This is a genomic window from Arthrobacter sp. NPDC093128 (genome assembly GCF_040683875.1).
Lineage (GTDB): Bacteria > Actinomycetota > Actinomycetes > Actinomycetales > Micrococcaceae > Arthrobacter.
On the sequence record NZ_JBFBEY010000007.1, the window covers coordinates 165,284 to 221,769 of the forward strand.

General features: G+C 66.1%; 52 protein-coding genes and 1 pseudogene (2 of these 53 running past the window's edge). 22 read left to right on the forward strand and 31 right to left on the reverse strand.

Annotated features, from left to right (window positions below; all coding sequences use genetic code 11):
• Window positions 1-151, forward strand: the end of a protein-coding gene (locus AB0N24_RS10570) for an SRPBCC family protein (protein ID WP_364123534.1). The gene continues 473 nt to the left of window position 1, outside the view; only the last 151 of its 624 coding nucleotides appear in the window; its start codon lies beyond the left edge, outside the window; it ends in the stop codon at window positions 149-151.
• 2 nt (window positions 152-153) lie between these two features.
• On the forward strand, window positions 154-420 hold the full coding sequence (locus AB0N24_RS10575; protein ID WP_214956171.1) for a Rho termination factor N-terminal domain-containing protein: 267 nt from the start codon (window positions 154-156) through the stop codon (window positions 418-420).
• A 111-nt stretch (window positions 421-531) separates the two neighbouring features.
• Here the strand turns inward: AB0N24_RS10575 and AB0N24_RS10580 are convergent, their stop codons facing one another.
• Window positions 532-1,563 carry a Ku protein gene (locus AB0N24_RS10580; RefSeq protein ID WP_364123536.1) on the reverse strand — a complete coding sequence of 344 codons (1,032 nt, stop codon included), beginning with the start codon at window positions 1,561-1,563 and terminating at the stop codon, window positions 532-534.
• Between the two features lie 40 nt (window positions 1,564-1,603).
• Here AB0N24_RS10580 and AB0N24_RS10585 point away from each other — a divergent pair, with 40 nt between their 5' ends.
• On the forward strand, window positions 1,604-4,195 hold the full coding sequence (locus tag AB0N24_RS10585; RefSeq protein WP_364123538.1) for an ATP-dependent DNA ligase: 2,592 nt from the start codon (window positions 1,604-1,606) through the stop codon (window positions 4,193-4,195).
• Between the two features lie 103 nt (window positions 4,196-4,298).
• On the opposite strand, the gene AB0N24_RS10590 is transcribed toward AB0N24_RS10585, so the two are convergent.
• Both AB0N24_RS10590 and AB0N24_RS10595 read right to left on the reverse strand, forming a co-directional pair.
• Window positions 4,299-4,553 (reverse strand): hypothetical protein, encoded by a 255-nt coding sequence (locus AB0N24_RS10590; protein ID WP_364123540.1) that lies wholly within the window; start codon window positions 4,551-4,553, stop codon window positions 4,299-4,301.
• Between the two features lie 74 nt (window positions 4,554-4,627).
• The gene (locus AB0N24_RS10595) at window positions 4,628-4,849 is read right to left on the reverse strand and encodes a hypothetical protein (RefSeq protein WP_364123542.1); all 222 of its coding nucleotides are present in this window, start codon (window positions 4,847-4,849) and stop codon (window positions 4,628-4,630) included.
• Window positions 4,850-5,431: 582 nt separating this feature from the next.
• Here AB0N24_RS10595 and AB0N24_RS10600 point away from each other — a divergent pair.
• Both AB0N24_RS10600 and AB0N24_RS10605 read left to right on the forward strand, forming a co-directional pair.
• On the forward strand, window positions 5,432-7,024 hold the full coding sequence (locus tag AB0N24_RS10600) for an MFS transporter (RefSeq protein WP_364123544.1): 1,593 nt from the start codon (window positions 5,432-5,434) through the stop codon (window positions 7,022-7,024).
• Window positions 7,025-7,160: 136 nt separating this feature from the next.
• Window positions 7,161-8,216: an FUSC family protein gene (locus AB0N24_RS10605; protein ID WP_364123546.1), complete on the forward strand. Its 1,056-nt coding sequence runs from the start codon at window positions 7,161-7,163 to the stop codon at window positions 8,214-8,216.
• Window positions 8,217-8,227: 11 nt separating this feature from the next.
• Here AB0N24_RS10605 and AB0N24_RS10610 read toward each other — a convergent pair whose 3' ends face one another.
• From AB0N24_RS10610 to AB0N24_RS10685, 16 genes are all read right to left on the reverse strand, one after another.
• The gene (locus AB0N24_RS10610) at window positions 8,228-9,004 is read right to left on the reverse strand and encodes an SDR family oxidoreductase (protein ID WP_364123548.1); all 777 of its coding nucleotides are present in this window, start codon (window positions 9,002-9,004) and stop codon (window positions 8,228-8,230) included.
• Window positions 9,005-9,065: 61 nt separating this feature from the next.
• Window positions 9,066-10,919, reverse strand: a complete 1,854-nt coding sequence (locus AB0N24_RS10615) for an IucA/IucC family siderophore biosynthesis protein (RefSeq protein ID WP_364123550.1) — start codon at window positions 10,917-10,919, stop codon at window positions 9,066-9,068.
• Entirely contained in the window at window positions 10,916-11,479 is a 564-nt protein-coding gene (locus tag AB0N24_RS10620) for a GNAT family N-acetyltransferase (protein WP_364123552.1), read from the reverse strand. Before AB0N24_RS10620 ends, AB0N24_RS10615 begins: the two co-directional genes overlap by 4 nt.
• Window positions 11,476-12,906, reverse strand: a complete 1,431-nt coding sequence (locus tag AB0N24_RS10625; protein ID WP_364123554.1) for a lysine N(6)-hydroxylase/L-ornithine N(5)-oxygenase family protein — start codon at window positions 12,904-12,906, stop codon at window positions 11,476-11,478. Before AB0N24_RS10625 ends, AB0N24_RS10620 begins: the two co-directional genes overlap by 4 nt.
• A complete protein-coding gene (locus AB0N24_RS10630) occupies window positions 12,903-14,486 on the reverse strand; it encodes a pyridoxal-dependent decarboxylase (RefSeq protein ID WP_364123661.1) in 1,584 nt (527 codons plus the stop codon). The genes AB0N24_RS10625 and AB0N24_RS10630 overlap by 4 nt, the downstream gene beginning before the upstream one ends.
• A gap of 185 nt (window positions 14,487-14,671) precedes the next feature.
• A complete protein-coding gene (locus AB0N24_RS10635; protein ID WP_364123556.1) occupies window positions 14,672-15,103 on the reverse strand; it encodes an ATP-binding protein in 432 nt (143 codons plus the stop codon).
• The gene (locus AB0N24_RS10640; protein ID WP_364123558.1) at window positions 15,103-15,432 is read right to left on the reverse strand and encodes an STAS domain-containing protein; all 330 of its coding nucleotides are present in this window, start codon (window positions 15,430-15,432) and stop codon (window positions 15,103-15,105) included. Before AB0N24_RS10640 ends, AB0N24_RS10635 begins: the two co-directional genes overlap by 1 nt.
• Window positions 15,429-17,399, reverse strand: coding sequence for a glycosyltransferase family 2 protein (locus AB0N24_RS10645; protein ID WP_364123560.1), 1,971 nt, complete (start codon window positions 17,397-17,399; stop codon window positions 15,429-15,431). Before AB0N24_RS10645 ends, AB0N24_RS10640 begins: the two co-directional genes overlap by 4 nt.
• Window positions 17,400-17,579: 180 nt before the next feature.
• Complete coding sequence (locus AB0N24_RS10650; RefSeq protein WP_364123562.1) at window positions 17,580-18,263, reverse strand: hypothetical protein; 684 nt, start codon at window positions 18,261-18,263, stop codon at window positions 17,580-17,582.
• A gap of 295 nt (window positions 18,264-18,558) precedes the next feature.
• A complete protein-coding gene (locus AB0N24_RS10655; protein ID WP_364123564.1) occupies window positions 18,559-18,918 on the reverse strand; it encodes a GNAT family N-acetyltransferase in 360 nt (119 codons plus the stop codon).
• On the reverse strand, window positions 18,915-20,330 hold the full coding sequence (locus tag AB0N24_RS10660) for an acyltransferase (RefSeq protein ID WP_364123566.1): 1,416 nt from the start codon (window positions 20,328-20,330) through the stop codon (window positions 18,915-18,917). The genes AB0N24_RS10655 and AB0N24_RS10660 overlap by 4 nt, the downstream gene beginning before the upstream one ends.
• A gap of 86 nt (window positions 20,331-20,416) precedes the next feature.
• A complete protein-coding gene (locus tag AB0N24_RS10665) occupies window positions 20,417-20,809 on the reverse strand; it encodes a DUF1304 domain-containing protein (protein WP_364123568.1) in 393 nt (130 codons plus the stop codon).
• Window positions 20,810-20,898: 89 nt separating this feature from the next.
• Window positions 20,899-21,777, reverse strand: a complete 879-nt coding sequence (locus AB0N24_RS10670; RefSeq protein ID WP_364123570.1) for a class II fructose-bisphosphate aldolase — start codon at window positions 21,775-21,777, stop codon at window positions 20,899-20,901.
• On the reverse strand, window positions 21,777-23,243 hold the full coding sequence (locus tag AB0N24_RS10675; RefSeq protein WP_364123572.1) for a GntP family transporter: 1,467 nt from the start codon (window positions 23,241-23,243) through the stop codon (window positions 21,777-21,779). Before AB0N24_RS10675 ends, AB0N24_RS10670 begins: the two co-directional genes overlap by 1 nt.
• A gap of 179 nt (window positions 23,244-23,422) precedes the next feature.
• The gene (locus AB0N24_RS10680; protein ID WP_364123574.1) at window positions 23,423-24,322 is read right to left on the reverse strand and encodes an NAD(P)-dependent oxidoreductase; all 900 of its coding nucleotides are present in this window, start codon (window positions 24,320-24,322) and stop codon (window positions 23,423-23,425) included.
• Between the two features lie 36 nt (window positions 24,323-24,358).
• The gene (locus AB0N24_RS10685; protein WP_364123576.1) at window positions 24,359-25,849 is read right to left on the reverse strand and encodes a four-carbon acid sugar kinase family protein; all 1,491 of its coding nucleotides are present in this window, start codon (window positions 25,847-25,849) and stop codon (window positions 24,359-24,361) included.
• A gap of 152 nt (window positions 25,850-26,001) precedes the next feature.
• On the opposite strand from AB0N24_RS10685, the gene AB0N24_RS10690 reads away from it, so the two are divergent.
• Window positions 26,002-26,712, forward strand: coding sequence for a FadR/GntR family transcriptional regulator (locus AB0N24_RS10690; RefSeq protein WP_104173832.1), 711 nt, complete (start codon window positions 26,002-26,004; stop codon window positions 26,710-26,712).
• 45 nt (window positions 26,713-26,757) lie between these two features.
• Here AB0N24_RS10690 and AB0N24_RS10695 read toward each other — a convergent pair whose 3' ends face one another.
• Entirely contained in the window at window positions 26,758-27,015 is a 258-nt protein-coding gene (locus AB0N24_RS10695; RefSeq protein ID WP_364123578.1) for a metal-sensitive transcriptional regulator, read from the reverse strand.
• Window positions 27,016-27,191: 176 nt separating this feature from the next.
• Between AB0N24_RS10695 and AB0N24_RS10700 the strand changes: the two genes are divergently transcribed.
• Both AB0N24_RS10700 and AB0N24_RS10705 read left to right on the forward strand, forming a co-directional pair.
• Window positions 27,192-28,046 carry an SGNH/GDSL hydrolase family protein gene (locus tag AB0N24_RS10700; protein WP_364123663.1) on the forward strand — a complete coding sequence of 285 codons (855 nt, stop codon included), beginning with the start codon at window positions 27,192-27,194 and terminating at the stop codon, window positions 28,044-28,046.
• A 165-nt stretch (window positions 28,047-28,211) separates the two neighbouring features.
• Window positions 28,212-28,421 carry a dodecin gene (locus AB0N24_RS10705; protein WP_104173833.1) on the forward strand — a complete coding sequence of 70 codons (210 nt, stop codon included), beginning with the start codon at window positions 28,212-28,214 and terminating at the stop codon, window positions 28,419-28,421.
• A 10-nt stretch (window positions 28,422-28,431) separates the two neighbouring features.
• Here AB0N24_RS10705 and AB0N24_RS10710 read toward each other — a convergent pair whose 3' ends face one another.
• The 6 genes from AB0N24_RS10710 to AB0N24_RS10735 form a co-directional block, all read right to left on the reverse strand.
• On the reverse strand, window positions 28,432-28,626 hold the full coding sequence (locus tag AB0N24_RS10710) for a hypothetical protein (RefSeq protein ID WP_364123580.1): 195 nt from the start codon (window positions 28,624-28,626) through the stop codon (window positions 28,432-28,434).
• A gap of 149 nt (window positions 28,627-28,775) precedes the next feature.
• Entirely contained in the window at window positions 28,776-29,525 is a 750-nt protein-coding gene (locus tag AB0N24_RS10715) for an SDR family oxidoreductase (RefSeq protein WP_364123582.1), read from the reverse strand.
• Between the two features lie 98 nt (window positions 29,526-29,623).
• A complete protein-coding gene (locus AB0N24_RS10720; RefSeq protein WP_214951571.1) occupies window positions 29,624-30,964 on the reverse strand; it encodes an MFS transporter in 1,341 nt (446 codons plus the stop codon).
• A gap of 54 nt (window positions 30,965-31,018) precedes the next feature.
• A complete protein-coding gene (locus AB0N24_RS10725; RefSeq protein WP_364123584.1) occupies window positions 31,019-32,032 on the reverse strand; it encodes an allophanate hydrolase in 1,014 nt (337 codons plus the stop codon).
• Window positions 32,029-32,748 carry a carboxyltransferase domain-containing protein gene (locus AB0N24_RS10730; protein WP_364123586.1) on the reverse strand — a complete coding sequence of 240 codons (720 nt, stop codon included), beginning with the start codon at window positions 32,746-32,748 and terminating at the stop codon, window positions 32,029-32,031. Before AB0N24_RS10730 ends, AB0N24_RS10725 begins: the two co-directional genes overlap by 4 nt.
• Window position 32,749: 1 nt before the next feature.
• Window positions 32,750-33,541 carry a 5-oxoprolinase subunit PxpA gene (locus AB0N24_RS10735; RefSeq protein ID WP_364123588.1) on the reverse strand — a complete coding sequence of 264 codons (792 nt, stop codon included), beginning with the start codon at window positions 33,539-33,541 and terminating at the stop codon, window positions 32,750-32,752.
• A gap of 323 nt (window positions 33,542-33,864) precedes the next feature.
• On the opposite strand from AB0N24_RS10735, the gene nac reads away from it, so the two are divergent.
• Window positions 33,865-34,782: a nitrogen assimilation transcriptional regulator NAC gene (gene nac / locus AB0N24_RS10740; protein WP_364123590.1), complete on the forward strand. Its 918-nt coding sequence runs from the start codon at window positions 33,865-33,867 to the stop codon at window positions 34,780-34,782.
• Window positions 34,783-34,946: 164 nt separating this feature from the next.
• Window positions 34,947-35,162 (forward strand): hypothetical protein, encoded by a 216-nt coding sequence (locus tag AB0N24_RS10745; RefSeq protein ID WP_364123592.1) that lies wholly within the window; start codon window positions 34,947-34,949, stop codon window positions 35,160-35,162.
• Window positions 35,163-35,194: 32 nt separating this feature from the next.
• On the opposite strand, the gene AB0N24_RS10750 is transcribed toward AB0N24_RS10745, so the two are convergent.
• The 3 genes from AB0N24_RS10750 to AB0N24_RS10760 all read right to left on the reverse strand — a co-directional run bounded on the left by AB0N24_RS10750 (window position 35,195) and on the right by AB0N24_RS10760 (window position 38,220).
• Window positions 35,195-35,869, reverse strand: coding sequence for a 4-carboxy-4-hydroxy-2-oxoadipate aldolase/oxaloacetate decarboxylase (locus AB0N24_RS10750; RefSeq protein ID WP_364123594.1), 675 nt, complete (start codon window positions 35,867-35,869; stop codon window positions 35,195-35,197).
• A gap of 61 nt (window positions 35,870-35,930) precedes the next feature.
• Window positions 35,931-37,139, reverse strand: coding sequence for an aspartate transaminase (locus AB0N24_RS10755; protein ID WP_364123596.1), 1,209 nt, complete (start codon window positions 37,137-37,139; stop codon window positions 35,931-35,933).
• Between the two features lie 163 nt (window positions 37,140-37,302).
• Window positions 37,303-38,220: a helix-turn-helix transcriptional regulator gene (locus tag AB0N24_RS10760; protein WP_364123598.1), complete on the reverse strand. Its 918-nt coding sequence runs from the start codon at window positions 38,218-38,220 to the stop codon at window positions 37,303-37,305.
• Between the two features lie 176 nt (window positions 38,221-38,396).
• Between AB0N24_RS10760 and AB0N24_RS10765 the strand changes: the two genes are divergently transcribed.
• The 8 genes and pseudogenes from AB0N24_RS10765 to AB0N24_RS10800 all read left to right on the forward strand — a co-directional run bounded on the left by AB0N24_RS10765 (window position 38,397) and on the right by AB0N24_RS10800 (window position 46,776).
• Window positions 38,397-39,242, forward strand: coding sequence for an aldo/keto reductase (locus AB0N24_RS10765; protein ID WP_364123600.1), 846 nt, complete (start codon window positions 38,397-38,399; stop codon window positions 39,240-39,242).
• A 45-nt stretch (window positions 39,243-39,287) separates the two neighbouring features.
• Window positions 39,288-40,259 carry an aldo/keto reductase gene (locus AB0N24_RS10770; protein WP_364123602.1) on the forward strand — a complete coding sequence of 324 codons (972 nt, stop codon included), beginning with the start codon at window positions 39,288-39,290 and terminating at the stop codon, window positions 40,257-40,259.
• Window positions 40,253-41,271, forward strand: a pseudogene (locus tag AB0N24_RS10775) (NAD-dependent epimerase/dehydratase family protein). The gene AB0N24_RS10770 and the pseudogene AB0N24_RS10775 overlap by 7 nt, the downstream one beginning before the upstream one ends.
• Window positions 41,272-41,339: 68 nt before the next feature.
• Window positions 41,340-42,170 (forward strand): aldo/keto reductase, encoded by an 831-nt coding sequence (locus tag AB0N24_RS10780; protein WP_364123604.1) that lies wholly within the window; start codon window positions 41,340-41,342, stop codon window positions 42,168-42,170.
• 134 nt (window positions 42,171-42,304) lie between these two features.
• Window positions 42,305-42,568: a GlsB/YeaQ/YmgE family stress response membrane protein gene (locus AB0N24_RS10785; RefSeq protein WP_214951595.1), complete on the forward strand. Its 264-nt coding sequence runs from the start codon at window positions 42,305-42,307 to the stop codon at window positions 42,566-42,568.
• Window positions 42,569-42,719: 151 nt separating this feature from the next.
• Entirely contained in the window at window positions 42,720-43,253 is a 534-nt protein-coding gene (locus tag AB0N24_RS10790) for a YtxH domain-containing protein (protein WP_364123606.1), read from the forward strand.
• Window positions 43,254-43,547: 294 nt separating this feature from the next.
• Window positions 43,548-45,707 (forward strand): glycogen debranching N-terminal domain-containing protein, encoded by a 2,160-nt coding sequence (locus AB0N24_RS10795; protein ID WP_364123608.1) that lies wholly within the window; start codon window positions 43,548-43,550, stop codon window positions 45,705-45,707.
• A 13-nt stretch (window positions 45,708-45,720) separates the two neighbouring features.
• Entirely contained in the window at window positions 45,721-46,776 is a 1,056-nt protein-coding gene (locus tag AB0N24_RS10800; protein WP_364123610.1) for a glycosyltransferase family 4 protein, read from the forward strand.
• Here the strand turns inward: AB0N24_RS10800 and AB0N24_RS10805 are convergent.
• Window positions 46,773-47,672, reverse strand: a complete 900-nt coding sequence (locus AB0N24_RS10805; protein ID WP_364123665.1) for a putative protein N(5)-glutamine methyltransferase — start codon at window positions 47,670-47,672, stop codon at window positions 46,773-46,775. The genes AB0N24_RS10800 and AB0N24_RS10805 overlap by 4 nt on opposite strands.
• Before the next feature lie 407 nt (window positions 47,673-48,079).
• Here AB0N24_RS10805 and AB0N24_RS10810 point away from each other — a divergent pair, with 407 nt between their 5' ends.
• Window positions 48,080-50,986, forward strand: a complete 2,907-nt coding sequence (locus AB0N24_RS10810; protein ID WP_364123612.1) for an alpha-amylase family glycosyl hydrolase — start codon at window positions 48,080-48,082, stop codon at window positions 50,984-50,986.
• Window positions 50,987-51,010: 24 nt separating this feature from the next.
• On the opposite strand, the gene pdxA is transcribed toward AB0N24_RS10810, so the two are convergent.
• Window positions 51,011-53,524, reverse strand: coding sequence for a 4-hydroxythreonine-4-phosphate dehydrogenase PdxA (gene pdxA, locus AB0N24_RS10815; protein WP_364123614.1), 2,514 nt, complete (start codon window positions 53,522-53,524; stop codon window positions 51,011-51,013).
• Between the two features lie 206 nt (window positions 53,525-53,730).
• Between pdxA and AB0N24_RS10820 the strand changes: the two genes are divergently transcribed.
• The 3 genes in view from AB0N24_RS10820 to AB0N24_RS10830 are tightly spaced (at most 3 nt apart) and all read left to right on the forward strand, a layout consistent with a single transcriptional unit that may run on beyond the window.
• A complete protein-coding gene (locus tag AB0N24_RS10820; RefSeq protein WP_364123616.1) occupies window positions 53,731-55,305 on the forward strand; it encodes an ABC transporter substrate-binding protein in 1,575 nt (524 codons plus the stop codon).
• Window positions 55,306-55,308: 3 nt separating this feature from the next.
• Window positions 55,309-56,244, forward strand: coding sequence for an ABC transporter permease (locus AB0N24_RS10825; RefSeq protein WP_364123618.1), 936 nt, complete (start codon window positions 55,309-55,311; stop codon window positions 56,242-56,244).
• Window positions 56,241-56,486, forward strand: partial view of an ABC transporter permease gene (locus AB0N24_RS10830; RefSeq protein WP_364123620.1) — the start only. It continues 690 nt past the right edge of the window; the window shows 246 of its 936 coding nt (coding positions 1-246); the start codon lies at window positions 56,241-56,243; its stop codon lies beyond the right edge, outside the window. Before AB0N24_RS10825 ends, AB0N24_RS10830 begins: the two co-directional genes overlap by 4 nt.

A 56,486-nucleotide genomic window follows, 5' to 3' on the forward strand; every position in this document is an offset into this window, starting at 1 on the left:
AGAGGCCGGCTTCGCGTCCGACGCACCGGCTCCGCACGCCCGGGCAGACGCACGCCACGCGCAGTCGCCCCACACGCCCACGCCTTCGCCGCAGCGTCCGGCCGGTGTGGACCCTTTTATTGACGACGCCGAACCATCGGATCCGAGCTGACCATGCCCGAGAAGAAGAACCCCAGCCTGAAGGATCCCGAACTGTACGAGGAACTCCGGGAGGATGGCGCGTCAAAGGAGAAAGCAGCGCGTATTTCCAACGCCGCGGCCAAGAAGGGCCGTTCGGCCGTGGGCCGCAAAGGCGGCAAGGCCGGCGACTATGAGGACTGGACGGTCGCCCAGCTGAAGTCCCGCGCCAAGGAGATCGGCCTCACCGGATACTCCGCCAAGAAGAAAAGCGAGCTGATTTCGGCTCTCAGAAACCACTGACGCGCCGCAATGGGTTACCGTACCGGTCGGTGCCGCGCCCGCCACCCCATTCCGCGCCAGTACGGTGGGATGCACTCCGTTGAGGGCCGCCGCCGCTGCGGTACGACCGTGTCAGGCCTGTTTGCGCCGGCTCTTGGCCGGTTCCTTGGCCGCAGTCTCCTTCGCAGCAGGCTTTGTTGCCGTTTTGCTGGCAGTCTTCGTCGCCGTTGCCTTGCTGCCCGCCCCTTTTGCTGCGGTGGACCGGGTTGCTGCGGTGGACCGGGCCGGGGCCGCCTTGGCCCGGGTTGCCTTCGCGGGAGCATCCTCGGCGCTGTCTGTCTTGGACGCGTCGCCTTTGGACGCGTCGCCGGCGCCGCCACCCCGTTTCTTTTCAAGGCTTCGCTTGAGAGCCTCCATCAGGTCGATCACTTCGCCGCTGCCGGCTTCGGCAGCCTCGGCGCCGAACGTCTGTTCCGTGTCCAGGGACTCCCCCTGCTCGATCTTCGCGTCGATGAGTTTGCGGAGCTGCACCTGGTAATCGTCAGTGAACTGGCCCGGATCGAAGTCTCCGGCCATGGAGTCCACCAGCGCCGCGGACATCTCCCGCTCCTGGGCGGAGATGCGGACCGTTGTCTCGAGGGCGGGGAAAGCCGCTTCCCTGACTTCGTCGGACCACAGCAGGGACTGCAGCACCAGCACGTCATCCCGGATCCGCAGGGCGCCAAGCCGGGTCTTCTCCCGGAGGGCAAACTGGACCACGGCAACCCGGTCCGTATCCTCCAGCGCCCGGCGGAGGAGGACGTACGCCTTGGGCGACTTGGAGTCAGGTTCGAGGTAGTAGCTCTTCTCGAACATCATGGGATCGAGCTGCTCGGACGGGACAAACTGCACCACTTCGATCTCGTGGCTGCTCTCCGCCGGGATGGACTTGAGCTCATCCCGGGTGAGGACCACAGTGCGGCCGTCCTCCTCGTAGGCCTTGTCGATGTCCGCATAGTCCACGATCTCGCCGCACACTTCGCATCGGCGCTGATAGCGTATGCGCCCGCCGTCGGCGCCATGGACCTGGTGCAGCCCGATGTCGTGATCCTCGGTGGCGCTGTAGACCTTGACCGGCACGTTGACCAGCCCAAATGCGATAGCGCCTTTCCAGATGGCTCTCATGGATCAAGTGAACATCAGAGTTGCCCGGAGGTGAAGACCTTTGGCAGGCAGTAGGGAACGTGTCCGGGTCCAGGGCCGCGAACTGGTGGTCACCAACCTGGACAAGGTCATGTATCCGGAGACGGGCACCACCAAGGCGGACATCCTGGCGTACTACGCCGCAGTGGCCCCGGTGCTGATCCCTGCCGCGGCCAACCGGCCCGCCACCCGGAAGCGCTGGGTCAACGGTGTGGGCACTGCCGAGGCGCCGGGAGAGATGTTCTTCCAGAAAAACCTGGAAGACTCCACCCCCGGCTGGATTCCGCGCGCTTCCATCCGCCATAAGGAGCGCAGCAACCAGTACCCCCTGGTCAATGACGCCGCCACCCTCACGTGGCTGGCCCAGATGGGATCGCTGGAAATCCACGTCCCGCAATGGCGCGTCGATCCGCACGGGAATCCCATGTTTCCCGACCGGCTGGTGCTGGACCTGGATCCCGGGGAGGGCGCCGGCCTGGCTGAATGTGTCGAGGTGGCCCGGCTTGCACGCGCCATCCTCAAGGACGTGGGCCTGGATCCCGTTCCCGTGACAAGCGGCAGCAAAGGCATCCACCTCTACGCCGGCCTCGACGGCACGCAGAGCTCGGACCAGATTTCCGACTTCGCCCACGAACTTGCCCGCGCCCTGGAGGCGGACCACCCTGACCTGGCCGTCAGCGACATGAAGAAGACGCTGCGCAGCGGCAAGGTGCTGGTGGACTGGAGCCAGAACAATGCCGCCAAGACCACCATCGTGCCCTACTCGCTCCGGGGCCGGCTGAAGCCCACGGTGGCGGCCCCGCGGACCTGGCGTGAGCTGGCCTCGCCCGCCCTGAAGCAACTGGACTACCGCGAGGTCATGCGGCGCGTGAAGGACGGCAAGGACCCCTTCGCGGCGGTGTCCGCCCACGGCGGCCACGTCCAGGGCCCTTCCGACGGCGGCGCGGGCGGCAGCAAGTCCGGCGGCGCGTCCGGCGGCAAGTCCGGCGGCGGTGGAACAGCCGACAGCGGACACGCGGATCCACGGCTGGAGAAGTACCGCTCCATGCGGGACCCGGAAGGAACCCCTGAACCGTTCAGCGCGGACCGGCACCGGGCGGACCCGAACGCCGGCACCATCAGGGAGCGGTTTGTGATCCAGGAGCACCACGCCAGCCGGCTGCATTTCGACTTCCGGTTGGAGCGGGACGGCGTTCTGGTGTCCTGGGCGCTTCCGAAGGGTGTGCCCGTGAGCGGGACGCAGAACCACCTGGCGGTCCAGACGGAGGACCACCCCATGGATTACCTCGACTTCGAAGGCACCATCCCCAAAGGCCAGTACGGCGCCGGGACCGTCACCGTCTGGGACCACGGCTACTACGAATGCGATAAATGGATCGCGGGCAAGGAAGTCATCGCCACGCTGACAGGGGCCGACGGCGGCGGCCTGGGTGGAACAAAGAGGTTTGCGCTGATTCGGACCAGCCGGGACAGCGACGCCCCGCAGGGCACCGAACAGTCCCAGTGGCTCATTCACCTGATGGACCGCAAGGGGCACGGGGCCCCGGCAAAACAAGCTGCTCCGGCAACGAAGGAACAGGACGGGACACAGCAGGCTTCCGCGGCCCCCCGGCCTGCGGCGCAGACTGCTGCACCATCTGCGGCCCCGGCTTTCGTGCAGGATTTCTCGCCGATGCTCGCCGGCGCCGGGACGACTGCCGATCTTCGCGGTCTGGACTGGCAGTTCGAACTGAAGTGGGACGGCATCCGGGCCATCATCATCGCCGATGATGACAGGATCCGGCTGATCAGCCGCAACGGGAACGACGTGTCCGCAAGCTACCCGGAACTGACGGACCGCAAGTGCTGGCCGGAGCGGAGTTTCACCGCCGACGGCGAGATCGTCGCCGTCGGGCCTTCCGGGCGGCCCGATTTCGGGCTGCTGCAGACGCGGATGAAGCTGACCAAGGCAGCCGATGTCGCCAACGCGCGGGCCGCCACGCCGGTCCGGCTGATGGTGTTCGACCTGTTGTCCGACGGCGGCGAGGACCTCCGCCGGATGCCGTTGCGGAAGCGGCGGGCGCGCCTGGATGACCTGGGCTGGCCGGCAGGATGCCCGGTGCACCTGTCCGAGGTGCTCGACCACGAGGTGGAGGACCTTCTGGCGAGCGCCAGGGAACTGGGACTTGAAGGGATCATGGCCAAGCGCGTTGACGGCCGGTACGTCAGCGGCGAGCGCAGCAAGTCCTGGCTGAAGCTGAAGTTCGAACGCACGCAGGAAGTGCTGGTGGGCGGCTGGCGTCCCGGCAAGGGGTCACGGCGAGGCTCCGTGGGGTCGTTGCTGGTGGGGATCCCCGAGGGCGGCAAGCTGCGGTACGTGGGACGCGTGGGCAGCGGCTTCAGCGACCGTGAGTTGAACGAACTGCGGCTGCAGATGGATTCCCTGTCCAGGAAGACCTCCCCGTTCACCGAGGTACCCGCCGCCGATGCCTCGGACGCACACTGGGTGACGCCCGGGCTGGTGGGCGAGGTGACGTTCGGGGAGTGGACCGGGGCCGGGAAGCTGCGGCATCCGGTGTGGCGGGGCTGGCGTCTGGACAAGAACGCGGACGACGTCGTGGCGGAGTCCGGCTGACACAGTGTCCCGGGCCGCCTTGGGGACTCGTCCCCGGGCCTTTCCCGGGCACGAAAAAGCCGGGCGACACCTTACATTGGTGTCGCCCGGCCGCGGGTTCGTCTTACGAGGAGTGCGGCATCTGCGGCCTGCCGGTCCGGTGGACCGCGGTGACTGCTGCCTCATGGCCCATCCGTCCGTGGGCGGTGCCGCGTTCTTTGGGATGGCGGCGTTTGCCGTTGCCGTCCGGCCACGGCCTGCCCCCATTGACCGGGCCGGCAGAGGCCGCAAGCTCAGGCGCCGGCACCTCGTCCATGGACTCCGCCAGGTGACTGGCCAGTTCCGGCTCGAGCTGTCCCCCAGGATTTTTCTCAGCCATTGTGCTCTTCCTTTCCGCGTTGAAATGAAGTGTCCACCAATACTAGGTCTGCAGGAACTGGGTGTCTGCAGGAACTACCAGCGGACTTTTTTCTCGGCAGGGCCTTGCTTGCCGCTTGCGTGCGTGGGTTTGTGGCCGTGCGAAACGCTCTTCGACACGGCGCCTCCACGGGATTTGCTGGCCAGCACTTCCCGCTGGGCTTCCGTCAGCTTGGACTTGATGCCCCCGGCCGCCGGCGCCCCAGCCTTGGGGTCAGTGGCGGGCTCGGCGTTCTGGCTGTTGGTTTTGTCGGTCATGGAAGCTCTCCTTGTGGGACGGAATCGGGTGGCGGTGATGAGATGCGGACGCACACGCTGGAAGATCGCGGTGGAGAGATCACGACGACGGGGGTCGCCAGAAGGGATCAATGCGGGGCGTACGCCTCAACTAGCGCGGATGGCTGGTGAAGACAGCAGGCGGGACAGGCCAGCAGGGACAACCGCTGACGGCCGCCGGCCTATCCAAAGTTCAGTGTTCCCATGGCTCAACCTTAGACAGTGATCCGGTCCGTTGGAAACCCCCGTTTTGGATGGATTCCTGTGCTGCACGAACTCGGCCTGTCTCCGGGTGCAGGGGCCGGATTCCGGCGCATTTTGGCGTTTTTACCGCCTGCCGGCGGAAAAGGTTTGGTAACGATGCCCGGCACCGCCGGATTTCCAGTGCTGGCGCGGTGAAACAGCGCAAAACTAATTCGGCTTTTGAGCCGAATACGGGCCTGAAACGCGGGATCATACGCCACTGAACTCGGAAACACCACGGACATCGCGTAAAATTGAAAGCCTGCCCGGAGCGGGGCAGCTACAAGTCGCAAGCAAATGACCTCCACAGGAGCAGCCCAAATGCCCAAAGACCGAAGCATGACCGACTCTTCAGCAGGCGTGGACAACGCCCGCGGGACCAACAGTATTTTGCCTGGGGGCGTTTCGCCCCAAGGCACCAAGAAGCCGAGGCTGTCGCCTCGCCGCAGGCTCAAAGTCTCCGACATCAACGTCGTCAACAAGCCCATGCTTAAGAAAGCACTCGGCGGAACCATCGTGGGTAACACCATGGAATGGTACGACGTCGGCGTGTTCGGCTACCTGATCACCACCATGGGACCGGTGTTCCTGCCTGAGGCCGACAAGTCCGTGCAGACCCTGTTCCTGCTGGGAACCTTCGCCGCCACCTTTATCGCCCGTCCGCTGGGCGGAGTCATCTTCGGCTGGCTCGGCGACAAGATCGGACGCCAGAAGGTCCTCGCCGCCACGCTGATGCTGATGGCCGCCAGTACTTTCGCCGTCGGCCTGCTGCCCGGCTATGCGCAGATCGGAATGTGGGCCGCGGCCCTGCTGGTGCTGCTCAAGCTGGTCCAAGGTTTCTCCACCGGCGGCGAGTACGCCGGTGCCACCACCTTTGTGAGCGAATACGCCCCGGACAAGCGCCGCGGCTTCTTCGCCAGCTTCCTGGACATGGGCAGCTACCTCGGCTTCGCCCTCGGCGCCGCCCTCGTCTCCGTGCTGCAGCTGACCCTGGGTCAGGGCACCATGGAGGAGTGGGGCTGGAGGATCCCGTTCCTGGTTGCCGGCCCGCTCGGCCTGATCGCGGTCTACTTCCGTAGCAAGATTGAGGAATCCCCGCAGTTCCAGGCCACCCTGGACGCCCAGGAGAGCCTCGCCAAGGACGCAACCGCCTCGGACACCGCAGCTTCCAAGGGCCCGGTGGGCATCGTGAAGGCGTACTGGCGCTCCCTCATCGTCGCGATGATCCTGGTTGCCGCCGCGAACACCGCCGGCTACGCCCTGACCTCCTACATGCCGACGTACCTGACGGAGTCCAAGGGCTATGACGAGGTGCACGGCACGCTGCTGACCATTCCCGTCCTGGTCATCATGAGCCTCTGCATCCCGCTGACCGGCAAGCTCTCCGACCGGATCGGCCGACGCCCCGTGCTGTGGATCGGTGCCATCAGCACTGTCGTCCTGGCCACCCCTGCGTTCCTCCTGATCGGCGTCGGTGAAGTCTGGTCCACGCTGGCTGGCCTTTCCCTGATTGCTTTCCCGGTGACGTTCTACGTGGCGAACCTGGCCTCGGCCCTGCCGGCACAGTTCCCGACTGCCAGCCGTTACGGTGCCATGGGCATCGCCTACAACTTCTCGGTGGCAATCTTCGGCGGAACCACGCCGTTCATCGTGGCAGCACTGATCACGGCCACGGGCAATGACATGATGCCCGCGTACTACCTGATGGCCACCTCTGCCGTCGGCGCCGTCGCGATCTACTTCCTGAAGGAATCCGCCAACCGTCCGCTGCCGGGTTCCATGCCCAGCGTGGATACCAAGGCTGAAGCCCATGAGCTCGTGGCCACCCAGGATGAAAACCCGCTGATCGACCTGGATGACATGCCTTTCGAGGATCAGGCCCCGGAGCCCGAAAAGGTTCCGGCCAAGGTCTGACCGACCTTGTAGTCCAGACCCCCGCCCGGTGAGGCCTGCCTTGCACGATGTTCCTTTGTGACAGCGTGCAAAGCAGGCCTCTCGCGCGTCTGGCAGACTTTTTGACGGCAGCAAGCACAGAAGAAGGGAGAAACGCATGATCGACGCCGGCATGCGGCATCTCCGCGCCCTGCATCGGCTTGGCCCCGCAAACAACGATCACCTATCGGCGCTTCGCGTCGCCGTGAGTGTGGCTGTTCCGTCATTGGCCCTCCTCTTCCTGGGCCGCCCTGAACTGATCATCTACGCCGTCTTCGGCGCCCTGACGGGGATGTATGGACGGTCCGAGCCCCACCAGCTCCGCCTCGTCCACCAGGCGCAGGCCGCACTCGTCCTGCTCAGCGGGGTCGGCGTAGGCATCTTCCTGTCCGTCAACCACCTCCATTCGTGGTGGCTGGTGGGAGTGGAAGCCGTACTGGCCGGCGTCGGCTCGGTGTTCTCCGACAGGGTGAACCTGAAGCCCAACGGTCCGTTCTTCGGCATCCTTGCCCTGGGCGCCTGCGCATCCGTCCCCACGACGGTTCCCTGGTTCGCGGCGCTGCTCATCGCCGCCGCCTCCGCTGCGTTTTCATTGGTTATCGGGTTTGGCGGCTGGGTCCGCGGCCGCAGGTGGCAGCCCGGAGCGGTCCGGACTGCGGTACCCCTGCGCGGGCCGCGCAGGCAGGCTGCCATGATCCACGCGGCACGATACACCGCGGCGGTGGGAGCCGCCGGCGCCATCGGCGTCCTGAGCGGCAGCGGCCACCCGCACTGGGCCATGGCCGCCGCTGCGGTTCCCCTCGCAGGGGCCGACCTGCCCAGCAGCGTGCACCGCGGACTCCACCGCATCATCGGGACTTTCCTCGGGCTGGTACTGGTCGCCGTCGTGCTTCTGCCGGCCCCGTGGGCCCCCCTTCAGGTCTTCCCGGGGGCGGAAGCCGCCGTGCTGGCGTTGCTGGTGATCATCTTCCAGTTCACCACCGAGCTTTTCATGACCCGGCATTATGGCCTGGCCATGGTGTCCTTCACGCCCGTGATTCTGCTCATGACGCAGCTTGCCGCTCCAGCGGATCCGTACGTCCTCATCACGGAACGGGCCGTGGAAACGGTGGTCGGAGCGGTGGTCGGCATTGTGGTCATTGTGCTGGTCCGGCGGCGGCGCCGGATTAACTAAGCCCGTGTCCCCTACTTCGCGGGCCTCTTCGCCGGACCTGAGGTGAACCGCGCCGGCAGGATGCGCGAAACGCCAGCCACTATCTTGTACCGCTTCGTGGGAATGGAAACAGCCCGGCCGCGGTCATTGTCAGCCAGCCCCTCCCGGACCACCCGTTCGGCGGACAGCCACAGCCAGCGCGGGGCCACCGTTTTGTCCATGCCCATGCGGTCATGGAATTCGGTGTGGGTGAAACCGGGGCACACCGCCGTGACTTTCACCCCGCTGCCGGCATAGGCCAGGTTGGCCCAGCGGCTGAAGGTCACCTGCCAGGCCTTCGCCGCCGAGTAGCTCCCCCGGTTGGCAAAGGCGGCGACGCTGGCCACATTGATGATCCTGCCTGAATGGCGCGCCAGCATCCCCTGCAGGGCCGCGTGGCACAGTTCCATGGGGGTCTGGACATGGAGCCGGAGGTGCCGGCCTTCCTCCTCCATGGTGTTTTTGTCGAAAGGCTTCAGCAGCCCGATCCCGGCGTTGTTGACCAGGATTTCCACCGGCCGCGACGCGTCGGACAGGCGTTCGACGACGGCGGCCACCCCGGCGTCGTCCGTCAGGTCCGCGGAAAGCACCTCAGCGGTGATGCTGTAGTTGTTCTCGAGTTCGTGCGCGGCGGCCCGCAGCCGATCCCTGTCGCGGGCGACCAGCACCAGATGGTGGCCCTGCTCTGCCAGCTGGCGGGCGAATTCGGCGCCAAGACCAGCCGTGGCGCCGGTGATCAGGGCTGTGGGTCCGGGAATTTGTTCCGTCATGGCAAGATCCTAGCCGGGCGGGCCCGTCCGCGCTGCTGGCGGGCCCGCCGGCCGTGCATCCTTAGGCGAACTTCGCCAGCGGGTTCTCCAGCCTGCCGGCCATCTGCAGGCCTCCGGACGGGTCCGTGAGGTCCAGCATTTGCTGGTTGTTGCGCAGCTGCAGCCTGTTGAGGCAGGAGAACTGGAAGTCCGGCGCGAACAGGTCGTGGCGGGCAAACTGGTCCGCCAGTTCCGGGTGCTCTGCCTGGTAGCCGTGAACGGCCGCAGCCGCGATGCGCCAGAATTCGTCGCCGCTGAGCACGCCGTCCTCCTCGAGGAGGGCGCCGAGGAAGCGGAAAATGCAGTCGAACACGTCGGTGAAGATGGCCAGCACCTTCTCGCCGTCGGGAATGTCGACCTTGATCCGGGACACGGCCTCGGGCAGGTCAAGCCTGTCCCCCATCACGACGATTTCCTCGGCGATGTCCTTCATGACCGCCCGGACCGGTACGCCGTTTTCCAGGACCAGGATCACGTTCTCGCCGTGCGGCATGAACGCCAGCTCGTAGCGGTACAGGCAGTGCACCAGCGGGACGAGGTACGCCTCGAAGTACCGCCGCAGCCATTCCCCGGCCTGCAGGCCGGACTGTTCGATCAGCGCTGACACCATGGGTTTGCCCGCCGCGTCGACGTGCAGGAGCGAGGCCATGGTGGCCAGCTGCTGTCCGTCCTCAAGCAGCGGCAGTGGACTTTCCCTCCACAGGGCGGACAGCATCTTGCGGTACGGCGAACCCTTCGCGGATGCCGCCTCGTAATAGCTGTTGTGGTATCCGATGGCGGCCACTTCGCGGATCATGGCGAGCCCGCGGTCCTGCAGGGCCTCGTCGCTGACGATCAGTTCCTGGAGCCAGTCGTTGATGGCCGGTGTTGCCTTCATGTACTGCGGCGACAGGCCGCGCATGAAGCCCATGTTCAGGACGGACATGGCCGTCTTCACGTAGGCCCTTTCCGGTGCGGCCGTGTTAAAAAAGGTCCGGATGGACTGCTGTGCCTGGTAGCTGTCCGCCCCGATCCCGAGATGGACGATATGCTGCTGGGCAATTTCGGCGGCAAAAGTCACCGTCAGCTTGTTCTCCCACTGCCACGGGTGCACCGGCATCAGGAAATACCGGGCCGGGTCGAGGCCGAGTGCTCCGAGTTCGGCGTCGAAGTAGGCCAGGGCCCCCGCACCCAGTTCGGCGTCAAGGTGGGCGGCGTAGTCCAGGCCCTCGCTGGAAGTGAACACGGCCTTGGTCCGGTGGACCGCGATCCATTCCAGCTGCACGGGGGCGCCGGTTTCCGGAGCAAACGCACGGTAGTCGCTGATGCCGAAACCCAGCCGGCCGTTGTTGGCCACGAAACAGGGGTGGCCCTCGGTCATGCTGCGTTCAATGGTCTGGAAGTCCGTGGCGACGTCCGCTCCGCGGGTCACGCCGGCTGCCAGTTCAGCGGACGACGGCTGGCCCATCCACTGCTTGTATGCATGGCTGGAGAGCGTGCTGCTGATCTCCTCAAGGTAGACCGGGAGCATTTCCTCCCGGATTCCCAGGGCGTCGCGGAATTCGGTGATGAACCGGAGCGCATCCAGCGGCGCGTCCTGGCCCCCGCGGCTGCAGCTGATGGAGGCGGCGTCGACGGACCAGTGGTCGAGGTGCAGGACCCTGGCCGAGAACCGGTATTCAACCGAGGCGTCATCGCTGAGCACCCGGTATTCGTGGCCTGTACTCCCGGAGGGGTCCCCTGCGCTGGTCCGTTCCGGGCTGAGGATCCGCTCGTGGGAAAACTCAGCGAGCGCCTTGCGGACCAGATGCCGGTTGGCGGCCGCCCAGCGTTCCGGCGTCAGATGGGTTGCGGCGTTGCCTGCGGTCAGGACGGATTCAAGTTCAGCGGTGGTCATAGCGATGCTCCCTGGTGGATCGGGGATGGGTGTAGGGCTGCACGGGCCGAGTGGAATGCCTCACGGGTGCAGAAGCTGAGGAGCGCCTGCTTGTCCGGAAGGGTCACTTCCCCGGCGGGCTGGAAACCCAGCCGCGCGTTGAGGACATGGATTTTGTGGTTCCGGGCGTCGGGCTCAACAACCACGCGCTCCACCTTGTCCTTGGCGAAGAGCCTATCCAGGACTGTTTCCATCACGGCCGCGGTGTAGCCGGTCCGCGGCGGGCCGGCCGGCGGGGCGACGAGGAGGTGCATCCCGATGTCCCCCGGCTGGACGGCGTACAGGCCCGCCAGCGGCGACAGGACCGGAAGGTACTCCTCCATCAGGAAGGCGGGGACGCCGTCGTCGAGCCCCAGCAGCGCGTGGTGATGCCCGCTGGACTGGATTTTGGAGTATTCCTCCAGAACGTCGTCCACCGTGGCGGACTGCATCCCCCAGAAGGCGGCGTACGGCCGGGTCACCCAGCTGTGGAGGAGTCCTGCATCGGCCTCCGGGTCGAAACAGCGGAAAGTGAAACTCATGCGTGCACCCCCGCCGATTCACCGAAAGCCGCTTCGCGGACGCCGGGTTCGGGGACGCCGGCCGGGAACTCCGGCTGCTCCTGCACGCCGAACTCCTGGAACGCGATGCTGCGCTCCACGGGATAGACCTCGCGCCCGGTGATCTCACGCAGGATGCACGAGTTGCGATAGGACGCCATGCCCAGGTCCGGCGTGACGAAGCCGTGGGTGTGGAGCTCGGCGTTCTGGACGAAGATCTCGCCGGGTTCGACGCCGGTGCTGTAGTTGCGTTCGACGGCGAACCTGCCGGTGCTGTCCCGTGCGATCCGGTCCTGGACGCCGGCAAGGAATTCCGGCTCGCGGTAGCCGTAGCCGGTGGCAAGCACCACGGCTTCGGTGTCCAGCGAAAAGTCAGCGCCCTGTTCCTCGTGCCGCAGCGCCAGGGTGTGCGACCCGGCTGCCGGGTCCCACGACGCCCCGGTGAGCGCCGAGTGCGTCAGCAGCCGGGTGTCCACGATCCCGGAGAGGCTCTTGGTGTACAGCAGATCGTAGATGGCATCGATGAGCTCGGAGTTGATGCCCTTGTAGAGGTTTTTCTGACTCTTGATGAGGCCGTCGCGCTGTTCCTGCGGGAGCCCATGGAAGTAGTCCACGTATTCCGGCGACGTCATTTCCAGGGTGAGCTTGGTGTACTCCAGCGGGAAGAACCGGCCGGAGCGGGTGACCCAGTTGAGCTGGTACCCGTGGACGTCGATCTCCTGCAGCAGGTCGTAGTAGATTTCAGCGGCGCTCTGGCCGCTGCCCACGATGGTGATGCTCCGCTGCGTCTGCAGTTCAGCCTTCCTCGACAGGTAATCGGCATTGTGGAGGACAAGTCCCCCTCTGTCGTTGGCCGCCGCGTCGACTATGCCGTCACAGGCCGCCGGTATATACGGCGACGTTCCGGTGCCAAGCACCAGCCGCCGCGCGCGCAGCACCTCGGGCCCCGCGGGACCGTCAGCGGACAGTGTGTACACGCCGTCGTCGTACGTGATCTCCCGGACGTCCGTGCCGAACCGCACCGAATCGAGCTGGCCGGCCACCCACTGGCAGTACTGGTTGTACTCGGCGCGCAGCGGGTAGAAGTTTTCCCGGATGTAGAAGCGGTAGAGCCGGCCGGTCTGCTTGAGGAAGTTAAGGAACGAGTACGGGGAGGTGGGGTCCGCGAGCGTCACGAGGTCGGCCATAAAGGGGACCTGCAGGTGCGCCGGCTCCAGCATCATCCCAGGGTGCCAGTCGAATGAGTCGCGGCGTTCCAGGAACACCGCGTCCAGACCGTCCACAGGCTCGGTGAGCGCGGCGAGCCCCAGGTTGAAGGGCCCGACGCCGATTCCGGCGAAGTCATAAATGCGGCCCGCGCCGGCGGTGCCGGTGCCGGCTGCAGCGGTGTTGGAATTGGCGGCGCTCATGCTGCGGCCTCCTGTCCGGCAAGCAGGGCTGCGCCGGTGCTGCGGAGCATGCTGATGATCGCGTTGATGTCTTCAGGGGTGGCCTCGGCGTTCAGCAGCGTGAACTTCAGGTAGTGCCGGCCCTCGACCTTGGTTCCGGCCACCACGGCCGCACCCGAGGCAAACACGGCTGCCCTGATGGCGGGATTGAGGGTGTCCGCCACATCCTCGTCCAGGCGCGTACCGTCCGCCAGGACCGGGCGGTAGCGGAACACCAGCGTGCTGAGCTGCGGTTTGGCAACGAGCTCAAAGTCGGGGTCCGCGTCCAGTGCCTGGCCGGTGCGGGCGGCAAGGTCGATCGCTTCGTCCAGCAGGGCACCCACCGCGTCCGCTCCCATGATCCGCAGGGTGAGCCAGAGCTTGAGGGCATCAAAGCGGCGGGTGGTCTGGATGCTCTTGTCCACCTGGTTGGGGATGTCCGCCAGCGCGGCGCTCTCCGGGTTCAGGTAGTCCGCGTAGTACGTCACGTGCCGCAGCATGGCTGTGTCCCGCACCAGCAGGGCACTGGAGCTCACGGGCTGGAAGAACGTCTTGTGATAATCGACGGTGACCGAATCGGCCAGCCGGATTCCATCCAGGCGGTGTCCGTAGCGGCCGGAGACCATCAGCCCGCCGCCGTAGGCGGCGTCCACGTGGAACCATGCGCCGTACGCCTTGGCGAGCGCGGCAAGTTCGGCGAGCGGGTCCACCGCGCCGAAGTCGGTTGTTCCGGCCGTTCCCACCACGGCCATGGGGACAAGCCCGGAGCTGGCGGTCTCCGCGAGCGCGGCGGCCAGGGCGGTGGGGTCCATGCGGTGGTCCGGCCCGTACGCGACCGGCACGACGGCGTCGTAACCCAGGCCCAGCATGGACGCGGACTTGCGGATGCTGAAGTGGCTGTCCTCGGAGGAGAAAATCCGCAGCTTGTCCAGCAGCCCGGGCAGCCGGAGGGTCTCATTGCCGGGAAGCTTCCGTAGCCCGGCCACCGCGTGGTTGCGCGCAATGAGCAGCGCCTGGAAGTTGGACTGACTGCCGCCTGACGTGAAGACGCCGTCCGCCGCGTCGCCGAGGGACAGCCGCTCCGCCGTCCAGTCGATGAGCCGGCGCTCGATCATGGTGGCACCCGCGCTCTGGTCCCAGGTGTCCATGGACGAATTCACCGCGGAGAGGATGCTCTCCCCCACGAGCGCCGGAATGACCACGGGGCAGTTCAGGTGGGCCGCGTACTTCGCGTCGTGGAAGTAGACGGCGTCCTGCAAATAAACCTCTTCGAGTTCCGCCAGCGCGGCAGCAGTGTCCGGCAGCGGGCGGTCCAGGTCAACCGCGCCGACGCGTGCTTTGAGTTCCTCGGGCCCGACGCCGGTGAACGGCTTGGTGGTCCGCTCCAGCTTGGTGGCCACGGCGTTGACGCCCTGGAGCACCTGCGCCACGTAGCGGGGTGCGTTGCGGGAGTTGAACAGGTGGTTGGTGGCGGAGAGGGCAAGTTCCACCCGGGAGCCGAAATCGTGCCCGGCAGTCGGGGCAGGCAGGTCCAGGATCTCATCATCCACACGGGGCAACAGCGTCACAGGTTTTCCTTTGGTAGGCGGTTGAGGCGCGCTAACTTAGCAAGGCAAGCCTTACTTAGGGGAACCTTTTAGTCAAACTTTTGTGAGCTAATTAATTATTTCGTGGAAACCCTGGTTCTTGCCGCTCAAAGGAACGTCATTGACTGTCGCCCGGGCGGCGACTGAGGCACAATATGCGGCTACTGGGGGGCGGTGGCCTCCGACTTGCGGCGGCAGAGCAGTGTCCACCGGTTCCCGTCATCCTCCTTGGCATAGGAAAACTGGTCCAGTGCCACCTTGGCGAGGGCCAGCCCGCGTCCGCTCGCGGACAGGTCGCCCGGGAGTTCGGCCCTGGACAGGTCTATGCCGGCCGGCCTGGCGTTGTCCGTGAACTCTGCGTAGAGCCGCTCCGGTTCGCACTCGAGCGTGAGGACGAAGCGCACGGAGTCGTCGCCGGCGGGCCGCGAGTGCTCAATGATGTTGGATGCCACCTCAATCAGCGCGGTTTCGAACCTGATGCGGTCCATGAGTTCGATCCCGGGTTCGCCCTCCCAGAGCTCGCCGAGCAGGTCATGGACCAGTTCCAGGCTGTCGGGAACGGCCGCGGCACGCAGGCTGAACCGGCGGCCCATCAATAGGCCCCGTCCACGGAGGACACCGGCTGCAGCACCTTGTTCAGGTTGGTCATTTCCAGGACCGCGGTGATCTGCGCCGTGGGGTTGGCCAGCCGAAGGTCGCCGCCCGCCTGCCGGGTCTTCTTCAGGCCAGTAATCAGGGCACCCAGGCCGGACGAGTCAATGAAATCAGTACCGGCCAGGTCCACCACCAGCCGGACCGTTCCGTCATTGATGAGCGCATCGATGTTGGCGCCGAGGTGCGGCGCCGAGACCATGTTGAGCCTGCCGACGGGACGGATCACGCCCACTCCGTTGGCCAGGGTCTCGTTGTTGAATTCGATCACGGATTTCCTTCTTTCTTTTTGGTGCTGTCCAGCCAGGCATCGTAGCCGGGGTAGCGAACGGCCTGGATGACCACGCTGAAGATCAGCAGGTCAAAGGCTATCCACACAAAATTGACGGAACTGCCCAGGAGGTCCCCCTGGCCCAGCAATAAACGGATGACGCCCACCACGGCCGCCAGCACCAGGACAGCCATGGCCATCAGCTGGGGCCGGACCAGGTGCCACGGCAGCCGTTTGCGTGCCTGCAGCGTCTTGGGTGTGACCCGGAAATCCAGGTCCCGGCCCAGGAACACGTTCCCGAATGCGGAGGTAACCGACTTGATCCACGTGGGGAACAGCGCCAGCGAGTACTGCTGGCCGCGCCATGTCTTGACGCCTCGTCCCACCACGAGGAACAGGACCTGGTTGACCACCAGGAAGGGGATGAGGCGGAGGAAGAACTCGTTGCTCAGCGACTGCACGGGCAGGATCCCCAGGATGAGGTAGATGACCGGTGCCGCGATGTAGGCCACGGCGGCGAAGCCGGCGAGGTAGCTCCACATGGTTGCCAGGTACATCAGCCGCTGGGCCAGGCTCAGCCCTTTTTGCAGCAGCGGGTTCTCCCGGAACATGACCTGCATGGTGCCCTGCGCCCACCGGAGCCGCTGGGTCAGCATCGAATCGAGGTCCTCCGGAGCCAGGCCGTCAGCCAGCTTCTCGTGGTGGTAGGCAGATTCCCAGCCGAGCGAATGCAGCCGCATGCACGTGGCCATGTCCTCGGTGACGGAGATGGTGGCGAGCGGCATGACGGCCTGCGCCTCGCCGGCCTTCTCGGCGTTGACGGAATCGATCAGAACGCGGACGGTTTCCACCGCTCCCAGCGGGGACCAGTCACGTTGCGACAGCCTGTCCAGCGCAACGTCGTCGACGACGGCGAGTGAACCGTCCACGTCGATGGTCCGGGACAGCCCCTCAATGGAGTTAAGCTCCGCGTGCAACGCCGCGAAGTCTTCCGCCACCAGGTTCCGTGCCACTGTGTCCACCCGTTCCTGGAAGCGGTAGGTGACGTAGGCGATGGCCTGCCCTTCGCTGAGCTCCCGCCGGACCTGCCGGAGGTCCGCCGCCACCGTGGACAAGGCGGCCGCCAGCCGTTCCTGCCCGGGGCCAAGCTGACGCCTCGCCTTGGCCACCACCTTGTCCGCCGTCCGGAGTGCCTTGTTCAGCGCCAGCTCGGTTTCCGAAACGTAGCGCATAACGCCCAGCTGCATCAGGGCTTCCCGGCGGATGATCGCGTTCGAACCGCAGAAGAAGGCGGCGTTCCAGCCGTCCTTCCCCTGCTGGATCGGTCCGTAGAACAGTGGCGCCTGGCTGCCCAGCGGATCGTGGGGCGGGACATTCACGAACACCTGGGGTGTTTGCACCAAGGCCATCTTGGGGTCGTTGAAGTAACCGAGGGTGTGGTCAAGGATCCTGGGATCCGGTATTTGGTCGGCATCCAGGATCAGCATGAACTCGCCGTCGGTGGCGAGCAGCGCGTTGTTGAGGTTGCCTGCCTTGGCATGGCGCGGGCGGTTGGCCCAGTCCTCGGACCGGGTGATCCAGCCGATGCCTTCCGCTTCAGCGATGGCCCGCAGTTCGGCCCGGTTACCGTCGTCCAGGATCCAGGTCCTGTGCGGGTACGCGATATTCCTCGCCGCCCGCGCCGTTCCCATCACGAGGTCCAGGGGCTCGTTGTAGGTAGTGATGAACACGTCCACCGTCAGGCCCGCCGGCGGTGCCGGCGGAGTGTCCCGTTGCCTGTAACGCCACATGGTGACGCCGAACAACAAGGAGTCCAGCAGGGAGTAGGTCTCGGCCAGGACGAGCGGTACCGCGATCCACCAGGCGTCCCAGTTGATGGACGCCATCCAGCGCCAAATGATGTAGTTCAGGCCCAGGATGGCCGTCGCCAGGACGATCAGCCGAATGGCAAGCTGCCGCGATGTCATTGCCCGGCTGTCCCCCTGGATCCTGGTCGGTTCGGTCAGCCGGCCGGTGGGGATCCGGCTCCAAAGTGAGACCAACGGAGCGGAAAAGACGGACTGTCCTGAGTCAGTCCAACCTTATCCGCCCGCCGCGAAAACGGCTAAGGGCGGAGCGAAGTGTCCGACGAAAATGGGGGCGGCCCGTCAGCTGGCGGCGACTTCCTCCGGCGACGGACCATCAGGTTCCGTGAGGTGCCGCTGATGGAGTTCCTCCGCCGCCAGTTCGTACCAGGTATGGGCGCCGAACGACGGATTGCGGGTGTCCAAATGCCGGTACAGGGCATCGGCCAATTTGCTGAGGGCGTCATCTGACATGGCCCGGACTGTTGAGGCGGGATCCATGTTCCCTTCGAGGTATTCGGACAGTTCCAGGCCGTTGATGGTGCGTTGCTCCCCGGCGGCTGCCAGGACGCCGTCGGGGTCGGGCCCTGGGGTGGTTTCGCCGTCCAGGAGGGCGTTGATCTCCCCGTCCAGGGCGGCCTCGTCACCGCCTGACAGTCCGGCGTGCTCCAGGCAGATGGGCAATTCGGCGGGCTCGGCAAGTTTGAGGCGGAAGGCCTCGGAGCCGCCCGCCACGGCTCCGGGGTTTGCGTTGGCTGCAGCGGCGCTTCCGGCGATGTGGCGCAGGTACATCAGGACTTCGGGGTCCAGATGCGACGCACCGTGGAGGTCTGCCGTGATGTCCTGTTCGGGGGAGAGCCGGCGCGCGCGGCGCATGATGTGCAGCAGCACGGGGTAATTGGCTTGGGTCAGGCAGCCGGCGACTTCCAGGGTTACCCGTCCGGGATCAACATCCACACGGACCAGCACACGCAGTTTATGGTTCAAGGCTTCTCCCACAGAGACTTCCAAGAGCCAGCTTCATAACTCACCTAAACCATACGAAATTGTTGCCCACGCCACAAGCCGCCCCTCCGGCCCGGACGTCTTCGACGCCACCGCACGGCCATCGACCTTGCGGCCGGCATCAGAAGCTCCGGGACGTGGCGGAAAAGCTGGTGGGATCGTTCGCCGCCGAGCGACACGCCACCCACTTCGACTGCTAGGCGGCTAGCAGCGGCTTCGACCAGGCCGCGCTTCGACTTGGCGGCGGAGGCCAGCCGGTTGCCTATGACGCGGTTACTTATGAAGCCGTCACTTCATCCGTGGGCGGCTGTTCCGGCCAGTCAATGAACTGCTCGTACGCGTCGTCGTGCTTCTTAAGGTAGGCGTAAATGAAGGGGCAATGCGGAATGATCCGCTTCCCTGAAGACACCACATCGTCCAAGGCGAAATGCGCCAGCACCTTTGCCAGCCCCTGCCCCTTGAAATCCTCCGCGGTGTCCGTGTGGATGAAGTCCACGTGCCCCGGTCTGTCCATAAAGCGCGACTGAACCGCCAACTTGCCGCCCACACGCAGTTCGTAGCGATGAAGGGCGTCATTCCGGATGGTGGTGACGTCCGGGCTGAACGTGTCTTCAGTGGATACCGTGTTCTCCGTCATGATTCGACATTGGCACTTAAAGGCGCCGGTGGCAATGGCCCTCCGGCCCCGCCCGGCGCGCCGTTGGTCCTGCCCTCCGGGCGGGCAGTCGCGCCGCCAGTCCTGCCCTCCAGGCGGGCACGCAGCGATTTCCCGCGAACCGGAATCCGGCCCAACAGGAGCACGGCCAGGGCAAAGGACGCCGCGCCTCCGCCCAGCAGTCCAAGCGTCAGCCCGTTGATCGCTGCGTCGGCCACCGGGATGAACACCACGACGGCGGCGGTCACCACGGCGGCGGCGGGCCGACGGCGGGAGTGGGCGGACGCCGTCGGCCGTTCTTCGAGCCGCCCGAAGGCGGCCAGCACCGGCATCAGGAGCACGATGATGCCGACCAGGACCAGAGGCCGCGACCACCACCATCCGGCGGTTCCCGCCGCCGGTTTGGGGAAGCCGGTGAGCAGGAGCAGCCCGGACATTGTTGCCAGCAGCGGCAGGTGCCACAGGTAAACGGTCATGGCCCGCCGTCCGGCCAGCCCGACCACCGTCCGCACCCATCTTGCCGCGGCCACACCGGCGAGGACCGGCCGGGAAAGCTGCAGCGCCGCGGCCTGGGCCACGCCAAGGAGCAGCAAGCAGAAGGTGGGCGGGTTCAGGTTTACCAGCATGTTGCCCCGGTACAGCCCCAGGCCCGTGACGAGGCCCAGCAGGAGGTTGCTCGCGACGATGATGCCAACCAGCGCGGAGGCACCGGGCCTCCGTTCCGGGGCGTCGGCGAGGATGAATCCCAGCTGCTGGACGGCGCACCATAGGAAGACCATGTTGGCGTAGGCCAGGAGCGGTTGGGCCGCGCGGAAGCAGTCCACTGCCACCACCAGCGAGGTGAGCCCGGCCAACGCTAGCCACGGGGCCCGGTCATGGAGCGCAGCCAGCAAAGGGATGTTCAGCTGGGCCGCCAGATACGCGGCGAGGAACCAGAGCGGCATCCCGGCGCCGGTGACGATCAGCTCCACCACCTGGGGTTCCACGCCAAACAGCCGCGCCGCCCAGAGCCCCGCGAACATAACAGCCAGCAGGGCCGCGGCCGGGCGGATGAGGCGCAGCAGCCTGGCCTGGGCGAATTCCAGGCCGGTGCCGCCGTGTGCCCTGAGCCGGCGCCAGGACTGCAGTCCGGTGATGCCGCCGGCCACGAAGAAGAGCGGCATCACCATGAATATCCAGATGATCGGCTCGAACCAGCCCTGCAGGGCCAGCGTGTTTTCGGTGGTCACCGTGCCGTCAGGGTGGAGCACCGGGCTGACCATCATGGTGTGTCCCACCACCACCAGGGCCAGGCAGAAGAAGCGGGCGAGGTCGATCACCAGGTCGCGTTCCGGTGCGGGCAGGTCCGGCACCGCGCCTGCGTGCTGGGGCTGTCGTTGCTGCGGAACACCCATTGCGCTCCCTACGGACGCGGATCGATTCTCTGCGTACCTTCCATTGTCCGCCGGGCGTCCGTCAAGGGCCACAACCGGGGCGGCGCTCAGGCGAGCAGCAGCCCCAGCAGGCCGAGTACGACGGCGAGCAGCGGCGTCGTGCCTTGCGTGGCGGCCGCACGGAGGTACTTCCGCCCGGTCAGGGCCAGGACGGCGGCAGCGAGCAGCATGGAACCGCAGGAGCTGAAGATGAGGGTCCAGCCGACTGCCGGCTGGCCGAGGAGGACCGCGCCGGCACCGATCAGCGCACCGAGGGCCAGGAACAGGTTGTAGAAGCCCTGGTTGTAGGCGAGCGGCCGGGTGGTCTCGGCGTCGGACTGCGAGGCGACGCCGAAGCGCTTCCAGGTGGCCGGCCGGGTCCAGGTGACGGACTCCATGGTGAAGATGTAGACGTGCAGCAGGGCCGCGATGAACGCGAAAACGAGGGAGGCCGGGATCATGGCTCGATCCTAGCCTCCCTCGTTGGGAGTTTTTGTCCACTTACCGCGAGCTAACGGCCCTCAAAGTCGCGTTATGTGGACAAAAACTCCTATTTCGTGAGGGTGGACAGGGCTCCGGCGGCGAAGTCCCTGGCGGAGGCGTTCCACGTCCCGAGCAAGCCCTGGAGGTTTTCACCGTCGGCACGGTACGAACCGGTTTGCGCTTCCAGCGTTGCCAGCACGCCGGTGCGGAGTTCGGTGTTGAAGTTCACCTTGCCCACGTTCATGGCGGCGGCCTTGACCAGTTCCTCAGCCGGGATGCCGGAGGCGCCGTGCAGCACCAGCGGGATGTGGGTGCGCACTGCGATGTCCTGCAGCACGTCCCACCGCAGCTGCGGCTCCCCTTTGTACTTGCCGTGCACGTTGCCCACGGCCACGGCCAGGAGCTGCGCACCGGTGCGGGCGATGAAGTCCTCCACCTGGGCGGAGTCAGTCAGCCCGGCGGTGCCGGCGCCTGTGGGCGACGAGCCGGAGGCGTCCGCACCGAAGGCACGGTCCTCGTCACCGGCCAGGCCGCCCAGTTCCGCTTCAATCACGACGTCGGCATGGCCTTGCGCTGCCAGCACGGCGCGCGCTTCGCGGACCAGTGCGATGTTTTCCTCGTACGGCAACGACGAGCCGTCCGCGAGGACCGAATCCGCCCCCGCCGCGACGGCGTCGGCTATCACCCGCAGATCGGAGGCGTGGTCCAGCTGCACCGCGACAGGGACGCTGGCGGCGTCCGCCAGCCCGCGGAGCGCCGTGACGAGCCGCAGCCCGTTGGGGGTGGCGGCAGTCTTGGGTGCCACCAGCAGGATGGCGCCGCGGCCGGCTTCTTCCGCTGCCTCCACCACGGCCAGGGCGGTGGTGAAGTCGTAGCAGGTGAAGGCCGGGACGGCTGCACCCTGCTGGAGGGCGGAAACTACCAGGTGGTCGAGTCGGGCACGCATCAGGCGCTCAGGCCTCCCACCAGGATCCAGGCCACGAAGGTCAGGGCGAAGCCGGCCAGGCCAAGGATGGTGGTGAGTACGGTCCAGGTCCGGAGGCCGTCCGCGACGGTGAGTCCGTAGTAGCGCACCACCACCCAGAAGCCTGCGTCGGTCACATGGGAGAGGCCCAGGGAACCGAAGCCGATGGCGATGACGATCACGGCGATCTGCGCCGGCGTATAACCGCCGCCGCTGACGGCGGAGGAGAGCAGGCCAGCGGTGGTCACGATGGCCACCGTGGCCGAACCCTGGGCGGCACGGAGGGCAAGCGAGATGATGAAGGCGAGCAGCAGCAGCGGCACACCCAGCGTGTCAAGGGTTTCGGAGAGTGCCTTGCCGATGCCCGAGACCTGCAGCACGCCGCCGAAGACGCCGCCGGCCGCGACAACCATCAGGATGGAGGCGATGGGCGGCAGCGCGCCTTCGAAGATTTCCCCGGTCTCCTTGAGGGACCACTGGCGGCGGACGGCCAGGAGGAAGAACGAGAGCGCAACAGCCACCAGGAGGGCGAAGAACGGGTTGCCGACGAACGCCGCCACTCCGTACCAGGCGCTGTCCTTGCTGATTGTCAGCGTGCCCACGGTGCCGAGGAGGATCTGGGAAATCGGGGCGGCGATTAGGAAGATGATCAGGCCGGGGCGCGGCGGGGCAACCGCCTGGGCTCCGGGGCCGTCGTGGCCCACGTGCACCAGGGAAGCGGAACCGAACTCGTCCACCTGGGCCTTGACGGCGGGCAGCAGCTCGTAGTCCTTGCGGTTCATGATCGACGCGACCCAGTAGGACAGGAAGCCGAGCGGCACGCAGATGGTCAGCGAGATCAGGGCGATCAGTCCGATGTCGGCGCCAAAAACGCCGGCGCCGGCAACGATTCCGGGGTGCGGCGGTACGGCCACGTGGATGGCAAGCATGATGCCGGCCATGGGCAGGCCGAACTTGACGGGATGGACGTTGGCGATCTTGGAGAAGGCGTAGACGATCGGGACGAGCACGATGATGCCCACCTCGAAGAACACCGGTATCGCGACGAGGAAGCCCACCGCGGTGAGGGCGACGGCCACACGCTTGGCGCCCAGTTTGGCGGTGAAGTGGTCGGCGAGGGACTGGACGCCGCCGGAGACTTCGATCATCCGGCCCAGGACGGCGCCGAGGGCGATCAGCAGGGCGACCTTGCCCATGGTGCTGCCCACGCCGTTGGAAACCACGGTGAAAACGTCCTTGAGCGGGATCTGGGCCGCCACGGCCACCAGGATACTGACCGTCAGCAGTGCCACGAAGGCCTGGATCTTGAAACGGATGATCATAACCAGCAGGAGCGCGACGCCGGCGGCGGCAATGGTCAGCAGCAGCGGAGTACCCAGCTCCACGGCCGGCTTGATGACGGGGGCGTCAGCAGCCCGCACCATCAACGAGTTGATCAGGGGGTTCATTGGGATTGTCTCCTTTGACAGACCAGCACGGCTGGCCGACGGGGTGGTTCGACGACGGCGGAGGGGGGACCGCCGTCGTCGGGCTTTAGTTGTTGTGGAGTTTTTGTCCAGATAATGGCGCCAAATGGCCTTCTAAATCGCATTATCTGGACGAAAACTCCGGAGGAGGGAGCGGGTGGTTAAGCGGTGCGCTTCGTGGGGGCGACAACCTTGATGACGGCGGAGTCGTCTGCTGCGGCGAGGCCCTGGGCCTGGCCCAGGAGGTACAGTTGCTCGGCTGCTGCCGCGACGGGGGCGGCGAGGCCGGCGGCGCGGGTGGCTTTGCCCACGATACCCATGTCCTTGACGAAGATATCCAGGCGGCTGAGCACTTCGGCGCCCTCCTCCGTGTAGGCCTCGAGGATGCGCGGGCCGCGGTTGGAGAGCATAAAGGATCCGGCGGCGCCGGCTTCGAGGGCTTTGAGGGTCTTTTCCTGGTCCAAACCGAGGGCGTCGGCCAGGGCCAGGGCCTCGGCAGCGGCAGCGATGTGGACGCCGCAGAGGAGCTGGTTGACGGTCTTGAGGGCCTGGCCGTCGCCGGGCTTGTCGCCCACGACGGTGAGGGTGGAGGCCAGCAGTTCCAGGGCCGGGCGGGCCTTTTCCTGGGCCTCGGGCGAGGCGCCAACCACGATCAGCAGGTCGCCTTCACCGGCGCGCTTGGGGCCGCCGGAAAGGGGCGCGTCCACCAGTTCGACGCCGTATTCGGCCAGGCGGTCCGCGGTGGCCGGGATGGCGTCGGTGCCCACGGTGCTGCCGAGGATCACCACGGCGCCCGGCTTGAGCACGGAGGCCACGCCGTTCTCGCCGAAGAGGACATCGTTGAGCTGCTCGCCGTTGCGCACGGCCAGGAGCAGGGCGTCGGCCCCTTCCGAGGCTTCGCGGGCGGAGGCGAAGGTGCGGATGCCGGCTTCTTCGGCGAGCTTCAGGCGCGGCTCGGCGATGTCGAAGCCGTGGACCGTGAGCTGGCTGGCCAGGCGGGTGGCCATGGGCAGGCCCATGGCGCCAAGGCCTAGAACGGTGATGGTGTAGCTGCTGGTCATGGTGTTCTCCATCGAATCTTGCGGTGGTGGGGAGGTTTAGAAGGTGTTGCTGAGCTTGCGGGTGACGTCGGCGAGGGACTGGTCGTCGCCCACATTGCCGGCGAAGACGATGTACGGGATGCCCTTGGCGGGGCCGTCCACCGGCTCCCACAGGCTCACGATGCCCGGGAGCATGGGGCCGCGGACGATGGCGTGCCGGATTTCCAGGCCGTGCGCGGCGACGTCCGAGGACGTAATGCCGCCCTTGGCAATCACGAAGCGCGGCGGAAAGGTCTTGAGCGTGCGGTTCACGACGGCGACGACGGCGGCGGACACCGTGCGGGCGATCCGCAGGCTTTCGGCGGCGTCGTCGGTCCTGATGAGCAGGCGGCTGGTGTGCACGATGACGTCGCCGCTGTGCAGGGCGTTGACGACGTCGGCCACTACCGTGCCGAGGTAGGCGTCCGCTGCGTTTTCGGCAGCGAGGAGACGTTCGACGTCGATCTCGACGATGCGTGCTGAGCTGTGCTGTTCGGTGAGGGCCTTGAGTTGGCGGGTGGTCACGCCGACGTGCGAGCCGACCACGATGAGTCCGCCGGCTTCCGAGGGGGTGTTGCCGGCGTAGGCCTCTTCACCGCTGAGTTGGGTGCGGATTTCCTGGCCGATCCGGGCGCGGACGAAGGGCGGGCCCACGCGGTAGAGCAGCTTCTTGCCGCGGTGTTCGGCTTCCTCGAGGCCCAAGGAGAGGGCACGGAGGTCGTTTTCGGAGACGATGTCCGCCACGATCGGGGTGGAGTCGGTGGCGGAGTCGATGGCGTCGGCGATGGCCTTGGCGGAGATCTGCGGATCGCCGTCCGGCCCTGCGGCGCGGATGATGTTGAGGTCCAGGACGATCACGGAGTCCGCGGCAAAGCGGCCGTTGGACTTCTCCTCGACGTACTTGGCCATCTCGGAGTTGGCGAAGCCGAAGGATGCGTCCTTGGCGAACTCGGTCTCGGCCACGGGGGTCAGCTTTCCGGCGTCGGCCCCGGTGCCGCGCATGTAGTGCACGCCGCCGATGGTTACGCGGCCGGCGTCGGGGAACGCCGGAATGATGACGACGCCGTCGGTCTTCTCGCCGCTGACAGCGGCCACGGTGGCGGCGATGACATCCGGTTCCAGCGGGTAGTGGCCGCGGAGGGTGGAGTCGCTGCGGCTCACAAACCCCAGCCGGAGCCGTTCTCCCTCGGTGGCGCCCGCGGCGGCCAAGGCGTTGCGGACGATTTCCTCGTTCCGCGCGGCGGCCTCGGCCGGGTCCAGGCTGCGCGTGTTGGTGAGCACGTAGACGGCGGGCTTGCCCTGCGCAAAGGCCCAGGTGAAGTCGGCAACATCCCAGCGGGTGAGGACCGGCAGGTCCGCAACGGACTGCGTGCCGGTGGGGTCGTCGTCGAGCACTACGAGTACTCGGGGCGAGGACCCCGATGACGCCGCTACAGCGTTGGCAACGAGCTCAGCGGGAATCTGGATCTCCGCCGGGAAGGCGGCCAGTACATCTGCTTCAAGGGGCACTTTGCACTCCGTTGTGTATGAAATCTCTGTTGCGGGTAGGTACTTGTAAGATGTCTGACATCTAACATTTGAATGCTAGTGTGGCACAAGGCACAGGGACGCGCAAGTAGACTTGTCGGACAAATCGTCGCTCATCGCGGAACGGGGGAAAGTTGGCACGGAAATCACTGGTCGGCGTGGTGGCCGATGAACTCCTGGACCGGATCATTGCCGGCGAGTTCCCGCCCGGGGCCAGCGTCCCCGGCGAGCTGGAACTGAGCGCGAAACATGAAGTCAGCCGCATGACCGTGCGTGAGGCGATGAAGACGCTGGAGGCGCAGCGCATCCTGAGCGTGGAGCGGGGACGGGGCACCTTCGTCAATCCGCTCAACCGCTGGGCCTCGCTGGAGGCAGTCCTCCGCGCAGCTTCAGAGGGCAAAAATGATGCGTCCGCGGCCATCCAACTGATTGAGCTCCGCCGAATGCTGGAAACCGGGGCCTGCGAACTGGCAGCCGGACGCATCAGCGACGCCGAGATTAAGACACTCCACGGCTACGTGGCGGCCATGCGCAAGGCTCACCAGTCCGACGACCTGCCGGCGTTCGTGGAGGCTGACCTCGCCTTCCACGACGTGATCCTGCGTGCCTCGGAGAACGTTTTTGTCGCCGTCCTGTTCGAGCCGCTGCACCGGGTGCTGGAGAAGCGCCGGACACAGACCTCCAAGGTCCGGGACATCCAGGAACACGCCATCGGCCATCACCAGGCGATTGCCGAGGCTTTGGAATCACGGGACCCCGCGCGCTCCCGCGGAGCCATGGACGCCCACATGCAGCAGACCCTGGATGACCTGAAGACGTACGTGCTCGAGGCGAAGAGCGCCTGACGGACTACGCGAGGGAGACCCGGGCGGCCGTGCGCGCCTGACGGACTAGGCGAGGGAGAGGAAGAGCTTCTCCAGTTCGGCCCGGTCCAGGCTGGGGTCCTCCTGCTGCATGCACTGCTGCAGGCCGGTGGCAATAATGGAGAATCCGGCACGGTCAAGGGCACTGGAAACGGCTGCCAGCTGCGTGACCACGCTTTTGCAGTCACGGCCCTCCTCGATCATCCGGGTCACAGCCGCGAGCTGCCCCTGCGCGCGGCGCAGCCGGTTGATGACAGGCTTCATCTCGGCGGGATCGAGTTCCATTACTTCCTCCGTGGCTTCTGGACTGCCCTAATCATATACCCCCCTTGGTATTTTCTCCCGGCCGGCTCGTGGCAGCAGACGTCACCATCGGGCTTCGCAGGGCAGGTGAATTGCGCCCTTCGGCCCTGTTTTCCGCAGAACCGGGAGGTCACTATGGAATTGTGAGCACGTTCAGCATTCCCGGACCTGCACGGACACCATCCGCGGCACACACTCCTGCGCCCCACCCGTGGAACCGCTTCGTGGCGCTGGGGGATTCATTCACCGAGGGCTATGGCGATCCGGAGCCGCGGAGCCCCGGCGGTGTGCGGGGCTGGGCTGACCGGGTCGCGGAGGAGCTGAGCCTGGGCCACCGGGATTTCGCCTACGCCAACCTGGCAGTCAGGGGCCTGCTGCTTCAGCAGATCGTTGATGACCAGGTGGGTCCGGCACTTGAACTCAAGCCGGACCTGATCACGCTCTCCGCAGGAGGCAACGACCTCGTGTTCCGCGGCAGCGATCCCGACAAGCTGGCCGAGAAACTGGACCCGGTAATAGGACTGCTCAGTGCCACCGGCGCAACAGTGGTGATCTTTACCGGACCGGACTGGGGCGACACCCCGGTGTTCAGCCGCATCCGGGGCAGGGTGGCCATCTTCAACGAAAATCTCCGCACCTTAGCGGCCCGCCACGACGGCGTGGTGGCCGACCTGTGGAGCCTGCGCCAGCTGACCGGTCCGCAAATGTGGGATCCGGACCGCCTGCACTTCTCGCCCCTGGGCCATCACACCATAGCGGCCATGGTGCTCGAGACGCTGAACGTGCCCCATACCCTGCAGCCCTTGCAGCCCAAGGTCCTGCCCACCAGCAGCTGGAGGCAGGCCAGAAGCAGCGATCTGGTCTGGGCAAGGGATTACCTGTTCCCGTGGGTGCTGCGCCGGGTGAGGCAGCGTCCCACGGTCCCGGGCCTGAAGGCGAAACGCCCGGAACCTGGCCCGGTGTTCGGGCCCGGGATGCCGCACGGCCCGCTTCCCGCCGGCCCCGACCGCTGAGCACTGACTGCCGGGTTCCTCGCCGCGATCGTGTCCTGCGGCCGCAGCTGCAGCAATCGCGGCGGCCACCGCCGCGGCGAAACCCTAGTCGTTCGGACCTTCGTCCGCTAATCTGCAGGGACGGCCCGCAGTTCCGGGTGTCAATGGAGATTATGAGGAGCGAAGTTGTCGAATCACACCTACAGCATTTCTGAAATTGTCGGAACTTCAAATGAGGGCGTGGACGCCGCCGTCCGCAACGGGATTGCCGAGGCCGCGAAGACCCTCCGCAACCTGGACTGGTTCGAGGTCAAGGAAATCCGCGGCCACCTGGCAGACGGCAAGGTGGCCGACTGGCAGGTAACCATAAAACTGGGCTTCCGCCTGGAGCGCTAGCGGCGCAGCCTCAGCGCGAGGTTGCGCCCGCCGTGCGGCGCCAGACGGTGGCCGATCCGTTGTAGGACGGGAAAATGTGTCCTTCAAAAAAAGTCTGTCCGTCATGCGGTGCGTCGTCAGGAGCCCACAGCCCGGATACCGGGCAGTGGGTGCCTGTGGCGCCGGACGTGGCCACTCGCTCCCGGAGCAGTGCGATGCGCTTCATCGTTGAATCCCATCCTTGGTAGTGAAAAGGTCTACCCCAAGGCTAGGAAACCAGCCGTGCTCCCCCAATGGGCGTTCGTCCAGAATCACCCTGGTTGATGGGGCGGCTGCACAGTCGCCGTTACCGCAGGGCCGTCCTTCGGAACATGGTTAGCGTCGGTCAAACACCAGGCCGCCGGGGACCTGGAACGTGGGCATGATTTCCATCATTCCAAGGTTCACGTGGGCCGGCGCTTCGATGGCGTAGTCGAGGGCGTTGACGATGTCATCGGTGGTCAGGGATTCGAAGCCCTCGTAGTACGTCTTCCAGGCTTCCTCCATGGCCTCGGGCGTGCCGCCCATGTTGCGGCCGAAGATCTCCGTCTCCACCCGGCCCGGGCAGATCTCGGTGACACGGATCCGCTTGCCCACCGTGTCGTTCCGGAGCTGGCGGGAAATCTGGTGCACCGCTGCCTTGGTGGCGTGGTAAACGGTGTGCCCGTAGAAGTTGTAGACGCCGGCAATGGAGCTGATGTTGACCACGTGGCCCAGGTCGCGCTCCACCATGCCGGGCAGGATCAGCCGGGTCAGGTGAAGAAGCCCGCGGAGGTTGACGTCCACCAGTTCGTCGACGTCGTCCTCGGAGGAATCCAGGATGTTGCCGGGGCGGGAAACGCCGGCGCAGTTCACCAGCACGTCCACCTTGAGGCCGTCAATCGCCGCGGCGAGGGCCTTGGTGTCGGTGAGGTCGACGACGTGCGGCACGGCGCCGGTGCGGTCCGCCAGTTCGTCCAGCCGCTCCTGGTTGCGGGCGACGGCGTGGACGGTCAGGCCGCGCTTGGCAAGCCGTTCACTGATGGCGGCTCCCATGCCGGTGGAAGCGCCGGTGACGAGGGCTGTGGTGTAGTCGGAAAAAGGCATCAGGTCTCCATTGAAGGGTTGAGCGGCCGGGCCCCGGAACGGGACCCGGCCAACGTGCTGTGGATTCGCCGGCGGAGTGGATCAGGTGCGGCTGCGGGTCAGGCGTCCCGCAGCGGCTCATGGGCCCGGTCTTTGACCGTGCTGACCGCCGCGAGGGTGCCCAGTGCCGTGATGACGGCGTAGAACGCGGGCATGTAGATGTTGCCGGTGCTCGAGATGAGCCAGGTCATCAGCAGCGGGGCCGTGCCGCCGAACAGGGCCGAGGAAACGTTGTAGCCAAGACCGTAGGCGGAGTAGCGGACGCGGGTGGGGAAGAGTTCCACGATCAGGATGTGGATGACGGCGGTGTGTCCGGCGAAGACCACCGCCATGATGCAGGCGCCGAGGATGGCGAGGCCCATGTTGCCGGTGGCGATCAGGGCGTAGGCCGGGATGCCGACGATTGCCATGGCGATGGCCGAGCCGGCGATCACCTTCTTGCGCCCCACACGGTCCGACAGGGCGCCCATGAACGGAATGGCGATGCAGATGGCGACGAGGCTGCAGGCGGTAACGATGAGCGCCTCACCGATGGTGAAGTTCAGCTGCTTGCCCTTCAGGAAGGTGGGCATGTAGGAGAACAGGACGTAGTAGCCGGAGCCGTTCATCAGCGGGATGAACAGGGCCAGGACCATGGCACGGCGGTGTTCGGCGGACTTGAACGCTTCCTTGAGTGGGTTCTTGGACAGGCCGCCCTCTTCCTTCAGCTTCACGAAGTTGGGGGTGTCGCTGATGGCCTTGCGGATGTACCAGCCGATGATGCCCATGGGGATGGCGACAAGGAACGGGATACGCCACGCAAAGGCACCGAACCCGCCGCCGTCGATGGCCGCCTGGCTGAGCCACGGAGACATGGAGAACGCCACGAGGGTACCGGTGAGGAGCGCCGCGAAGGATGCGATCTGTGCGTAGGAAGTGATGATGCCGCGCTTGCCTTCGGGGGCGTGCTCAGCCAGGAACGTCATAGCACCGGCAGCCTCGCCGCCGACGGAGAAGCCCTGCAGCATCCGCAGCAGCACAAGCAGTACGGGTGCGGCGATGCCGATCGCGGAGTACGCGGGCAGGAGCCCGATGCCTGCGGTGGCCACGCTGATGAGCAGGATGACGAAGACCAGCAGTTTCTGGCGTCCGATCCGGTCCCCGAGGAAGCCGCAGACCACCGCACCGAGGGGTCGGACGAAGAACGAGACCGCGTAGCCGGCGAAAACGAACAGCAACGCGTTGTCCGGGTTGCCGGGCGCCAGGAAGACGAGCGCCAGCGTCCCCGCCATGAAGGCGAAGATGCCGTTGTCGTACAGTTCCACGAAAATACCGACGCAGCCGGCTGTGACGACTTTGCGGGTCTGCTTGCTGCTGAGCCGCTCTTGGTGCGGCTGGGCCGCACGCGTTGAAGTTGACATGGCTTTCCTAACTAAGGGGAGGGTAGCAAGGCTTTGGAGCTGATGCGAGGGTTTTTAGCTTCCTACTGCCGGGGCCAGATCGTGCCAGTGGGGCCGGGCGCCGATCCCGAGGAGGCCGAACACCGTGGTGACGGCGGCCCGGAGGTTTTCGAGTTGGCGTGTTGCCGTCCGGAGGGCTCCGGCGGCTTCGGCCACGGTGGTTCTGCGGAAGGTGACCGTGTGCCCCGGCCTGGCCTGAGCCAGGATGTCCAGGGACATGCTGGTCACCACGGCCAGGACCGGATAGCCGGCGGTGACACCGCGGCCGCGGTGCAGGACCAGGAGTTCGTCCCGGGACGGGACTTCCACAGCCCCGACCGGAACGCCGCGGGAGAGCAGCTCGGCGGACGACTGCCGTTCCGGCAACTCACCGCCAAGGCGGAGGCCGATGTGGTTGCTGCGTCCGCTGACTGTATAGCTTGAGGAAAACAGCAGGCCGGCCGAGTCGCCGAACTCGTCAATGTCCGGGCCGTCGGTGACGTCCACTGCGAGCTCGGTTCCGAACTCGGGGCGGTTGAGCCCCAGCCGGAACAGCGGCAGGTCGAAATAGGGCTGGCGGATCGGGGCCACGCTGCGTCGGACCTTCAGTTGGGTCCCTTCCGCCAGTTTGAGGCCGAACCCGACGACGGTGTCCGGTGCGCAGCTTCCCAGCAGGACCGGTGCGGCGACTGAACCGTGGATGGCCAGGTAGGCGCGGAGCCCGCCGGTCATCCCCCGGGCCGCCAGGGTTTCGCCTGCCCGGACCGAGACGGGTTCCCACTGCGGGCAGGTCCGTCCGCCGACGGACAGGGTGACCGGCGCTCCCGTGACGGCAACGAGGATGTCGGTGTCCGTCCGCAGCCGGAAGTCCAGTGCCGTGATTTCGATGAGGGGATCGTTGTCCTCGTTGCCGGCGAGGATGTTGGCGGCCCGGGCGGAGAACTGGTCGAGGGCGCCGTTCACGGGCAACCCGTAACGCGGCCCGCGGAACCGGCCGAGGTCGGTGACCACGGAGTTTCCGGGCTGGCTGATCGTCAGGACGCCGCTCATCGTGCCGGCTCCAGGTACCGTCCGGCGTACCCGCCGAAGTCAGCCGCCGGGATGGGGATGAAGCTCAGCCTGTCTCCGGGCGTATAGGGAACCAGCGGTTCGTTGGCCAGGTTCAAGAGAGTCAGCGGCGTCTGCCCGATGACGCACCATCCGCCAGGGGCGGTGGCCGGGGCGATGACGGCCTGGCGGCCTGCGACGGCAACGGCACCTGCCGGCACGCTCAGCCGAGGATCCTTGAGGCGGGGCACGGGCAGCGGGAAACCGGGGCCGTCCATCATGGGCGATCCAGCAGGGGCTCCGAGGCACCTGATGACGTAGGAATCGGCGCAGTGCAGCCTGACGACGTCTTCCATGCTCAGCCCCTGCTGGCCAGCAACACGTTCCAGGTCGGGGCCGTATTCGCCGCCGTAAACCACCGGCACATCAAACTCCCGGGGCGCCCGGACCTCGGTGTCAGCGTGGCCGAGCTGGCGCAGTCCGAGCTGCACGAAGGCTTTGACCTGGCGGGCCGAAGTGGACCGGGCATCAAATTCGACCAGCACGGAGTCGTAGGTGGGAACGGCGCCGTAGACTCCGTCGGCTCCCGAAGATTCCAACCACTCTGCAAGGCGGTGAACCGTTGTCCAGTTGGCTTCACGGTCTGCATCCACTGCCACCACGCGCAGGGCAGAGTCGCCTGACTCGTGCACCTCGATGGCCGCTGCGTTGACGGACATGTCAGGCCACCTTTTCCTGCCTGGCGGCAAGCACCTGTGCCAGTGGGGCGATGGTGACCCCGGCCGCCGTGAGCCCGGCCCGGATGAGCCGCGCAAGCTGCACGGCTCCGGCGTTGTCGCCGTGGAGCAGGATGGTGTCCGCCTGGATGGGGATGTCGAAGCCGGCAACGGTTTCGATCAGACCCTCGCAGACCATCCGGACAGTCCGTTCCACGATCACTGAAGGATCATGGATGACTGCGCCGTCCCGGCCCCGGGGGACCAGGGTGCCGTCGGCTTCGTAGGCGCGGTCCGCGATGCCAACAATGGCAACATCGAGGCCGCGGTCGGCGGCGGCCAGGGCAAGTTCGCCGTCCTGGGCCAGGATGATAAGCCGGGGATCGGCTCCAAGTGCGGCGTCTGCCACGGCGGCCGCGTAGTCCGCCCGCGTGGCCACGAGGTTGCCCAGGCGTCCGTGCGGTGCCAGATGGGCAACCCGGGTTCCGTGGTACGCGGCAAATCCGGACAGCGCGCCAAGCTGGTAGAGGACGTCGGTGCGTACTTCGGCAGGAGTCAGGTCCATGGCGCGGCGGCCGAAACCGCGGAGGTCCGGGAAGCTGGGGTGGGCGCCAATTCCGACTCCGCGGCGCACGCATTCGGCTACCGTGGCGTCCATGATGTCCGGGTCACCGGCGTGGAAGCCGCAGGCGATGTTCGCACTGGACACAACCTCGAGCAGGGCCTGGTCATCCCCCACGGTGTAGGCGCCGAAGCCCTCGCCCAGATCGGCGACGAGATCAACTGTCGGATTCATCTTTGCCTCACTAACGTGGATGGTGGTCAATGTCTTTTCAGGAACATTAGGGGAAGAATATTTCATGTAAGTAAATTTGAAAGTCCATAAATAATCGGAATGACCCCACGGGAATTTGTTATGAATTCCTATATTCCGGGCCGTCTTTGCTTGAATAGATTCTGGCATCGAGACGGAGCTCACACAAAGACCGATTCAATGTCACGTGATAGGCAGGAGCTATGACCCGTGAGCCCCGGTCGCCAACTTCACGCGGGTTCGGGAGACATAGAATCGGGCTATGACCACTGCCTTCCGGGAGCGGCGGAGAAAGGTGGAGAGGCATGGACACCAGGAAGTTGGCCTACTTCGTGCAGATCGTTGATTCCGGCAGCATCACCAAGGCAGCCGCGGCCTTGCATGTGGCGCAGCCCGCACTGAGCCAGCAGGTTTCATCGCTCGAAAACGACCTGAAACAGCGACTGCTGATCCGCAGCAAGAAGGGCGTCGAGCCGACGGCGGCCGGTCACACCCTGTACCGGCACGCCCAGATGATCCTTCGCCAGGTGGAGCAGGCGCGCCAGGACGTGGAAACATCCGGAGCAACACCTTCGGGCCGCGTTTCCGTGGCAATCGCCCCGTACAGCATGGCGTCCAGCCTCGCGCCGCAGATCATCAGCGAGGTCAACCGCCGGTACCCGGACGTCGTTGTGCACCTGACGGAGATCTATGGCGGCGTCTTGAGCGAGGCCATCAAAAACGGCCGGCTGGACATGGCCCTCATCTACGAGCCGGGGCCGATCCGTGGCGTCCAGTTCACCACCATGATCGTCGAAGACCTCTACCTGGTGATCAGCCCGGAAGCCGGAATCCAGGCGGCGGACGGGGAAATCAGCCTCCGTGATGTGGCCGGGCTGGGGCTCTTCCTGCCCGAAAAGATCCACACCCTGCGCCAGATCGTGGAACGTGGTTTCGACGAGAGCAACCTCCGGCTGCGCCTGATGGGCGAGGTGGAATCCGTCCCCTCGCTGGCAAGGCTGCTGCGTGCCAACCTTGGCGCCGCAATCCTGCCACGGTCGGCGGCGGACGCCCTGTTCCATGAAGAGGACTTCCAGGTGCTGCGCATTACCGGCCCGGCGCTGCAGTCAAAAATTGCACTGTGCACCCCCGACCACGAACCTCTTTCCGAGGCCGCGTCCGCCGTTCTGATTATATTGAAAGAAATGCTTCAGAACATGATGAGCCAAAAGTATGGCCACTAGATCGCACTCCCGAGCACGACGGTAAACAGCCATCGTTCCGCCTTATCGGATCACCCGAATTAGGTATTATTCACGGCGCTGGAATTTCCCTAGGATCAAGAAAACAAATGATTCAATTTCCTGCCCCAAAGGGAATTGACCAGGGAGCCGTGAGGAATACCGCCATGAAGAAAACAGGCACAACCGCTGCACTCACCTCCCGCCCCGGTAGCCGACTGGCGGCCAGGACGGGAAGCCACTGCCCCGTCAACGGATTCTGGCGCGCCGAAGCCGACACTGCCGATCCGCTGTTCGTCTTTGAAGGCAGCATCATGCCCACCCGCGCAGGTCGCGGCACCACCTGGTACCTCGTCGATACCAGAAGCCGGCTGGCGGATTAAGCCGGAGAAAGCCCGAGCCGGCGGGCGGCTTCCTAGACTTCCACGAGCAATCCCTTGGCCTTCAGCACGTCGGTCAGCTTGCAGAGCTCAATGGTGGTTCCGCCGTCGTGGTACTGCCTGATCAATTCGCGTTCGGCGTCGTCGCGTGCCTGTGACAGGGCGATGACTTCCTCGGCTTCCTCGCGGCGGACCACAACGACGCCGTCAGCGTCGCCGCGAAGGATGTCACCGGGGTAGATGATTTCGTCGCCGAACACGACCGGGTGGTTGATCGGACCCAGGGTTTCCTTCACCGTGCCCTTGATGCAGATGTTGCCGGAGAAGACGGGCAGCCCCAGCTCGATCAGGTCCTGGGTGTCGCGTACGCCCGAGTCCGTGACCATCGCGGCGATCCCCTTGGCCTTCATGGCGTTGCCCAGCACGTCGCCGAACGTCCCGGCCTCCTCGTACTCCCCTGCCGCCACCAGGACAACGTCGCCGGCCCGGGCGTAGTGGATGGCCACCTGCAGCATCAGGTTGTCCTGTGGTGCGCAGCGGACAGTGACGGCCGGCCCGCAGAAGGACATGGACCGGTCGATCGGCTTGATCCGCGAGCTCAGGGCGCCCTTGCGGCCCTGGGCTTCGTGGATGGTGGCGGAGGAAAAGGCGGAGAGCCGGCTGACGACGTCGGCGTCCGGGCGTTCGATGTTGGCCTTGACGTGGATCATGGGAGATTTCCTAACAGGAGTGGGGACTGCTGGCTGGGTGAAGCGGAGGTGCCGCCGGATCTCAGCTGAGGGCCCGGACGGCCTTGTCGATGGCCGCCGTGGCTTCCCGGATGATGTCCAGGCTGGTGGCAAAGGAAATGCGGAAGTACGGTCCGAGCCCGTAGGCGGATCCATGGATCGTGGCAACGTGCGCCGCGTCGAGGAGGTACAGCGTGAAGTCCTCATCGGAGGTGATTTCGGAGCCGTCGGGCGTCCGCTTTCCGATGACGCCGGCGCAGTTTACGTAGGCGTAGAAGGCGCCTTCGGCGGGGGCGCAGCGCAGGCCGTCGACGGCGTTGAGCCCGGCCACGGCGGCGTCGCGGCGGTCCCGGTAGACGGCAACGCTCTCGCTGACGAAGTCCTGGGGACCCGACAGGGCCGCCGCGGCCGCTGCCTGGCTGACCGAGGACGGGCAGGACGACATTTGCGACTGCAGCTTGTTCACGGCTGCGATGAGCGGCGCGGGACCGGCTGCATAGCCAAGCCTCCACCCGGTCATCGCATAGGCCTTGGACACCCCGTTCACCAGGAGGATCCGGCCCCTCAGCTCCGGAGCCACCTCGACGAGGCTGGCAATCTTGCCCTGGCCGAAGTGGATCTCGTCGTAAATTTCATCGGTGAGGACGTTGACCTGCGGGAAGTCCTGAAGTGCGGCGGCCAGGGCACGAAGTTCCTGGCGGCTGTAGACGGCACCGGTGGGATTCGACGGCGAGTTGAGGATCAGCCACTTGGTGCGCGGCGTGATGGCACCGCGCAGCGCCTCCGGCGTGAGTTTGAAGCCGGTCTCCTCCGTGCAGGGGACAATGACGGGCGTGCCGTCGTTCGCCAGGACCATGTCCGGGTAGGACACCCAGTACGGGGCCGGGATAATGACCTCGTCCCCGGCGTCGAGTGTGGCCATGAGCGCCAGGAAGATGACCTGCTTCGCGCCGCCGCCGATGGTGATCTGGTCCGGTTCGAACCTGACCCCGGTGTGGTATTCGAGCCTGCCCAGGATGGCTTTCTGGAGCGCGGGGGTGCCGCTGACGGAGGTGTATTTGGTTTCACCGGCCTCGATGGCGGCGACGGCCGCGGCCTTGATGTGCGGCGGTGTATCGAAGTCAGGTTCACCGACCGTCAGGTCAAGGATCCGTCGGCCCTCGGCTTTGAGTTCACGTACCCTCGCGGCGGCTGCCACGCTCGGAGACGATTTGATGCGGCTGACACGGGCGGCTGGGGAAAAATCAGGCATGGTCTCTTCCAGGTTCTTGAGTGGGACGCAACCAAAGAACGGTTCCTTCATTCGAGCGTAGGGACTCGGTGGAGGAATGGATAAGACCTATTCTGCGTGGACGGATAAGCAGAACTTATGTCAGGGCGGGGGAAGATCCAGCCGGTTACTGGCCGTTACGGGCCTAGGACGCGCTGCCGGCGTCGCTGACATCGGCTATCTGCGTGGCCCGCGGTCCGCCGTTGGTCCCCGACGCATCCCGGCCCTCTCCGGCACCGAAGCTGCCCAGCAGCGTCAGGGAATCGGCCGACGGCGAACCCGGCTTTGCGGAAAACACCCGGAGGACCTGGTCCGGATCGTCCGGCAGCACCAGGTTCTCAAAGTTCAGTTCCAGGTCCCCGACCACGGGATGGTGGAGCCGAAGGCTGCCGGCGGACGGTGCGGCAACCCTGTGCCCGGCCCACCACTGGCGGAAGTGTTCGCTGTGCACCGCGAGTTCGCCCACCAGCTGGTTGGCCTGGGCGTCGTTCGGGTGCCGGCCGACATCCACGCGCAGGGCGCCAACGGCTTCGGCTGCCACGGTCTTCCAGTCCCGGAACAGTTCGCGGGTGCGCGGCTCGAGCATGAGCCAGCGGGTCAGGTTACGCTCCCCGGCGGGCATCGCGGGGAAGTCGGCAAACAACAGGAAGGCCAGGCGGTTACCGGCCAGGACATCGTTGCGGCGGCCCAGGACCAGCGCGGGGACATCGCCCACAGCGCCCAGCAGCTGGCGCAGCGCCGGCCGGACGCCCTGGGCAGGGATCGGCGGTCGCTGCGATTCAGCGCAGTGTTCCAGGAGGTCCATCATGTGCGCCTGTTCGCTGGAGTCCAGTCGCAGCGCACGGGCCACGGAATCGAGCACGGCCCTGGACGGGTGGATGTTGCGGCCCTGCTCCAGGCGGGTGTAGTAGTCCGTGCTCACATCCGCCAGCCGGGCTATCTCCTCGCGGCGCAGCCCGGGAACCCTCCGGGCACCCGTTGTGCCGGGCAGCCCGGCGTCCTCCGGCTTCAGCCGTGACCGCATTGCTTTGAGGAATTTTCCAAACTCGGCGCTCTGACCCATGCCTTCCATTGTGCACGGCGGGGAAGCTCCCTTTCTACAACGAAGGTAGGACTGCCAGTCCTAGGAAAAACAGGAACAGGCATGCCTACTGACAGGGCACCGGAAAGTGCATAGGCTCGATGCATAGCCCGCATGAAAGCGGTTTCCCGCGAGCCCTACGACCGGAAGAACTGACGATGTCCCAGACGCACCAAACCACCATTCCGCAGCTGACCCTCAACAACGGCGTACAGATCCCGCAGCTCGGCTTCGGCGTCTTCCAGGTGCCGCCGGAAGAAACACAGCGCATCGTCGAGGACGCGCTCGAGGCCGGCTACCGCCACATTGACACCGCCGCGGCCTACCGCAATGAGGCAGGCGTCGGGGCCGCCATCGCCGCCTCCGGCATTCCGCGCGAGGAAATCTTCATCACCACCAAACTCCGCAACGGCGAACAGGCCACCGCCCACGAGGCTTTCCAGAACAGCCGCAAGGCACTCGGCATCGACTTCGTGGACCTCTACCTGATCCACTGGCCGGTGCCGTCCCAGGGGCTCTTCACCGACGCGTGGAAAGCGATGGAAAAGCTCTACGCCAACAGCCAGATCCGCGCCATCGGCGTCTCCAACTTCCTTCCGGAGCACCTGGACACCCTCCTCCCGGCCGCGGATGTGGTCCCGGCCGTGAACCAGTTCGAAATCCACCCCACCTTCCAGCAGCAGGAACTGGCGGCCAAATGCCGGGACCTCGGCATCGCCGTGGAGGCGTACAGTCCGCTGGGCCAGGGGTCTGACCTGAACGCCGCCGCAGTAAAAGCGCTGGCCGGCAAATACGGTGCAACGCCGGCCCAGGTGGTGCTGGCCTGGCACCTAGCCCAGGGCACCATCGTCATCCCCAAGTCCGCCGATTCGAAGCGCATGCGGGAGAACCTCGGTGCCGTCGCCGTCGAACTCTCCCCCGCTGAACTTACCGAAATCACCGCGCTGGAATCCGGTGCCCGGGCGGGCGCCGACCCCGCCGTCGCCGCCTTCAGCCAGATGTAGCAAGCACCAGACACCAAGAACCCCACAACCCAAAGGACCCTTAGCATGCAGTACACCAACCTTGGCCGTTCGGGCCTGAAAGTATCCCGCCTGTGCCTGGGCACCATGAACTTCGGACCCCAGACCGAAGAAGCGGCCGCGCACTCCATCATGGACTCCGCCCAGGATTCCGGCATCAACTTCTTTGACACGGCCAACGTCTACGGCGGCTCCGGCAAGCACGGCTGGACCGAGGAAATCATAGGCCGCTGGTTCGCCCGCGGCGACGAGCGGCGCGAACGCACGGTCCTGGCCACCAAGCTCTACGGCACCATGACGGACCGGCCCAACGAGTCCAAGCTGTCCGCCCTGAATATCCGGCGGGCCCTCGATGCCAGCCTCAAACGGCTCCAGACGGACTACATCGACATCTACCAGTTCCACCACATCGACCGGAACACGCCGTGGGACGAGATCTGGCAGGCGATGGAGGTGGCCGTCCAGCAGGGCAAGATCCTGTACGCGGGCAGCAGCAACTTTGCCGGCTGGCACATCGCCCAGGCCCAGGAATCCGCCGCCCGGCGCAACTTCACCGGCCTGGTCAGCGAGCAGTCCATCTACAACCTCCTCACCCGCAACGTGGAGCTGGAAGTCATCCCGGCTGCGCAGCAGTACGGACTGGGGCTGATCCCGTGGTCGCCCCTGCACGGCGGCCTGCTGGGCGGGGTACTGAAGAAAGAGCGCGACGGCGTCCGGCGCACCGAAGGACGGGCGGCCGAAACGCTGAAGAAGCACCAGGAACAGATCCGCCAGTACGAGGACCTGGCCGACGACCTCGGGCACGAGCCCGGGGATATTGCCCTCGCGTGGCTGCTGCACCAGCCTGCGGTCACCGCACCGATCGTGGGTCCGCGCACGCAGGAACAGCTCGACGCCGCGATCAGGGCCTTGGACGTGACGCTCGACGCCGATGCGCTCAAGCGCCTTGACGACATCTTCCCCGGCCACCGGACGGCCCCGGAAGACTACGCCTGGTGACCTGTCCCGCAACGGTGGCGGCGCCGTCGGACATCCTGTTCATCGGCGGAACCGGCGTAATCAGCGCGGCGGCGGCGGAACACGCCGTCGCGCTGGGCCACCGGCTCACCATCCTGAACCGCGGACAGTCCGCGACCCGGCCGGCGCCCGGAGGCGCCGAGGTGGTCACCGCCGATATCCGGGACGCCGCGGCCGTGCGGGAGGCGCTGCGCGGCCGCCAGTTCGACGCCGTGGCGGACTTTATTTCCTTCACTCCGGACCACGCGGCGGCGGCCATCGAGCAGTTCTCGGGCCGGACCGGCCAGTACGTGTTCGTCAGCTCAGCCTCCGCGTACCAGAAGCCGCCCGCCCGCCTGCCGATCCTGGAATCGACGCCGCTGCGCAACCCCTTCTGGCAGTATTCCCGGGACAAAATCGCCTGCGAGGACCTGCTCATGCGGGCCTACCGGGACGACGGCTTCCCGGTCACGGTGGTCCGCCCGTCTCACACGTACGACCGCACGAAAATTGCGCTGCTGGGAGGCTGGACGGACATCCACCGCATGCGGCAGGGCCTGCCGGTGCTGGTCCATGGGGACGGCACGTCGCTGTGGACGCTGACGCACAGCCGGGACTTCGCTAAGGCGTTCGTTGGCCTGCTGGGCCGGCCGCAGGCAGTGGGCGAGAGTTACACCATCACCTCCGACGAGTTCCTCCCCTGGGACCAGGTGTACCGGCTGTTTGCCCGGGCTGCCGGCGTCGCGGCACCGGAGCTGGTGCATGTGGCCTCGGAACCATCGCCGCGCACGATCCCGGACGCGGCCCGTGGCTGCTCGGCGACAGGGCGCACTCCGTGGTGTTCGACAACTCGAAGATCAAGTCGCTGGTGCCGTCCTTCCACTGCTCCATCCCGTTCGCGGACGGCGCCCGGGAGATCCTCCGCTGGCACGATGCGCACCCCGAACGGCAGCAGGTTGACACCGGATTTATGGCGCTCAGTGATCGGCTGGTCAGCTGGGCGCGCCGGCCGTAAACGAATCGTTGGAAGACTGGGCCATTGGACATCTGTGCAAACGGACTCCGATAGGAAAGACTCTATAAATGGCACTTTCACCAGTGATTGAGCTTAATGACGGACACCGGATTCCCCAGATCGGGCTGGGAACCTGGCCGCTGGACGACGAACAGGTGACCGCCGCCGTCGTGCAGGCCGTGGAAGCCGGTTACCGCCACATCGATACTGCGGTGAAATACGGCAACGAAGCGGGAGTGGGTAACGGCATCCGCTCGAGCGGCCTGGACCGGTCCGAGCTTTTCATCACCACGAAACTGGACGGCGAATTCCAAGGTCAGGACAGGGCCGTGGCCGGACTGGACGGCTCACTCAGACGCCTCGGCCTGGACTACGTGGACCTGCTGTTGATCCATTGGCCCCTCCCCCGGCGGGACGAATTCATCTCCACTTGGAAAACTTTTGAACGGCTGCAGGCCGACGGCAAAGTACGTTCAATCGGCGTCTCCAACTTCAAGCCTGCGCACCTGGAAAGACTGATGGACGCCTGCGACGTTGTGCCGGCCGTCAACCAGATCCAGGTCAGCCCGTCCATCACCCGGATAGTGGATATCGCCTACAACCGGCGGCATGGAATCGTCACCGAGTCGTACAGTCCGCTGGGCGCGGGCAGCGACCTCCTGAACGCCCCAGTACTGGGAAAGATCGCCCAAAAGCACGGCAAGACCCCTGGCCAGATCGTGCTCCGCTGGCACATTGAGCAGGGCCTCGTTGCCATCCCCAAGTCGGCCAATCCACAACGCATGAAAGAGAACCTGGGCATCTTCGGCTTTGCTTTGGACACGGGCGACGTAACTGCCATCGCCACGCTGGACGGAGGTGACGAGTCCGGAGTTAATTCTGACGTCCAAGGTCACTGAAAGCCGGTGCTCCCCGGAAGTTCACAGGTCCGCCGACTGGCAGATTAATACTAAGCATGATTAGTATTAGGTAGAAGGATGAAGCGTGCCCGGGATCCGGGCACCTCCTCAATGAAAGAAGAAGGAACGATAAAATGGGTTTTTTCGCATTTCTGATTCTGGGCCTTATCGCCGGAGCCATCGCTAAGGCAATCCTCCCCGGCCGGCAGGGCGGCGGCATCTTCATCACGCTGCTGCTCGGTGTGGTCGGTGCCCTCCTGGGCGGACTGATTGGCGGCGCGCTCTTCGGCGTTGGCATCAACGAGTTCTTCTCGCTGTCCACATGGCTCCTGGCCATTGGCGGTGCGATCATCGTCCTGCTTGTTTATGGCATGGTCACCAAGCGCACAGCCCGCTAAAGCGGAGTCTGGCCTGAAAAGACGGCACCGGGATTCTTTCCGGGGCCGTCTTTTCATTCCACGGCCCTCTATTCTGTGGCCTTTTGTTTGTGGGCAACCCCTTGAACGGTCCGCCCGAGTACGGAACCTTCTCACGGAGCAGGAGTACAACATGAAAGCAAAACTTCTTTTTGGTACAGGTGTGGCAGCTGGATTCATCCTGGGATCAAGGTCCGGCCGCGCCGCCTACGAGAAAATCAAGGCACGGGCTGCCGCCCTCTGGGACAGCAAACCGGTCCAGGACAAAGTGGCTGCCGCGACCGAGGCGGTCAAGGAAAAGGCTCCCGAAGTCTCTGACCAGCTGACCGAGGCCGCCCGCCGCGCAGGCACGGTCATCAGTTCCGCCGTGCACCGTGACAACGCGGCCGGCACCAGCAAGAACAGCACCAAGGACAGCCCGGCGAAAAGCGGCGATTCGAGCACGGAGAGCCTGCTCCCGGCCGGCGACTACGTCCCGTCCCACAGCACGCACCCGGAGACCGTCAACCTCGGCACCTCGGACGGCAGCACACCTGAAAGCGGCACCCCTGACGTCACCAGCGATCCGGCGCTGAATGACTCCACCGGCCAGGACTGGTCCGACGAAGGCGGCGCCACGCCTGCCGGCCCCGCCACGAACACCAACCCTGAGCGGACTTCGAGCTAGCCCACGGAGTCAAGCCTCAACGGGGCGGGGTCCTCCCCTGCCGGACGCATTGTCCGGCCAGGGGAGGGCCCCGTTTTCTGTTCCCGGCGGCGCTCCTTCGTTCCGGCTGCACCTGCCCTGTTTGCGTCCCTGCCGGGCCTCAAAATCCTTGCCCGAAGTCAGCCGGAATTTTAGAATGTGGTTGGCTAAGCAGTCAGCCATTGAATCCTCGGTCCGGAGTGAATTCATGAGCTTTCGACGCCTGGCCCCAATCCACGCAACCTCCCCGGCGCATCCGGCTCGTCGGCGGCGGCCATGAACGGCTGGAACCTGGACACCGCCGGATCAATCGGCCACCACGCAGTGACCATTGTTGAAGGATCATCCTTCTTTATTTCGGCCGGGAACGGCGACCTGGACCTCACCTTGGCGCACGGCGCCTTCTATCAGGACACCCGGATCATCTCGCGCTGGAACCTGATGATCAACAACCACCTGGTGGAAGAACTCGCATCGGTGAACCCCGAACCCTACCGGGCAGTGTTCACCGGCCGTGCGCCCCAGCCGGACGGAGCGGCCGACCGCCCCATGGTGATCGAGCGTGACCGGCAGGTGGGCGACGGCGTCCGCGAGACGCTGACGGTGCACAACTACTCCAGCGCCCCCGCACCCTGCAGCATCAAACTGGCGGTGGAGGCGGACTTCGCGGACCTGTTCGAGGTTAAGGCTGGCCGGAAGACCCGACAGCTGCGGCCCTCCCACAGGCCGGAGGGCGACCGGCTGATCATCAGCGGCCGCCACAACGGCAGGCTGCTGGCTGTGACGGTCAGGGCTTCGGGCGGGGATGTGAACCGGCACGGCGTGATGTACAAGGTGACAATTCCGGCGAAGGGATCCTGGACCGCCACCATTGTGGCCACGCCAAGCTCGGACGGCAGTGAACCGGCGGGCAAGTTCTCCGCCGGCATCCCGCAGCACGAGTCGGTTCCCGCGCTTCGGCACCGACGCTGGGGCGCCGCTGCACCCCAGGTCAGCATGGACAATCCCGTGCTCGAAAGGGTACTGCGCCAGAGCCAGCAGGACCTGGGCTCGCTACGGATCGCGGACCCGGCGCATCCGGACCGCACGGTTACTGCCGCGGGAGCCCCGTGGTTCATGGCCCTATTCGGACGCGACTCGCTGCTGACCTCCCTCATGGCGCTTCCGGTGGATCCCACGATCGCGCTGGGCACCCTCCAGACCCTCGCCGAACACCAGGGCCAAAAGGTCAACAAGCTCACCGAGGAACAACCCGGACGGATCCTCCACGAGGTGCGTCTCGGTTCCGGAGCCGCCCTGTCGCTGGGCGGGGACACGACCTATTACGGGACGGCGGATGCCACTCCGCTGTTCGTCAAGCTCCTGGGGGAAGTGAGCCGCTGGGGGCTGGAGGCCCGGGCAGTGCAGGAACTCCTGCCCAGTGCGGACCGTGCGCTCGACTGGATTACCAGCTATGGCGACCGTGACGGGGACGGCTTTGTGGAGTATGAGCGCGCCACCAGGCACGGGCTCCTCAACCAAGGCTGGAAAGACTCCTACGACGGCATCAACTTTGCGGACGGCACTCTCGCCGAGCCGCCCATCGCCCTGTGCGAGGTCCAAGGCTATGTCTACAGCGCCTATGTGGCCCGGGCACTGCTGGCCCTGGACGCCGGAGACCCCGCCCTGGCCCGCATCTGGGGCGACCGGGCTGCCGAACTGAAGGAGGAGTTCAACCGCAGGTTCTGGCTGCCGAAACGCGGTTACTTCGCCGTGGCCCTGGACAAGGACAAACGGCCCGTGGATGCCTGCGCCTCCAACATGGGGCACTGCCTGTGGTCGGGCATCGTGGACGATGACAAAGCGGCCCTCGTGGCGCGGCGCCTGATGGAGCCGGACATGTTTTCCGGCTGGGGAGTCCGTACGCTGGCTTCCACCATGGGTGCTTTCAACCCCGTGAGCTACCACAACGGCTCCGTGTGGCCGCACGACAATGCCCTGATAGCCGACGGGCTGATGCGCTACGGTTTCGTCGAGGAGTCCCAGCGCGTGGCGATGGCCATCTTCGACGCCGCGGAGGCTTTTGGCGGCAGGCTCCCGGAGCTTTTCTGCGGTTTCCCGCGCGAAGCGGGCCGGGCCCCGGTGGACTACCCAGCGTCGTGCTCACCGCAGGCCTGGGCCTCGGCCACCCCCATCCACCTCATCCGGGTCCTGCTGCGTTTTGATCCGTCCGCCTCCACCGGCCGGCTCTGGCTGAGCCCGGCCTTCCCTGACGGATTCGGCTACCTGCGGAAAGAACAGGTGCCGCTGGCCGGTTCCCGGCTGACCATCGAGGTTTCGGAAAACAACGCACACGTGACGGGGCTGCCGCCGTCGATTGAGCTGCATCTGGGGACGCAGGAACCCCTGACGGACCTCATTAGGGTCCACCATGACCCCGGCCGGAAGGCTGGCTGATGTAGGAGGCACAATGCGTATTGGCATCGTAGCGCCGCCCTGGATTCCTGTTCCCCCACCAAGCTACGGCGGGACGGAATCGGTGGTCCACACGCTTGCCGTGGGCCTCGCGGAGGCAGGGCACGACGTCGTCCTCGCCGCCTCGGGCGATAGCACCTGCCCCGTTCCGAGGGTTCCAAGCCTCCCGGAATCGTCGGGTCTCTGCATGGATTCGGGCAGGCAGGAGATCCTGCATGTCCTCCGCGCCTACGAAGCGATGCAGGATGTGGACATCGTGCATGACCACACACTGCTGGGTCCGCTGTGCCGGCGGAGGGTGCCCGATGTTCCACGCGTCACCACCCTGCACGGGCCGTTCGACGACGAACTTACGCAGATTTACCGCGCCATGCACGACGAAGCCTCACTGGTGGCCATCTCGCTGCACCAGGCATCCACCGCCCGGGGAGTGAAGATCGACGCCGTCATCCACCACGGCATCGATCTCCGGTCCGTCCGGTTCAGCCCGTCGCACAATGGCGGAGCCTGTTTCCTGGGCCGAATGCACCCGAGCAAGGGCCTCCTCCAGGCCATCATGGTGGCACGCCAGGCGGGCATCCCGCTGCGGATCGGCGCGAAGATGCGCGAACCGTTTGAACAGGATTACTTCCACGACGTGATCGAACCGCTGCTGGGCGCGGATATCGAATACCTCGGCGAGCTGGGCACCGCTGACAAGTACCGGCTGCTGGGCGAATCCGTCGCAATGCTGAATCCGATCCAATGGCCGGAACCGTTCGGGATGGTCATGATCGAGGCACTGGCCGCCGGCACCCCGGTAGTGGCAACGCGCCGGGGTTCGGCGCCGGAAATCATCAGCGACGGGGAAACAGGGTTCCTCGCGGACAGCCTCCAGGGCCTCGCGGAGTCGCTCCAGGGCTGCGTCTGGCTGCGCCGCAGTGACTGCCGGCGGGCGGCCGAGCAGCACTTCAGTTCACAGCGGATGGTCCGGGAGTACATCCAGTTCTATTCGGGGCTGCTGGCACGATCACCGCGGGCCGCTGAGGAGCAGACCGCCGTCGGATCCTAGCCAGTCCTGCCGGTCGCCGCAGTTCCGATCGCTGCAGCGCCGGTCGCCGCAGTGCCGATCGCAACAGTGGCGTCCAGCTCCGGGTCGCTCGCCAGCCGGGCTGCCAGTCCTGCCTGCCGCATGAGCCCGATGGTCTGCCGTGCCTGGCCCAGGCTCGTCTCGATCAGCACGTGGCCGCCGGGTGCAAGCCAGTCCGTTGCCCCGGCAATAACCCGCCGCTGGATGTCCAGCCCGTCGGGACCGCCGTCCAGGGACATCCGCGGTTCGTGCGTGCGGGCCTCCGGCGGCATGGTCCCGATCGCCGCCGTGGGGACATAGGGCGCGTTGGCCACCAGGACCCTGATGCGGCCGCGGAGCCCGGGCGGCAGCGGGTCGAAGAGGTCGCCCTCATGGACGCGGCCGCCGGCCGGCTCCAGGTTGTGCCTGGCGCAGCGCACTGCGTTGGGGTCCAGGTCCGAGGCGTGCAGTTCGATTCCGGCCAGGCGCGCTGCGAGGGCAGCCCCCACGGCACCGGAGCCGCAGCAGAGGTCGACGACGGCGGCGCGGCGGCCGCCATCGTCGGAACCGCCGTCGGAACTCCCGCCGTCGTCGGAACCGCCGTCGGAAGCGCGGAGCAGCAGCTCCGCCTGACGGACAAGGAACTCGGTCCGGCGGCGGGGCACAAAGACGCCTGTCGCCACACCGATGCGGAGCCCGCAGAATTCAGCCCAGCCGAGGATGTGTTCAAGCGGAAGTCCGGCGATGCGCCGTTTGATCATCGTTTCCAGCTCCGCGGCTGAGGTTGCCGCCTCTGCGAGCAGGCGGGCTTCGTCCTCGGCAAAGACGCAGCCGGCAGCGCGGAGACGGCGGACCGGGCCTTCCGGACTGTCCGCAGTCCCGGTGCGGCCGGTCCGCAATGTGCTTTCTGATGGCAAGTACAGGCTCCCTCAGCGGCAGGCGGTGGGATTCATGCTACCGAACCGGGGACGGTACCAAGCAACCTTGGAATTTGCTGGAAAATGTCAGTGCAAGCGCTTACAGTGTGATTTGGCTCTCAGGAGCCGGTCTCCCGCATCGTCCTTCACAGCAGCAATGTCGCTTACCGGAAGGTTTCCTCATCGTGTTTTCCCGCAGTGCAATCCACAAGAATCCACCCTGCAAAAATTCACCCCCCAAGCCACCTGCCAGACGTGCCGCCGCAGCGGTCGCGGCGCTGGTTATCGCGGCCGCGCTGGCGGCACCGGCTAACGCGTTACCGGCCAGCGCGGCGCCGGAGCCGAAAGACCCCGGCTCCCCGTCGGCCGCCCATTCGCTCCGCGCACCGGTGACGGATGAGAACTTCTACTTCGTGATGGCGGACCGCTTCAGTAACGGAAGCAGCGCGAACGACGACGGCGGGCTCGGCTCCGATCCGATGGTCTCCGGCTTCGACCCGACGAAAAAGGGCTTCTATAACGGCGGTGACCTTAAAGGGCTGCTTGACAAGATCGAGTACATCCAGGGCCTGGGCACCACGTCCATCTGGCTGACACCCAGCTTCAAGAACAAGGCGGTCCAGCCCGAGGACAAATCGGCCGGTTACCACGGCTACTGGGTCACCGACTTCACCCAGATCGACCCGCACCTGGGGACCAACGACGAACTGAAGGCGCTGATCGACGAGGCACACTCGCGCGGGATGAAGGTCTACTTCGACATCATCACCAACCACACTGCGGACGTGATCGGCTACGAGGAAGGCAACCGGGCCGCCTACATCTCAAAGGATGCGGCGCCCTACAAGACGGCCGCCGGCGAGGAGTTCGATGACCGTGACTTCGCCGGATCGGAGGACTTCCCCGCACTGGACCCGAAAACGTCCTTCCCCTACAAGCCCAAGCTGGAACCAGGCGAGGAAGAGCTCAAGGTTCCCGCGTGGCTCAATGATCCCGCGCTTTATCACAACCGCGGCGACACCACCTTCCAGGGCGAGGACTCTTTCTACGGCGATTTCTTCGGCCTGGACGATCTCTTCACGGAGCACCCGAAAGTGGTCGACGGAATGGTGGACGTCTACGAAAAGTGGATCGGCGACTTCGGCGTGGACGGCTTCCGGATCGACACGATGAAGCACGTGAACGACGAGTTCTGGCAGGAGTTCGGGCCCAAGGTCCTGGACTACGCCAAGGAACAGGGCAAGGACGAGTTCTTTATGTTCGGCGAGGTCTTTGACACGTCCAAGAGCTTCACGTCGCAGTTCACCACCCGCAACAAAATGCAGGCCGTGCTGGACTTCCCGTTCCAGGACGCAGCCAGGAACTTTGCTTCCCGGAGCCAGGGGGCGGCCCAGCTGGAGGCGTTCTTCGCCGCGGACGACTGGTACACCGACGCCGACTCCAACGTCTACCAACTCCCCACGTTCCTGGGCAACCACGACATGGGCCGGATCGGCAGCTTCATTGCCGCGGACAACCCGGGCGCGGACGACGCCGAACGCGTTGCCCGGGACCGGCTGGCCCACGAGCTGATGTACTTCTCGCGCGGCAACCCCGTGGTGTACTACGGGGACGAGCAGGGGTTCACGGGTCCCGGCGGGGACCAGGATGCCCGCCAGACACTCTTCGCCAGCCAGGTGCCCGAATACCTGGACGATGACCTGCTGGGAACCGACGCCACGCATGCCACGGACAACTTCGACACCGGCCATCCGCTCTACAGCAAGATCAGCGAACTCGCCGCGCTGACCGCCGGGCACCCGGCCCTGCGCGACGGCGCCCACCAGAACCGGTACGCCTCGGACGGTCCGGGAATCTACGCGTTCTCCCGCACGGACGCGGCGGACCAGCGCGAATACGTGGTGGCGGTGAACAACAGCCGGACCGCACAGACGGCGGCCGTTCCCACGTACATTGCCAAGCGCACGTACAGCCGGATCTACGGCGACGCCGGCTCCGCAGCGGAATCCAAGTCGGCCGCCGACGGCAAGCTCGCCGTCACCGTCCCGCCGCTTTCCGCAGTCGTCTACGAATCGTCAGGCCGGATCCCGCACTCCAAGGCGGCTCCCGCCGTCGTGCTTCAGGAGCCGGCAACAGCGGAAGGCGACAACGGCAGGATCCGGGTGGCGGCCGACGTCGACGGTTCCTCGTTCTACGAGGTCAGCTTCGAGGCGCGGACAGCGGGCGGAGAATGGGAGCCGATCGGCACGGACGACACCGCCCCGTACCAGGTGTTCCACGAGGTCACCGGGCTGAACCCCGGCACGGCCGTGGAATACCGCGCGGTGGTCCTCGACAACGGCGGGCACACCTCCGCGAGCGCGGCCCGGACCGGCTCTGTCCCCTCTCCGGTCCTCGTGATGCAGAAACCGGCCGAGGGCAGCAGCGTGGACGGCAAGGTGGAAGTCAGTGCCACCGCCAGCCCGGAGAAGCCTGACTACACGGTCAGCTTCGAGCGGAGCGTCGACGGCGGCGGCTGGGCTGCCATCGGTTCGGACAGTTCATCGCCGGCCTACACCGTCTTTGACGATGTAGCGGCGCTGGGCCTCGCCGACGGCACCGCCGTCCGGTACCGGGCCACGATGGCCGCACCGGGCGCGGCGAACGTGGTGAGCGATATCCGGACCGTGGTGGCCGGCGAGATTCCGCAGCCGGATACGGTCACGGTGGCCGGCAGCCTGAATTCCGAGCTGGGCTGCCCGGGCGACTGGCAGCCTGCCTGCGGGCAGGCCTCCATGGCGCTCGACCCGGCGGACAAGGTGTGGCGCCTCACTGTTCCTGACCTCCCGGCGGGGACGTACGAGTTCAAGGCCGCCATCAACGGCGGCTGGGACGAAAACTACGGGGCAGGCGGCGCCTTCAACGGCCAGAACATCGTGCTGGAGCACCCGGGAGGTGCAGTCACATTCCGGTACGACCACACGACCCACCTGCTCAGCCCGGTCTACGCGTCGCAGCAGCCCGGTGCAGTGGCCGCGGCCGGCAGCATGAATTCGGAGCTGGGGTGCACGGAGGACTGGATGCCGGCGTGCGACCAGGCCCAACTGGTGCTGGACCCCGCCGACCTGGTCTGGAAGCTGTCCGTACCCGGCCTTCCCGCCGGCACGTACGAGTTCAAGGCCGCCCTGGACCGGTCGTGGGCTGTGAGCTACGGCTCCGGCGGCTCCCCGAACGGCGCCAACATCAGCCTGACGCACGACGGCGGCCCCCTCACCATCCGGTACGACCACTTCACCCACGTGATGACTGCCGGATAGGGCCGCCGCTGGGACCCGGCGCTCCTACATCCGGAGCGCCGGGCTCGGTGACATCTCCGCTGCCTGGCGAAGTGCTTCGATCATGCTGCGCACGTCCACGACGCCCTTGCCCGCAATGTCGAACGCGGTGCCGTGGTCCACGGAGGTACGGATGACCGGCAGGCCGACCGTGATGTTGACGCCGGCCTCGATGCCAAGGACCTTGACGGGACCGTGCCCCTGGTCGTGGTACATCGCGACGATCAGGTCGTAATCGCCGCGGCCGGCCAAGAAGAAGGCGGTGTCGGCCGGGAGCGGACCGATGGCGTCGACGCCGTCGGCCTGCAGCTTTTCGATGGCCGGGGTGATCTTCTCGGCCTCCTCGCCGTACCCGAACAGGCCGTTCTCCCCGGCGTGCGGGTTGATGGCGCAGACGCCGATTTTGGGGTTGGCGATGCCGGCGCGCTGCATGGCTTCGTAGCCGCGCCGGACGGTCCGTTCCACCAGGCCGGGCTCGATCTTGTTGATGGCATCGATGAGGCCGATGTGCGTGGTCACATGGATGACTTTGACCTTGGGCGTGGACAGCATCATGGACACTTCTTCGATGCCCATGAAGTGCGCCAGCAGTTCGGTGTGGCCGGGGTAGATGTGTCCGGCTTTGTGCAGTGCCGCCTTGTTCAGCGGCGCCGTGCAGATGCCCTGGACGTCGCCCTTCATACCGAGCTCGCAGGCGATGCGGATGTAGTGGTAGGCGGCGTTGCCTGCCTCGGCGGATTCCTGGCCCCAGGGCAGGTCCTTGGACAGCAGCTTGGGATCGATCACGTTGATGCGGCCAGGCTCAAAGACGGCTTCCTGCACGGTCTGGACCTCGACGATGTCGGGAGTGACACCGAGGGCCTTGGCGCCGAGTTCAAGCCGGTAGACGTCGCCGATGACCACCGGGCGGCAGTCGCGGTAGGCGTTTTCCGCCAGCAGCGCGCCCACTGTCACTTCGGGGCCGACGCCGGCGCCGTCGCCCATGGTGAGGGCGATGAAGGGTCGGGTGTCCTGCTCGGTTTCGTTCACTACAGCTGAATTCATTACTGCTCCAGATTTCTCGGAAGGGCGGTCAAGTGTTTGTTGGGTTGATTGGCCGGCAGCGGGCGAAGCCCGGCGGCTTTGGATCAATTGGTGAAGTTGGGTCAGCGCGTGCCGGTCGCCGAAGCTGCCGGGTTTGGTGCCCACCAGCCTGCCGTCGTCGGCGAGGCTGACCACGGCTCCGTGCTGGACGGAGTCGAGCGGTTCCAGGGCGGTGATGCCGAGCGCGTCGAGTACTTCCCGGGCGGTTTCGCCGCCTGTGAGGATGAGGTCGGGTTTGAGGATGAGGCCGGGTTTCGTCCCGGCCGTGTGGTCCGCCGCTGGGCCCGTCTCTGGGTCTGTCCCCCGGAGGATGCCGGAGACAAAGCGGGCCAGGTTGCGGACGATCACGCCCGCCTCGCCGGGATCGACCCGGTCCGCCGCAACGGTCAGGGCTACTGCCGCCCCGGCCGCGAGCGCATCCCTGGCGCGCTGTGCCTGCGGCTGCTGCGCCGCCGGGCGGCCAAGCTGCTCCGGCCGGAGCCCGAGCAGCAGGAAACCCGCAGCTTCGAGGTCCTGCAACTGGCTCCGTGCCGTGTCGGAGGCGGAACCGACGACGGCGAGGACTGGCCCGGGGCTCCCTTGCGGCACAGCTGCCGGAGTACCGGTGACCGCGTCGCGCTGCTGCCCGGGCACATCGGGCTCCGCTGACTGCGTGTTACGCGCAGGATGCGCTCCGACGCTGCGTGCCAGGAGATCTGCAATCCCCCCGGTACCCGCGAGGACCACCCGTCTGCCGCCTGCCGTGAACTCCAGCCGGACAAGCGCGTCCACAACGGCCGCCAGGTCCGCCCCGGTCTCGCCATCGGCCACCACCACGGCAGGGGCAGGCCCGGACAGGATCCTGCCCAGCTGCACGGGAAGCTGTCCCGACCTCACAACATGGAGGTCCAGGAGATCAGCTGCAGGGCCCTCCGCTTGCTGCAGCAGGTCCCGCACACTGGCCGGCGGGGCAGCTGTTTCGGCCGCCCAGAGGCCGGTCCGGTCCAGCGGAACGCCGGCCACCACGGGCTTGCCCCCTACAACGGTCCTGCCCAGCTGGGGAAGGGCGCCGGCAACCACCACGTGCAGCCCCAGAGCCGTCAGCGCGCCTATTTCCGCGCCCACGTTGCCCCGCCAGAGCGAGTCGAGCTTCTTGAAAAGCACCCCTGCCGACGCTGCGGCGGAGCCTCCGAACACCCCGGCAACGGCTGCTGCGGCCGCCCCGCCGGAGAGGTTCCGGGAGTGGGTGTCGACAACCACGACGTCGGCCGGCGGCGCTGCCTGGCCCGGAAGTTGAGCCGGCGCGATGGCCGGCGGTGCTGCATGGCTGGGAAGTTCAGTCTGGCCCTGCACCCCGGAGCCAAGGAGGACCCGCGTAGTAAGGCCCTGGCGGGCAAAGCACTGCCCTGCTTCGGCGGCGCCGGAAAAGTCGTCGGCCTGGATGAGCACAGCTGTCACGTTCTCCTCCTCCCTCGGAATGTTGTGAAGAACCATCCGGCGTTCCGGGCCCTGGGGTCCGTACGTCCGATAGCCACCATCATGACACTTCTGCGCGAAATGCGCCATAGGTGTTGCGCGAAACGCGCAACAGTGGCAGAGTGATCCATGTAACACGGCACAGGCCATCCGGCCGCCAGCCGTCCCGTTCTACCGAGAGGTCAACGATGACCGTTCTTCCTCAAGGAAGTGAGATTTCACGGCGCCGCCTCCTGCAGTTCGGCGCAGCCGCCGGTTTTCTCCTGGGCACAGGCGGCCTCGCCGGATGTGCCGGTCCCACAGGGCTGCCGGGCCCAAGTACTTTGACCCTGGCCCTCAACCGGTCACTGGTCAGCCTGGACAACAAGCTCAATCAGTTTGACGCCGCCGTCACCGTCCAGCGCGCGGTGCGCCAGGGACTCACGGCCATCGGCCCGGAAACCAAGCCGGTGTTGGTCCTTGCGGACCGCTTCGAAATGACGTCCCCCACCGCGTGGACCGTCCGGCTGCGCGAAGGCGTCCGCTACTCCGACGGCACGCCGGTCCTGATCGAGGACATCGCCACGGCCCTGAAAATGTACCAGCAGGTGCAGGGCTCGTTTGTGGCCGGGTTCTTCCCCGAATTCCCCGCCGTGGTCCCCGTTGACGACCGGACCTTCCGGATGGAGTCCAAGAAGCCCATCCCCATCCTGGACTCCCTCATGAGCATGATCCTGATAACTCCCGCGGCACGGAACAAACCGGAAGAACTGCAGGAAGGCGTCGGCACCGGCCCGTACATCGTCACCAAGTTCAACCGCGGGGCCGGCACATACAGCCTCCAGCGGAACGAGAACTACTGGGGTCCCGCGCCCGAGGTGGAAAACGTCGAGGTCCGGTTCCTTCCCGAGGAATCCAGCCGCGTCATCGCCCTGCGCAGCGGCGAGGTGGACATCATCGATTCCATCACGCCCGACTCGAGGGAGCAGCTCGCCGGACTTCCCGGCGTCGAACTTAAAGAGGCGTCCAGCCTCAGGCTGAACCAGATCTTCTATAACTTCCGCAAGCCCGCAGGACACCCCCTGGCCGACCCCCGGGTCCGCGAGGCGCTCAGCTGGGCCATCGACGGCGAGTCCCTGGTCAAGGACGTCCTGGTGGACTCCGTCAGCCAGGCCGATGGGGTCACGCCCTCAAGCCTCACCGGGTACCACAAGACGGGGACGTACACCTACGATCCGGAGAAGGCCAAGGCCAGGCTCGCGGAGCTCGGCGTCAAGGACCTCACGCTGAAGATCATCTGGGAAACCGGCGAGTTCGCCGGTGACACCTCCATCATGGAAGCCCTGGTGGAAATGTTCGGCGCCATCGGCGTGAGCACCCAGCTTCAGCAGTTCGAACCCGGCGGCAACATCCTCGCCTGGCGCCAGGGCAAGCAGGGCGATTGGGATCTGCTGGGCAACGGCTTCAGCAGCCCCACCGGCCTTGCCATCACCATGATGCAGGGCATGTACGCCGGCACTGCCGAAAAGGAAAAGACCCGGGACACTTACCAGGGCTATGTCGTCCCGGACGTGCAGGCCAAGATCCAGGCGGCATCCTCCGAAGTGGATCCCGTACGCCGGCAGGAGCTGATGGCCGTGGCACAGCAGGCCATCTGGGACACCTGGCCGTGCGCCTGGGCCTTCGTACCGAAGTCCGTGCTCGCCCACCGGGAGCGGGTGTCCGGCGTCAGCCTGGCCCCCACCAACTCCTACCCGCTTGTTGACGTCCGGCTGGAGGCCTGAGCCATGACTAACTACATCCTGAAGCGCCTCGGACAGGGTCTGCTGACCGTGTTCCTGACGGTTTCCACCGTGTTCATCCTGATCCGGATGGCCCCCGGCGATCCTGCGGTCTCCTATGCTGGTCCGCTGGCCACCACAGAACAGCTCGCCAAGGTGCGGGAACAGTTCGGCCTGGACCGCCCGGTCCTGGAGCAGTACTGGATCTTCCTGCAGCAGCTCTTCACCGGCAACCTCGGAACGTCCTACTCGTTCCAGGCCCCCGCCATCCAGGTGGTGGCTGAACGGATGCCGTACACCCTGACGCTGGCCACCGCGTCCATCCTGCTCACCGCAGTGGTGGCCATTCCACTGGGCGTCTGGATGTCACGCCGGCCGGACACCGGCCGCGAACTCGGCGTCAACGTGCTGACCATAGCCGGCCAGTCCATGCCCGACTTCTGGACCGGCATCATGCTCCTTACCGGGTTCGCCGTCCTCATCCCCATCTTCCCGGCCTCCGGCTTCGCCACCTGGGGCGGGCTGGTCCTGCCCACCATCACCATCGCCATCCTGCAGATCGCCCTGATCTCACGCATGGTCCGGCGAGAAATGACCACCAACTTCGCTGCCCCCTACCTGACAGTGGCCCGGTCCCGGGGCGTCCGGAACTCGGTGCTGACCTGGCGCTACGCCATGGGCAACTCGGCCATCCCGGTCTTCACGGCACTCGGCACCCGCTTCGCCGCCATGCTCAACGGCGTGGTGGTGGTGGAAGTGGTGTTCGCCTGGCCCGGCGTCGGCTCCCTCATTGTGCGGGCACTGGAAACCCGCGACTACCCCCTCATCCAGGCAACGGTCCTCCTCACGGCCCTCCTCGCAGTGGGCGTCCAGCTGGTCATCGATCTCGCCTATCCGCTTCTCGATCCCCGCGTTCGTCTTGGAAAGGCGGCAACAGCATGAGCCTCAGCGACACCGCAACCCCCACCGCCGGTTCTGCCGGCCTGCCGACCCGGCAGCCGAGCCCCAGCGCCGTCACCAAGGCGGACATCGCCAACGCCGGCGCCACCCGGCGTCGGAATGCCGCCAAGTGGAAGCTCGTTGTGGGCGCCGTCTGCACACTGCTGGTCATCATCCCCATCCTGCTGGCCCAGGTGCTGCCGCTGCCGGACGCCAACTTCCAGGATCTCGCCGCGCGGCGCCTG

Excerpts from the sequence above, each read along its gene's own strand:
- AB0N24_RS10770 (WP_364123602.1), top strand. The coding sequence starts at position 39,288 with ATGCAGTACACCAACCTTGGCCGTTCGGGCCTGAAAGTATCCCGCCTG.
- AB0N24_RS10750 (WP_364123594.1), bottom strand. The coding sequence starts at position 35,869 with ATGATCCACGTCAAGGCCAACATCGAACGCCCGGACGCCGACGTCGTC.
- AB0N24_RS10595 (WP_364123542.1), bottom strand. The coding sequence starts at position 4,849 with ATGACCGACAAAACCAACAGCCAGAACGCCGAGCCCGCCACTGACCCC.
- AB0N24_RS10790 (WP_364123606.1), top strand. The coding sequence starts at position 42,720 with ATGAAAGCAAAACTTCTTTTTGGTACAGGTGTGGCAGCTGGATTCATC.
- AB0N24_RS10735 (WP_364123588.1), bottom strand. The coding sequence starts at position 33,541 with ATGAATCCGACAGTTGATCTCGTCGCCGATCTGGGCGAGGGCTTCGGC.
- AB0N24_RS10825 (WP_364123618.1), top strand. The coding sequence starts at position 55,309 with ATGACTAACTACATCCTGAAGCGCCTCGGACAGGGTCTGCTGACCGTG.
- AB0N24_RS10765 (WP_364123600.1), top strand. The coding sequence starts at position 38,397 with ATGTCCCAGACGCACCAAACCACCATTCCGCAGCTGACCCTCAACAAC.
- AB0N24_RS10610 (WP_364123548.1), bottom strand. The coding sequence starts at position 9,004 with ATGACGGAACAAATTCCCGGACCCACAGCCCTGATCACCGGCGCCACG.
- AB0N24_RS10780 (WP_364123604.1), top strand. The coding sequence starts at position 41,340 with ATGGCACTTTCACCAGTGATTGAGCTTAATGACGGACACCGGATTCCC.
- AB0N24_RS10575 (WP_214956171.1), top strand. The coding sequence starts at position 154 with ATGCCCGAGAAGAAGAACCCCAGCCTGAAGGATCCCGAACTGTACGAG.
- AB0N24_RS10615 (WP_364123550.1), bottom strand. The coding sequence starts at position 10,919 with ATGACCACCGCTGAACTTGAATCCGTCCTGACCGCAGGCAACGCCGCA.
- AB0N24_RS10785 (WP_214951595.1), top strand. The coding sequence starts at position 42,305 with ATGGGTTTTTTCGCATTTCTGATTCTGGGCCTTATCGCCGGAGCCATC.
- AB0N24_RS10725 (WP_364123584.1), bottom strand. The coding sequence starts at position 32,032 with ATGAGCGGCGTCCTGACGATCAGCCAGCCCGGAAACTCCGTGGTCACC.
- AB0N24_RS10800 (WP_364123610.1), top strand. The coding sequence starts at position 45,721 with ATGCGTATTGGCATCGTAGCGCCGCCCTGGATTCCTGTTCCCCCACCA.
- AB0N24_RS10695 (WP_364123578.1), bottom strand. The coding sequence starts at position 27,015 with ATGGAACTCGATCCCGCCGAGATGAAGCCTGTCATCAACCGGCTGCGC.
- AB0N24_RS10625 (WP_364123554.1), bottom strand. The coding sequence starts at position 12,906 with ATGAGCGCCGCCAATTCCAACACCGCTGCAGCCGGCACCGGCACCGCC.
- AB0N24_RS10795 (WP_364123608.1), top strand. The coding sequence starts at position 43,548 with ATGAACGGCTGGAACCTGGACACCGCCGGATCAATCGGCCACCACGCA.
- AB0N24_RS10660 (WP_364123566.1), bottom strand. The coding sequence starts at position 20,330 with ATGGGTGTTCCGCAGCAACGACAGCCCCAGCACGCAGGCGCGGTGCCG.
- AB0N24_RS10730 (WP_364123586.1), bottom strand. The coding sequence starts at position 32,748 with ATGTCCGTCAACGCAGCGGCCATCGAGGTGCACGAGTCAGGCGACTCT.
- AB0N24_RS10645 (WP_364123560.1), bottom strand. The coding sequence starts at position 17,399 with ATGACATCGCGGCAGCTTGCCATTCGGCTGATCGTCCTGGCGACGGCC.
- AB0N24_RS10600 (WP_364123544.1), top strand. The coding sequence starts at position 5,432 with ATGCCCAAAGACCGAAGCATGACCGACTCTTCAGCAGGCGTGGACAAC.
- nac (WP_364123590.1), top strand. The coding sequence starts at position 33,865 with ATGGACACCAGGAAGTTGGCCTACTTCGTGCAGATCGTTGATTCCGGC.
- AB0N24_RS10715 (WP_364123582.1), bottom strand. The coding sequence starts at position 29,525 with ATGCCTTTTTCCGACTACACCACAGCCCTCGTCACCGGCGCTTCCACC.
- AB0N24_RS10665 (WP_364123568.1), bottom strand. The coding sequence starts at position 20,809 with ATGATCCCGGCCTCCCTCGTTTTCGCGTTCATCGCGGCCCTGCTGCAC.
- AB0N24_RS10590 (WP_364123540.1), bottom strand. The coding sequence starts at position 4,553 with ATGGCTGAGAAAAATCCTGGGGGACAGCTCGAGCCGGAACTGGCCAGT.
- AB0N24_RS10635 (WP_364123556.1), bottom strand. The coding sequence starts at position 15,103 with ATGGGCCGCCGGTTCAGCCTGCGTGCCGCGGCCGTTCCCGACAGCCTG.
- AB0N24_RS10680 (WP_364123574.1), bottom strand. The coding sequence starts at position 24,322 with ATGACCAGCAGCTACACCATCACCGTTCTAGGCCTTGGCGCCATGGGC.
- AB0N24_RS10580 (WP_364123536.1), bottom strand. The coding sequence starts at position 1,563 with ATGAGAGCCATCTGGAAAGGCGCTATCGCATTTGGGCTGGTCAACGTG.
- AB0N24_RS10755 (WP_364123596.1), bottom strand. The coding sequence starts at position 37,139 with ATGCCTGATTTTTCCCCAGCCGCCCGTGTCAGCCGCATCAAATCGTCT.
- AB0N24_RS10760 (WP_364123598.1), bottom strand. The coding sequence starts at position 38,220 with ATGGGTCAGAGCGCCGAGTTTGGAAAATTCCTCAAAGCAATGCGGTCA.
- AB0N24_RS10820 (WP_364123616.1), top strand. The coding sequence starts at position 53,731 with ATGACCGTTCTTCCTCAAGGAAGTGAGATTTCACGGCGCCGCCTCCTG.
- AB0N24_RS10675 (WP_364123572.1), bottom strand. The coding sequence starts at position 23,243 with ATGAACCCCCTGATCAACTCGTTGATGGTGCGGGCTGCTGACGCCCCC.
- AB0N24_RS10710 (WP_364123580.1), bottom strand. The coding sequence starts at position 28,626 with ATGAAGCGCATCGCACTGCTCCGGGAGCGAGTGGCCACGTCCGGCGCC.
- AB0N24_RS10720 (WP_214951571.1), bottom strand. The coding sequence starts at position 30,964 with ATGTCAACTTCAACGCGTGCGGCCCAGCCGCACCAAGAGCGGCTCAGC.
- AB0N24_RS10620 (WP_364123552.1), bottom strand. The coding sequence starts at position 11,479 with ATGAGTTTCACTTTCCGCTGTTTCGACCCGGAGGCCGATGCAGGACTC.
- AB0N24_RS10655 (WP_364123564.1), bottom strand. The coding sequence starts at position 18,918 with ATGACGGAGAACACGGTATCCACTGAAGACACGTTCAGCCCGGACGTC.
- AB0N24_RS10605 (WP_364123546.1), top strand. The coding sequence starts at position 7,161 with ATGATCGACGCCGGCATGCGGCATCTCCGCGCCCTGCATCGGCTTGGC.
- AB0N24_RS10670 (WP_364123570.1), bottom strand. The coding sequence starts at position 21,777 with ATGCGTGCCCGACTCGACCACCTGGTAGTTTCCGCCCTCCAGCAGGGT.
- AB0N24_RS10745 (WP_364123592.1), top strand. The coding sequence starts at position 34,947 with ATGAAGAAAACAGGCACAACCGCTGCACTCACCTCCCGCCCCGGTAGC.